The sequence below is a fragment of the Serratia sp. T13T92 genome, assembly GCF_047530105.1.
Taxonomy (GTDB): domain Bacteria; phylum Pseudomonadota; class Gammaproteobacteria; order Enterobacterales; family Enterobacteriaceae; genus Chania; species Chania fonticola.
The window spans coordinates 1-57671 of the sequence record NZ_JBLJAK010000026.1; the positions used below are offsets into that span (position 1 = coordinate 1).

General features: G+C 53.2%; 50 protein-coding genes and 1 tRNA gene. 20 read left to right on the forward strand and 31 right to left on the reverse strand.

The features are described from left to right. On the reverse strand, positions 1-1775 hold a 1775-nt coding region (locus tag ACMV5I_RS20255), incomplete at its 3' end, for a beta-ketoacyl synthase N-terminal-like domain-containing protein (RefSeq protein WP_414825152.1). Positions 1776-2070: 295 nt separating this feature from the next. Between ACMV5I_RS20255 and hlyD the strand changes: the two genes are divergently transcribed. The 6 genes from hlyD (at position 2071) to ACMV5I_RS20285 (ending at position 9452) form a co-directional block, all read left to right on the forward strand. Next, complete coding sequence (gene hlyD, locus ACMV5I_RS20260; RefSeq protein WP_414825153.1) at positions 2071-3060, forward strand: secretion protein HlyD; 990 nt, start codon at positions 2071-2073, stop codon at positions 3058-3060. A 23-nt stretch (positions 3061-3083) separates the two neighbouring features. Next, positions 3084-4820 (forward strand): ATP-binding cassette domain-containing protein, encoded by a 1737-nt coding sequence (locus ACMV5I_RS20265; RefSeq protein WP_414825154.1) that lies wholly within the window; start codon positions 3084-3086, stop codon positions 4818-4820. Then, complete coding sequence (locus ACMV5I_RS20270) at positions 4820-5953, forward strand: ABC transporter permease (protein ID WP_121607261.1); 1134 nt, start codon at positions 4820-4822, stop codon at positions 5951-5953. The genes ACMV5I_RS20265 and ACMV5I_RS20270 overlap by 1 nt, the downstream gene beginning before the upstream one ends. A gap of 9 nt (positions 5954-5962) precedes the next feature. Beyond that, positions 5963-7075: an ABC transporter permease gene (locus ACMV5I_RS20275; RefSeq protein ID WP_121607262.1), complete on the forward strand. Its 1113-nt coding sequence runs from the start codon at positions 5963-5965 to the stop codon at positions 7073-7075. 242 nt (positions 7076-7317) lie between these two features. Next, entirely contained in the window at positions 7318-8487 is a 1170-nt protein-coding gene (locus ACMV5I_RS20280; RefSeq protein WP_121607263.1) for a p-hydroxyphenylacetate 3-hydroxylase oxygenase component, read from the forward strand. Positions 8488-8507: 20 nt separating this feature from the next. Then, on the forward strand, positions 8508-9452 hold the full coding sequence (locus ACMV5I_RS20285; protein ID WP_065683277.1) for a p-hydroxyphenylacetate 3-hydroxylase reductase component: 945 nt from the start codon (positions 8508-8510) through the stop codon (positions 9450-9452). Positions 9453-9524: 72 nt separating this feature from the next. Here ACMV5I_RS20285 and ACMV5I_RS20290 read toward each other — a convergent pair whose 3' ends face one another. Together ACMV5I_RS20290 and ACMV5I_RS20295 are read right to left on the reverse strand one after the other, a co-directional pair. Next, a complete protein-coding gene (locus ACMV5I_RS20290) occupies positions 9525-10727 on the reverse strand; it encodes a Bcr/CflA family multidrug efflux MFS transporter (protein WP_121607264.1) in 1203 nt (400 codons plus the stop codon). 259 nt (positions 10728-10986) lie between these two features. Next, the gene (locus ACMV5I_RS20295; RefSeq protein ID WP_414825155.1) at positions 10987-11847 is read right to left on the reverse strand and encodes an aldo/keto reductase family oxidoreductase; all 861 of its coding nucleotides are present in this window, start codon (positions 11845-11847) and stop codon (positions 10987-10989) included. 309 nt (positions 11848-12156) lie between these two features. Here ACMV5I_RS20295 and ACMV5I_RS20300 point away from each other — a divergent pair, with 309 nt between their 5' ends. Further along, positions 12157-12597 carry a transposase gene (locus tag ACMV5I_RS20300; RefSeq protein ID WP_414825156.1) on the forward strand — a complete coding sequence of 147 codons (441 nt, stop codon included), beginning with the start codon at positions 12157-12159 and terminating at the stop codon, positions 12595-12597. A 128-nt stretch (positions 12598-12725) separates the two neighbouring features. Here the strand turns inward: ACMV5I_RS20300 and ACMV5I_RS20305 are convergent, their stop codons facing one another. From ACMV5I_RS20305 to ACMV5I_RS20335, 7 genes are all read right to left on the reverse strand, one after another. Continuing rightward, positions 12726-13913, reverse strand: a complete 1188-nt coding sequence (locus ACMV5I_RS20305; RefSeq protein WP_121607267.1) for a sugar transporter — start codon at positions 13911-13913, stop codon at positions 12726-12728. Between the two features lie 173 nt (positions 13914-14086). Beyond that, complete coding sequence (locus ACMV5I_RS20310) at positions 14087-14803, reverse strand: ABC transporter ATP-binding protein (protein ID WP_121607268.1); 717 nt, start codon at positions 14801-14803, stop codon at positions 14087-14089. Further along, a complete protein-coding gene (locus ACMV5I_RS20315; protein ID WP_414825157.1) occupies positions 14800-15675 on the reverse strand; it encodes an ABC transporter ATP-binding protein in 876 nt (291 codons plus the stop codon). The genes ACMV5I_RS20310 and ACMV5I_RS20315 overlap by 4 nt, the downstream gene beginning before the upstream one ends. Then, positions 15672-16958, reverse strand: coding sequence for a high-affinity branched-chain amino acid ABC transporter permease LivM (livM, locus tag ACMV5I_RS20320; protein WP_414825158.1), 1287 nt, complete (start codon positions 16956-16958; stop codon positions 15672-15674). Before livM ends, ACMV5I_RS20315 begins: the two co-directional genes overlap by 4 nt. A gap of 8 nt (positions 16959-16966) precedes the next feature. Further along, positions 16967-17881 (reverse strand): ABC transporter permease subunit, encoded by a 915-nt coding sequence (locus ACMV5I_RS20325; RefSeq protein ID WP_021180268.1) that lies wholly within the window; start codon positions 17879-17881, stop codon positions 16967-16969. A 105-nt stretch (positions 17882-17986) separates the two neighbouring features. Beyond that, on the reverse strand, positions 17987-19105 hold the full coding sequence (locus ACMV5I_RS20330; RefSeq protein ID WP_098930542.1) for a branched-chain amino acid ABC transporter substrate-binding protein: 1119 nt from the start codon (positions 19103-19105) through the stop codon (positions 17987-17989). A gap of 432 nt (positions 19106-19537) precedes the next feature. Beyond that, a complete protein-coding gene (locus tag ACMV5I_RS20335) occupies positions 19538-19954 on the reverse strand; it encodes a hypothetical protein (protein WP_024485160.1) in 417 nt (138 codons plus the stop codon). Between the two features lie 667 nt (positions 19955-20621). Between ACMV5I_RS20335 and ACMV5I_RS20340 the strand changes: the two genes are divergently transcribed. Further along, positions 20622-20697, forward strand: a tRNA-Asn gene (locus ACMV5I_RS20340). Positions 20698-20766: 69 nt separating this feature from the next. On the opposite strand, the gene ACMV5I_RS20345 is transcribed toward ACMV5I_RS20340, so the two are convergent. Beyond that, positions 20767-21480: a GntR family transcriptional regulator gene (locus ACMV5I_RS20345; protein ID WP_414825159.1), complete on the reverse strand. Its 714-nt coding sequence runs from the start codon at positions 21478-21480 to the stop codon at positions 20767-20769. Positions 21481-21775: 295 nt separating this feature from the next. On the opposite strand from ACMV5I_RS20345, the gene ACMV5I_RS20350 reads away from it, so the two are divergent. Both ACMV5I_RS20350 and ACMV5I_RS20355 read left to right on the forward strand, forming a co-directional pair. Beyond that, positions 21776-23398 (forward strand): alpha-glucoside-specific PTS transporter subunit IIBC, encoded by a 1623-nt coding sequence (locus tag ACMV5I_RS20350; RefSeq protein WP_414825160.1) that lies wholly within the window; start codon positions 21776-21778, stop codon positions 23396-23398. Next, on the forward strand, positions 23395-24717 hold the full coding sequence (locus ACMV5I_RS20355) for a 6-phospho-alpha-glucosidase (RefSeq protein ID WP_368444646.1): 1323 nt from the start codon (positions 23395-23397) through the stop codon (positions 24715-24717). The genes ACMV5I_RS20350 and ACMV5I_RS20355 overlap by 4 nt, the downstream gene beginning before the upstream one ends. Positions 24718-24828: 111 nt before the next feature. Here ACMV5I_RS20355 and ACMV5I_RS20360 read toward each other — a convergent pair whose 3' ends face one another. From ACMV5I_RS20360 to ACMV5I_RS20385, 6 genes are all read right to left on the reverse strand, one after another. Then, the gene (locus ACMV5I_RS20360) at positions 24829-25506 is read right to left on the reverse strand and encodes an SDR family oxidoreductase (protein ID WP_414825161.1); all 678 of its coding nucleotides are present in this window, start codon (positions 25504-25506) and stop codon (positions 24829-24831) included. Positions 25507-25551: 45 nt separating this feature from the next. Then, positions 25552-27033, reverse strand: a complete 1482-nt coding sequence (locus tag ACMV5I_RS20365) for a TolC family protein (protein ID WP_414825162.1) — start codon at positions 27031-27033, stop codon at positions 25552-25554. After that, positions 27030-28901 carry an FUSC family protein gene (locus tag ACMV5I_RS20370; RefSeq protein ID WP_414825163.1) on the reverse strand — a complete coding sequence of 624 codons (1872 nt, stop codon included), beginning with the start codon at positions 28899-28901 and terminating at the stop codon, positions 27030-27032. The genes ACMV5I_RS20365 and ACMV5I_RS20370 overlap by 4 nt, the downstream gene beginning before the upstream one ends. Then, positions 28891-29940: a multidrug transporter subunit MdtN gene (gene mdtN, locus ACMV5I_RS20375; protein WP_121607287.1), complete on the reverse strand. Its 1050-nt coding sequence runs from the start codon at positions 29938-29940 to the stop codon at positions 28891-28893. The genes ACMV5I_RS20370 and mdtN overlap by 11 nt, the downstream gene beginning before the upstream one ends. Before the next feature lie 11 nt (positions 29941-29951). Next, complete coding sequence (locus tag ACMV5I_RS20380) at positions 29952-30197, reverse strand: YtcA family lipoprotein (protein WP_037375583.1); 246 nt, start codon at positions 30195-30197, stop codon at positions 29952-29954. A 107-nt stretch (positions 30198-30304) separates the two neighbouring features. Next, entirely contained in the window at positions 30305-31771 is a 1467-nt protein-coding gene (locus ACMV5I_RS20385) for an amidohydrolase family protein (RefSeq protein WP_414825164.1), read from the reverse strand. 490 nt (positions 31772-32261) lie between these two features. On the opposite strand from ACMV5I_RS20385, the gene ACMV5I_RS20390 reads away from it, so the two are divergent. Both ACMV5I_RS20390 and gadC read left to right on the forward strand, forming a co-directional pair. Beyond that, positions 32262-33662 carry a glutamate decarboxylase gene (locus tag ACMV5I_RS20390; protein WP_202727930.1) on the forward strand — a complete coding sequence of 467 codons (1401 nt, stop codon included), beginning with the start codon at positions 32262-32264 and terminating at the stop codon, positions 33660-33662. Between the two features lie 101 nt (positions 33663-33763). Beyond that, positions 33764-35302, forward strand: coding sequence for a glutamate:gamma-aminobutyrate antiporter (gene gadC, locus ACMV5I_RS20395; protein WP_202727929.1), 1539 nt, complete (start codon positions 33764-33766; stop codon positions 35300-35302). Positions 35303-35376: 74 nt separating this feature from the next. On the opposite strand, the gene ACMV5I_RS20400 is transcribed toward gadC, so the two are convergent. After that, positions 35377-36315 (reverse strand): LysR family transcriptional regulator, encoded by a 939-nt coding sequence (locus tag ACMV5I_RS20400; protein WP_414825165.1) that lies wholly within the window; start codon positions 36313-36315, stop codon positions 35377-35379. Between the two features lie 105 nt (positions 36316-36420). On the opposite strand from ACMV5I_RS20400, the gene ACMV5I_RS20405 reads away from it, so the two are divergent. Next, complete coding sequence (locus ACMV5I_RS20405; RefSeq protein WP_414825166.1) at positions 36421-37164, forward strand: DsbA family protein; 744 nt, start codon at positions 36421-36423, stop codon at positions 37162-37164. A gap of 43 nt (positions 37165-37207) precedes the next feature. Next, positions 37208-37516 carry a monooxygenase gene (locus ACMV5I_RS20410; protein ID WP_261445076.1) on the forward strand — a complete coding sequence of 103 codons (309 nt, stop codon included), beginning with the start codon at positions 37208-37210 and terminating at the stop codon, positions 37514-37516. Between the two features lie 54 nt (positions 37517-37570). Here the strand turns inward: ACMV5I_RS20410 and ACMV5I_RS20415 are convergent, their stop codons facing one another. From ACMV5I_RS20415 to ACMV5I_RS20425, 3 genes are all read right to left on the reverse strand, one after another. Continuing rightward, positions 37571-38917, reverse strand: coding sequence for a c-type cytochrome (locus ACMV5I_RS20415; protein WP_414825167.1), 1347 nt, complete (start codon positions 38915-38917; stop codon positions 37571-37573). A gap of 62 nt (positions 38918-38979) precedes the next feature. After that, positions 38980-40569 carry a GMC family oxidoreductase gene (locus tag ACMV5I_RS20420; RefSeq protein ID WP_202810951.1) on the reverse strand — a complete coding sequence of 530 codons (1590 nt, stop codon included), beginning with the start codon at positions 40567-40569 and terminating at the stop codon, positions 38980-38982. 26 nt (positions 40570-40595) lie between these two features. After that, positions 40596-41114 (reverse strand): sugar dehydrogenase complex small subunit, encoded by a 519-nt coding sequence (locus ACMV5I_RS20425; protein ID WP_121607295.1) that lies wholly within the window; start codon positions 41112-41114, stop codon positions 40596-40598. Positions 41115-41297: 183 nt separating this feature from the next. Here ACMV5I_RS20425 and ACMV5I_RS20430 point away from each other — a divergent pair, with 183 nt between their 5' ends. Next, a complete protein-coding gene (locus ACMV5I_RS20430) occupies positions 41298-42077 on the forward strand; it encodes a TIM barrel protein (protein ID WP_024486901.1) in 780 nt (259 codons plus the stop codon). Positions 42078-42155: 78 nt separating this feature from the next. Here ACMV5I_RS20430 and ACMV5I_RS20435 read toward each other — a convergent pair whose 3' ends face one another. Both ACMV5I_RS20435 and dsdX read right to left on the reverse strand, forming a co-directional pair. Then, positions 42156-43484, reverse strand: a complete 1329-nt coding sequence (locus ACMV5I_RS20435; protein WP_414825168.1) for a D-serine ammonia-lyase — start codon at positions 43482-43484, stop codon at positions 42156-42158. 17 nt (positions 43485-43501) lie between these two features. Continuing rightward, entirely contained in the window at positions 43502-44839 is a 1338-nt protein-coding gene (gene dsdX, locus ACMV5I_RS20440; RefSeq protein ID WP_414825169.1) for a D-serine transporter DsdX, read from the reverse strand. A gap of 245 nt (positions 44840-45084) precedes the next feature. On the opposite strand from dsdX, the gene dsdC reads away from it, so the two are divergent. Continuing rightward, positions 45085-46026, forward strand: a complete 942-nt coding sequence (dsdC, locus tag ACMV5I_RS20445; protein WP_166732952.1) for a DNA-binding transcriptional regulator DsdC — start codon at positions 45085-45087, stop codon at positions 46024-46026. Here dsdC and ACMV5I_RS20450 read toward each other — a convergent pair. From ACMV5I_RS20450 to ACMV5I_RS20475, 6 genes are all read right to left on the reverse strand, one after another. Continuing rightward, the gene (locus ACMV5I_RS20450) at positions 46023-46640 is read right to left on the reverse strand and encodes an ABC-type transport auxiliary lipoprotein family protein (protein ID WP_414825170.1); all 618 of its coding nucleotides are present in this window, start codon (positions 46638-46640) and stop codon (positions 46023-46025) included. The two genes, dsdC and ACMV5I_RS20450, sit on opposite strands and share 4 nt — an antisense overlap. After that, positions 46637-47578, reverse strand: coding sequence for an MlaD family protein (locus tag ACMV5I_RS20455; protein ID WP_174334882.1), 942 nt, complete (start codon positions 47576-47578; stop codon positions 46637-46639). Before ACMV5I_RS20455 ends, ACMV5I_RS20450 begins: the two co-directional genes overlap by 4 nt. Positions 47579-47581: 3 nt before the next feature. After that, entirely contained in the window at positions 47582-48379 is a 798-nt protein-coding gene (locus tag ACMV5I_RS20460) for an ABC transporter ATP-binding protein (RefSeq protein ID WP_065683235.1), read from the reverse strand. Next, positions 48376-49521, reverse strand: coding sequence for an MlaE family ABC transporter permease (locus ACMV5I_RS20465; RefSeq protein WP_202673110.1), 1146 nt, complete (start codon positions 49519-49521; stop codon positions 48376-48378). The genes ACMV5I_RS20460 and ACMV5I_RS20465 overlap by 4 nt, the downstream gene beginning before the upstream one ends. A 217-nt stretch (positions 49522-49738) precedes the next feature. Continuing rightward, positions 49739-50056, reverse strand: a complete 318-nt coding sequence (gene tmaR, locus ACMV5I_RS20470) for a PTS system regulator TmaR (RefSeq protein WP_024528076.1) — start codon at positions 50054-50056, stop codon at positions 49739-49741. 161 nt (positions 50057-50217) lie between these two features. Further along, complete coding sequence (locus ACMV5I_RS20475; RefSeq protein ID WP_121607307.1) at positions 50218-51285, reverse strand: FUSC family protein; 1068 nt, start codon at positions 51283-51285, stop codon at positions 50218-50220. Between the two features lie 172 nt (positions 51286-51457). Here ACMV5I_RS20475 and ACMV5I_RS20480 point away from each other — a divergent pair, with 172 nt between their 5' ends. Then, positions 51458-52204, forward strand: a complete 747-nt coding sequence (locus ACMV5I_RS20480; RefSeq protein WP_024485911.1) for a helix-turn-helix transcriptional regulator — start codon at positions 51458-51460, stop codon at positions 52202-52204. Positions 52205-52398: 194 nt separating this feature from the next. Here the strand turns inward: ACMV5I_RS20480 and ACMV5I_RS20485 are convergent, their stop codons facing one another. After that, positions 52399-53508, reverse strand: a complete 1110-nt coding sequence (locus ACMV5I_RS20485; protein ID WP_024485910.1) for an SDR family oxidoreductase — start codon at positions 53506-53508, stop codon at positions 52399-52401. A 244-nt stretch (positions 53509-53752) separates the two neighbouring features. On the opposite strand from ACMV5I_RS20485, the gene ACMV5I_RS20490 reads away from it, so the two are divergent. From ACMV5I_RS20490 to sbcB, 3 genes are all read left to right on the forward strand, one after another. Further along, on the forward strand, positions 53753-53938 hold the full coding sequence (locus ACMV5I_RS20490) for a hypothetical protein (RefSeq protein ID WP_021805840.1): 186 nt from the start codon (positions 53753-53755) through the stop codon (positions 53936-53938). Positions 53939-54013: 75 nt separating this feature from the next. After that, positions 54014-54217 carry a DNA polymerase III subunit theta gene (locus tag ACMV5I_RS20495; RefSeq protein ID WP_414825171.1) on the forward strand — a complete coding sequence of 68 codons (204 nt, stop codon included), beginning with the start codon at positions 54014-54016 and terminating at the stop codon, positions 54215-54217. Between the two features lie 82 nt (positions 54218-54299). Further along, positions 54300-55727 (forward strand): exodeoxyribonuclease I, encoded by a 1428-nt coding sequence (gene sbcB, locus ACMV5I_RS20500; protein ID WP_414825172.1) that lies wholly within the window; start codon positions 54300-54302, stop codon positions 55725-55727. 536 nt (positions 55728-56263) lie between these two features. Here sbcB and ACMV5I_RS20505 read toward each other — a convergent pair. Continuing rightward, complete coding sequence (locus ACMV5I_RS20505) at positions 56264-57637, reverse strand: APC family permease (RefSeq protein ID WP_024484982.1); 1374 nt, start codon at positions 57635-57637, stop codon at positions 56264-56266. Between the last annotated feature and the right edge of the window lie 34 nt (positions 57638-57671).

A 57671-nucleotide genomic window follows, 5' to 3' on the forward strand; every position in this document is an offset into this window, starting at 1 on the left:
CAAAAAGGGCGTGCCATTCTTCGGGCGTGCGGATGTTCCTCATGGGTTTGCTCCGTGTTGATGATCGGGAACAAGATCATGGCAACATCGCGAACGCAATAACAGGTGGGGTTCCAGCGACGCTTACCTTCTACGTAGCTGATGTTTCTGACATCAACCCCCGAGCAGCGCTGCGCCTGTTCAATCACCTCAGCCTGTGACTGTGGGCCAGGTACGCTGTAACCGTTGGTTTTACCACCGTGGTTCAAGGCGCTACCTTTGATAACGCCATAAATGTTATCGCCATCCGCCACCGCACGTGCCAGCGGCTTTAGCACCAGGCTACCTACACCTTCGCTGGGAACATACCCGTCCCCCTGCGCGGCGAAAGCCATGCAGCGACCATGGCTGGACAAGAACTGTTTGTGTGCCAGGTAGGCATATTTATTGGGGTGAATCGACAGGTTAACGGCGCCGGCAATCGCCGCCGCGCACTCCCCCAACATCAGGCTCTGGCAAGCCAGATGAATCGCCGACAGCGACGAAGAACACATGGTGTTAAGCGTCAAGCTTGGCCCATTGAAGTTGCAGAAGTAAGAAACCCGGTTGGTAATCGAGGCACTGTTACTCATAAACAGACCCAGATTACTGCCCAGTCCATAGGGCTGATACTCTTCAACTGTCGTACCCGCGAATACGCCCACCCTTCGCGCTGGATCCAGTGTGTCGCGGGTATATCCGGCATCTTCCAACGCCCCATAGGCAGACTGCATGAACAGACGCTCTGCGGGATCCATCTGTTCAGCCTGATACGGCGAAAGGTTGAAAAACAGCGGGTCGAAACAGTCTACGTCGCGGACAAATCCGCCCCATTTTCCGTAAATTTTGCCCTGAACGCCTTTTTCTGGGGAAAAATAATCACGCCAGTCCCAGCGCTCTGGCGGAATTTCCGTAATACAGTCGACATTCCCCACCAGGTTTTGCCAGAACTCAGTGATGTTCTCCGCGTTAGGGTAACGCCCATCCAGGCCGATGATGGCAATATCAAAGACGGACGTAGGCTGCGAAGATGGCGATACAAAAAGGCTGGACGGGTCATAGCGGTGTTCGCTTTTTGCCAATATTTCTGCGCACATATTCGGTGCCGCTTTATCAGCATTTGACACGCCAAAATGTTCGACCAACTCAGGAGAATAATGATCCAGAAGATAATCCGTTACGCTTTCGATGGTATAATGTTCGAAAAACAATGTTACTGGTAATTCGTCAAAAATATCTTCAAGCTCCTGTGTAATAGACACTACAGCAAGGGAACTAAAACCAAATTCATTGAATGGTGAATGATCTTTCAACGCCTTGGGTGATAGCCTCAATGTACGGCCTATCAACTCTCTCAGATAACGTTTTGTCATGTCCCGCAAACTGTCTTCTTTATTTTTCTCTCGGGCTGTTCCGGAAGATGACAAGATCGTTTTCGTTGTGCACTTCCCTTGTGGAAAATCGCTCAGCCAAGCGATCACGGCCTTCCGTTGGTTCACCAAAAGATGATCCGTTATTGCCTGTATATTTCTATTTTTAAAAAAGAAGGTGGAGCCAATCCCTTCAAAAAAACCTCCCAGCAAGCACGCAAGCTGTAAGGCAAGAGAAGAATTGACCCCGTAACGCGTCAACGGTTCCTTTTCACTGATTCTGTTCACAGGCGTGTTCAGTTGACTCGCAATCAACTGCGCTAAACGCTGATTCAATTGTTCATTTAACGACGCCCCCCCCTCATTCTGTGATTCCTGTAATTCCATTTCCCGTATCCTTCACAAATAGAGCCAGAACAGCTAACCGATTTTTTTTTCAACATCAATGTACTACAACATTAGAAAATAAATTGTACTGAACACAAAAAAAAGAGTAGTCCATTATTAAACCGAGATACATCCGATTTATTTTTAATCGTTAAACGTATAAACTCAGAACAATCACTCTTTAAATTAAATTGAATTAATGCAAGTCTAAAAATATCACTCCTGACACCCACACCCTATGCCCCATAAAAACCGGATAACTTTAAATCATAAAAATGGAGGCGCGACCAGCAAGATGAGCAAAAATAGGATTAAAACTATTGCCATAGTAATTATTTTTTGTATTACCGCATATTATGGCTATCAATCTCAGCAGCAACAGGAGAAACCGCTGACGCTTTATGGCAATGTCGATACCCGATCGGTTAATGTCGGATTCCGGGTATCAGGTCGACTTGCCTCGCTTAATGTGGATGAAGGTGACATCGTCAAAGAGGGGCAGATACTCGGCCAGTTAGACTCTGGAAGTTACCTTGATGCGTTGACGTTGACACGTGCGAATGTAGCTAGCGCCAAAGCCAGGTTGTCTCTGCTGGAGGCAGGTTATCGTGATGAAGAGATAGGTCAGGGGCATTCCGAGGTAGCCCAACGTCTTGCTGCTTACAACTACGCCAATAGCGTTTTACAGCGGCAACTGAAATTATGGAAGTTGAAAGCCATTCCAGAAAACCAACTGGAGGAGGCCCGTTCCATCCGCGACCAGGCATTGGCCGCGCTGCAGGTTGCAAAAGAACAACTCACGATATTTCAGAAAGGCAGCCGCCCACAACAGATTGAAGAGGCTAAAGCTAACGTTTTGTATTACCAGGCAACCGAATCACAGGCGCTACGCGACTTTTTGGATACCACCTTATATGCCCCTTCCATCGGTGTAGTGTTAACTCGTGCCGTAGAACCTGGCACCATACTCAACGCAAACCGCACGGTATTTACGCTGTCACTGACAGAGCCCGTGTGGATTCGAGCCTATGTTAGTGAAGCGAGTCTCGGCAAGGTAGCACCAGGCACGAAGATGAAAATATCCACTGACAGCCGTCCGCACAACTACTACCACGGTAAAGTTGGCTTTATCTCCTCTACTGCCGAATTTACGCCCAAGAATGTGGAAACCCCCGATCTGCGTACCGATCTGATTTATCGCCTGCGCATTGTCGTTACCGATCCCGATAGCTCATTGCGACAGGGAATGCCCGTCACCCTGCATTTTACCGACGACGTAAAGTAGCTCAGGCCAAGGGCAGAATAACAATGATAAAACCAACACTCGTTATTGAGATGGAGTCGCTGCAAAAACATTTCCCAACTCGCGAGCAACCCGCGGTCAATGGTTTGACCGCCGTATTGCACAGTGGTGCAGTAACGGGTCTTATCGGCCCTGATGGTGCAGGAAAAACCACCCTGATCCGCATGCTCGCTGGCCTGATGACACCAACCGGAGGGAAAGTTCGGGTGGCGGGGTTGGATCCCTGCACGCAATCTCGCCATCTACATACCATTCTGGGCTATATGCCGCAGAGGTTCGGTCTGTATGAAGACTTGACGGTCATCGAAAATCTGACGCTATACGCAGAGCTGCGCGGCATAAGAGGGGAACAGCGTAGACAAGCCTTCAGTCGCCTATTGACGTTTACCGATTTGACGCATTTTACCAACCGCATGACCGGTAAGCTTTCCGGTGGTATGAAGCAAAAACTGGGGCTGGCTTGTACGTTACTCGGCCAACCCCAGGTTTTGTTGCTCGACGAACCCAGTGTAGGTGTCGACCCCATTTCACGTAGTGAACTGTGGCAGATGGTGCATGAGCTCGCCGACGACGGAATGTTGATCTTATGGAGTACCTCCTACCTGGATGAGGCTGAGCGATGCAGCAATATCCTGTTGATAAACGAGGGTAAGATTTTATTCAACGGCGTACCACAAACACTGACACAGAGCATGACAGGGCGTACCGTGCAAATTGAGACATCGGAAATCAGCCATCGCGCACTATTACAGCGAGCAATTGTCCTGCCAGAAGTTAGTGACGGCGTCATCCAGGGGAAATTTTTACGTCTGGCTTTGCAAGCAGGAGTCGATCGCCAGCAACTGCGACACAATCTCAATCTGTCCTGCGCGAAGATAACGGATACAGCCCCCCGTTTTGAAGACGCTTTCATTGATCTGCTTGGCGGTAATCAGAACAGTAAGTCAGTTCTGACAGAGGTCCTGTCAGCCATTGAGGCAAGTCCAGATGAAACGGTTATTGAAGCCCGGGAATTAACCAAAAGATATGGCGATTTTTTCGCCAATGACCGTGTCAGTTTCAAAGTACAGCGTGGTGAAATATTCGGCTTGCTTGGTCCCAACGGCGCGGGAAAATCCACAACGTTTAAGATGATGTGCGGGTTACAGGTTCCCAGTTCCGGCCAAGCTCTGGTTCTGGGTGAAGATTTGAAAAAAAACGCCAGCAATACACGCCAACGCCTGGGATACATGGCACAAAAATTTGCGCTGTACAGCAACCTGACGGTCGCGCAGAACCTGCGATTTTTTTCCGGCATTTATGGTCTGCGTGGCAAAAAGCAGCACGACAAAATGACTGAAATGATCGCCGCCTTCAACCTGCATTCCCTGATGGGCCAAAAAACAGATTCCCTTTCCCTGGGATATAAACAGCGTCTGGCCTTGGCCTGCGCCCTTATGCATCAACCAGACATTCTGTTTCTTGATGAACCCACCTCTGGCGTTGATCCCATTACTCGCCGGGAATTCTGGCTACATATCAATGGAATGGTGGATAAAGGCGTTACGGTAATGGTGACGACGCACTTTATGGAAGAAGCAGAGTATTGTGACCGCATTGCATTAGTTTACCGCGGAAAAATTATCGCTATTGGCACCCCAGACGAGCTTAAACACCAGATTGCCAATGCGCAAAACCCCGATCCGACGATGGAACAAACGTTTATCGCATTGATCAAAAATTATGATGCAGAGGAAGCATAATGGACAGCGATCGTTTTTCCTGGAGACGCCTGCACGCGCTGTGCATCAAAGAGATACGACAAATCCTGCGTGACCCCAGCACTGGCTTGGTCGCAGTCGTTATCCCACTAATGCTGTTAGCCATTTTCAGTTATGGTATCAATCTAGACTCCAATCGGCTGAAGCTTGGCATACTGGTTGAGCAGCGAAGCAAGGACGCCAACGATCTCATCCAGGCCTTTACCAGTACGCCCTATATCACTCCTTTCCTCAGCATCAGCCGACCTGAGTTGACTGAAATGATGCAAGCCGGTCATATCAGCGGCATGGTGGTTATTCCTGCGGATCTCTCCAAACGTCTGGCACATCCGGACGAGCGGGCGCCACTGCAAGTGATCACCGACGGTAGCGATCCCAACACGGCCAACTTCGTTCAAGGTTATGTTCAGAGCATCTGGCAAATCTGGCAGTTGCAGCAAAGTAACGACCAGGGCCGCAATGATCGGCCGCTGATTGAGCCTAAAATACGCTACTGGTATAACCCAGCCGCGAACAGTCAGTATTTCATCGTGCCTGGCGCGATCACCATCATCATGACCGTAATTGGTGCAATTCTGACTTCGCTGGTCATTGCTCGCGAATGGGAACGCGGCACAATGGAAGCATTGCTTTCTACCCAAATCACACCGGCGGAGTTTCTGTTGTCCAAACTGATACCCTATTACCTATTGGGTCTGAGCGTGATGGGGCTTTGTATGCTGACCTCAACCCTGATCCTCGGCATCCCTTTCCGCGGTTCATATCTACTGTTGCTGCTCACCAGCAGTCTATTCATGCTCAGCTCACTCGGACTGGGAATGCTGATTTCAACAGTGACGCGCCTTCAGTTCAACGCCGCATTGATTTCAATGAACGCCGCCTTTTTGCCTGCCGTGATGCTTTCCGGCTTTATTTTCCCAATTGACAGCATGCCTGTGTTAGTTAGGGCTGTAACGTATATCATTCCCGCCCGCTTCTTCGTCAGCGCAATGCAAACCCTGTTTCTGGCAGGAAATATCGGCGTCGTACTGGTTACTAACCTGTTATTTCTAGTCTCTTCAGCAACCATACTGCTCTGGTTGACCGCCAATAAAACCCTACGACGACTAGATTAAGGAGCCTCTATGCTGTCTCGTTTATGGACATTGATCGCTAAAGAAATGCAGGCCCTTTTTAGCGATGCAGATACTCGTGCCGTCCTAATCGTCCCCGTTATTTTACAGGCTCTGCTTTTTCCCTATGCCGCTACGCTGGAGGTAAAAAACGCCACACTCGCCATTTATAACGAGGATAATGGTCTACAATCAATGGAGTTGATCCAGCGCCTGGCTATGGCGGATTCGTTCTCTCGTACCATCCTGTTGCATAATCCGCAAGAGATCAAAACGACGATAGATAACCAACGAGCGTTGCTACTGATTCGTTTTCCCGTCGATTTTTCCCAGAATATTATCAACGGCAATACGGCGTCGATTCAATTGTTGCTTGATGGCCGTAGCTCAAACAGCGCAAGGATCGCCGCCAACTATGCTCAGTCGATCATTTTGCAGTATCAGAACGAAATACTTGCTGATTATGGTTATGAAAAACCTAACAACAGCGAGTTAATCATACGTAATTGGTACAATCCGAGCCTGGATTTTAAATGGATGATCATACCCTCTCTGATCGCTATGATTGCTACCATAGGGGTCTTAATGGTCACCGCCCTTTCGGTTGCCCGCGAACGTGAACAGGGTACCCTGGATCAGTTGCTGGTGTCGCCCATAACTACCTGGCAGCTTTTTATCGGAGAGGCAGTACCAGCAGTGTGTGTCGCGTTCTTTCAGGCAACGTTGGTCTTGCTGATCGGTATTTTTTTGTTTTCGATCCCCTTCAGTGGTTCACTGTGGCTGTTTTATTTTTCTATGCTGATTTACGGCCTTTCACTGGTTGGTTTCGGGTTATTTATCTCATCACTGTGCCAGACCCAACAACAAGCATTTATCGGCACCTTTGGAATGGTGATGCCAGCAATTTTGCTATCAGGTGCTATTTCCCCTGTCGAGAATATGCCCCAGTGGTTGCAACACCTGACCATGCTCAACCCCATGCGCCATTTTGTGAATATCACCAAGCAAATATATCTGAAAGATGCCAGCATCAACATTGTCTGGGAAAGTCTGTGGCCTCTGATGATTATTACCGTTCTCACCGGAGGCATTGCATATATCATCTTTAGGAGCAAAATTGTCTGACTAGAGGTATCCCATAACTTGAGGGGCCAGGTCATAATTAAAACAGCTCGAGGCTCTGGGATAGTATCACCCGCTTTCGCAAACAAATGCATCACCAAGCCGGCTCTACACAAACCCGCCTCCAGATCACACCCTCAACATTTAACATGAAAAGTACAATTTTTTACCTGAATGTTACATTCCATTAAAATACCCTTCCCCCATACTCATCCCACGCCCACCCCTACCGAGGGAACCAACTGATGAAAACTAGCAACCCGATGCTGGAAAAATTACTGCCCATTCTGCCACTTATCGCTGCCAACGCCGCACAGGCGGAAAGCGAACGAAAAGTACCGGATGAGAATATCCGTTTGTTAAAAAGCATAGGTATGCACCGGGTGTTCCAACCGAAAAAATTCGGTGGCCTGGAAATCTCCCTGCCAGAATTCACCGACTGTGTCGCCGCGCTGGCCGGAGCCTGTGGCGGAACCGCCTGGGCTTTCAGTTTGTTATGCACCCACAGCCATCAGATAGCGATGTTTTCTCCCAAACTACAACAAGAGATCTGGGGAGATAATCCAGACGCCACCGCCAGCAGCAGTATTGCCCCGTTTGGCCGCATTGAGGAAGCCGAAGGCGGTGTTTATCTGAGCGGTGAGATGGGCTGGAGCAGCGGTTGTGACCATGCCGAATGGGCGATTGTCGGCTTTCGCCGCAAAAACGCCGACGGTGAGTTGCTCTACAGCTTTGGCGTGATCCCACGTAGCGATTACGAAATTCGTGATGACTGGTTTGCGGTTGGCATGCGCGGCAGCGGTTCCAAAACGCTGGTGATAAAAAATGCCTTCGTGCCGAACCACCGCATTGAGGCCGCTCAGGATATGATGCACGGGCGCTCTGCGGGTTTCGGCCTTTACCCAGACAGTAATATTTTCTACTCGCCCTATCGCCCCTATTTCGCCTGCGGTTTTGCCGCCATCAGCCTTGGCGTTGCCGAGCGTATGCTAGTCGCCTTTAAAGAAAAAACCCAAAACCGCGTGCGAGCCTATACCGGAGCCAGCGTGGGGACGGCTACCCCGGCGCTGATGCGTCTGGCGGAGTCCACCCATCAGGTTGCTGCCGCCCGCGCCTTTTTGGAAAAAACCTGGCAAGAACATGCCGAACACGGCCGAAAGCACCAATATCCTTCCCACGAGACTTTGACGTTCTGGCGTACCAACCAGGCCTACGCGGTCAAAATGTGTATCGAATCGGTCGATCGCTTGTTCAGCGCTGCAGGGGCAACCAGTTGGATGGAAAGCAATGAGATCCAGCGCCTGTTCCGCGACTCGCACATGACTGGGGCACACGCCTATACCGATTACGATGTCTGTGCACAGATATTAGGCCGCGAGTTGATGGGGTTAGAACCCGATCCGACGATGGTATAACGAGCAGGAGAACCTATTTAATGACACATCACACAGAACCTGCTCTGGATCCCCGCGCATTCCGGCGTGCGCTGGGCAACTTCGCCACCGGCGTGACGGTAGTGACGGCAGCAACCGCAGATGGCACCCGCGTGGGAGTCACGGCCAATAGCTTTAACTCGGTATCACTGGATCCGCCGTTGGTATTGTGGAGCATTGATAAACGCTCCGGCAGCTACGCGATCTTTGAACAAGCCAGCCACTTCGCCATTAACGTGCTGGCCGCCGATCAGATGGATATCTCCAATCGTTTCGCCCGCCCCAGCGAGGATAAATTTGCCGGGATTGAGGTGGAGGTCGGCGCGGGTGACGTACCTTTGCTTACCGACTGTGCCGCACGCTTTCAGTGTGAGAAATATCAGCAAGTTGACGGCGGTGACCATTGGATCCTGATTGGTAAAGTGGTGGCGTTTGACGACCTGGGCCGCGCACCGCTGGTGTATCACCAAGGATCCTATTCCATGGTGCTGCCTTATCCGCAGGTGGCGGAGCGCGTTGCACAGAATGCAGTAGGCAGCGCCAGGCAGGAACGCTTGAATAACAACGTCTTCTACTTGCTCACCCAGGCGCTGCGCAGCTATCAAAGTAGCTACCAGCCCAAGCAGCTCTCCACCGGGTTGCGGGCCAGCGAGGCCAGAATGCTGTTGGTATTAGACAGCGACGCCTGCCTTGATAAGGCCTGCCTGCTGGCAGAAATGGCGATGCCAACCAGAGAAATCGAAGAGGCGCAGGAAGCGTTGTACCGTAAAGGCTTGGTATCCAGCACCGAGAATGGCCATCACTTGACCGAGGCTGGCGAACGCCAGGCCAGCGTGCTGAGAGATATTGCCGCCAAACAGCAAGAACAGGTCCTGTCCGCCTTCACGGCAGACGAAGTGGGCATTTTGAAGAAGCTGTTGCGCGGTATTATTGCCAATAGTCAGTGATTTAAATCGGTAAACCTCATGCGCATTGTCGGCAACGGCAATGCGCATGAAAACCTCACCACCACATCCTACCTATTCATGCAGCCGTGAACCAATACGCGCCACAGACATTCTCTGCCCTACCCAACCTAGCGCCGCGCAGACAGCCATCACCAACGTCATGGCAAACGGCGTGTCATCCTGCAACCAGGAAACAGCCAGGCTTGCCAACGCCCCCATGCCAAACTGCAATGAGATAGCGAGCGCGCTGGCACTCCCAGCCTGTTGGCCACGTTGTTGCAACAGGAGCGACAGGCTGTTGGTGCCAATAGCATTCACCAGCGACATAAACAACACCACCAGAATCACCAGGATAGAGAGGCTCTGCTGATGGAACACCAGTAGCAATAACCCAAACAACACCTGGGCGCTGCTTTGTATCATCAACAGGCGCGGCAGGCTGTAAACCTTCAGCATCCGCACGTTCAGCAGCAGCACGGCGATCATGCCAATGACGTTGCAGCCAAACAGCAGCCCGTAATACTGAGCGGGCACCTGGAAGTAGCTGATGTAGACAAAGGGAGAACCGCTGATAAAGGCAAACATGCCCGCGAAGGAAAACGCCAGGGTAGCAATAATGCCCATTGCTTCTCTGTCACGGACCAACAGGCAATAGTTATGAAACGCCTTCAGGATGCTGCCTGACTGCCCTGGCGGGGTTTTTAACGTCTCCGGCAGTACCCAGAACACCAATAACCCGCTGATACAACCCACCACCGCCAACAGCATGAAGATGGCTTGCCAGTCGAAGACCGTCAGCAAAGCACCGCCCAACAGCGGGGCCAGCAGCGGTGCAATCATGGTAACCAGCGTCATTAGCGATAATACTCGGGGCAGTTCATCTGAGGTATAAACATCTCTGGCGATAGCCCGCGCCATCACCACGGCGGCCCCGCTGCCAAATGCCTGTAGCGCCCGCAGTACCACCAATTGCTCAATCTGGGTGACCTGCGTGCATAGCACGCTGGCAATCACAAACAACAGCATGCCGCTAAGCAACAGCTTTCGCCTGCCTAGCCGATCGCTAAGCGGCCCGTACAGCAACATGCCGATGCAAAAACCGGCAAAGAATGCCCCCAATGAGTGCTGCATTTGCCCCTGTGTGGCATGCAGTTGCTGCCCCATAGCGGGTAACGCAGGTAGATACATATCAATCGACAGCGGGCCAAAAGCCACCAGCGATCCCAGTAGCGGGATCAACCAACGTGGCGGCCGGTTAGTAAAGGCAGGTGGCATAGCGGCTCCTCTATCATCAATAACGCCTCAGCGGTTGTGGGTGTGAGTCTTGGTGATTATTCGTTAACATATTAACAATCATCTGATGAAATGGACACATTTAAGACAACATTTGTGTCTTTCCTGACGAGAATGGATTTTGTTAATACATTAAAGAAAACAGGACTGGCGTTGATACGCAGAGGGCTGAGAATGCTGGGAAGATGTATTTTTAGCGGGAACCCAGAGCTCCCGCAGAGGTTATGGTTGCCGGGTTGCCTTACATCGCATTCAACTTCGCAACAGCATCGCTCGGCAGTTTGAGCTGGGCTACGGCAAGATTCTCTTTCAGATGGGCTAGGGAAGATGTCCCTGGGATCAGCAGAATGTTTGGTGAACGCTGCAGCAACCAGGCAAGTGCCACTTGCATAGGCGAGGCTCCCACCTGCTGCGCAACTTCCGACAACGTCGTAGACTGCAACGGCGTGAATCCACCCAGCGGGAAGAACGGCACATAGGCAATGCCCTTGCCAGCCAGTTCGTCGATCAGTGCGTCGTCATCCCGGTGTGCCAGGTTGTAATTATTCTGTACGCAGACAATCTCACAAATCTTCTGCCCTTGCGCAACCTGAGCCGAGGTGACATTACTCAGCCCTATATGGCGGACCAGCCCCTGCTGTTGTAGCTCGGCTAGCACGGAGAGTGGCTCTTCAATCGACCCCTCTGCCGGGCCATGTGCATCAAACATGCAGCGCAGATTGACCACATCAAGCACATCCAACCCCAGATTACGCAGGTTGTCATGCACGGCCTGGGTCAGCTCCGCCGGAGAAAATGCAGGCAACCATGCGCCTTGCTCATCGCGGCGAGCGCCGATCTTGGTGACAATGACCAGATCGTCGGCATAAGGATGCAGTGCCTGGCGAATAATTTGATTGGTGTAATGCGGGCCATAAAAATCGCTGGTATCGATATGGTTGACCCCGTTGGCAACCACTTCACGCAGAACCGCGATGGCCGTTTCAGGCTCCTTCGGCGGACCGAAAACCCCAGGCCCGGCGAGCTGCATGGCGCCATAGCCGAGCCGCTTGACGGTATGCGTGCCGAGCGTAAAGGTACCTGACAGATGAGTGCTGGACATAATCAAACTCCTAATAAGATGGCGCAAAATTCAGACGCTGCTATTACCAACGATAGGCAAACAATATATACCCGTCGCCTGGCAAGCTACAGCGTTCAAACCTATCCGCGACAGATTTATAGGTGCAAACCTATAACCAGGCTGTGCGGTGAGCATCTAGGGAGGGAATACCCACACAACACCATGTCCAACCGTAGGGGCGCTGCATGCTGCGCCCTTCTTTATCCTGCCAAACACCTCGCAAAAATAAACATTTGGCCTATTTGTACCAAACACCCTCAGATGAAATAACCAAAACCAGGAGGAAAAATGACACATGACCGTTCAAGAGAAAGCGTTCGCTTACGCAACTACGACTATGCTTCGGTGGGATTCTATTTTGTAACGATATGCACCCACCAGCGCCAATGCCTTTTCGGCACAATAAATAATTCAATCATGCAGCTCAATAACCACGGGCTTATCGCGGAAAAATGCTGGCTGCAAATACCTCAGCACTTTGCTGCTGTTGGGTTAGACCATTTTGTCGTGATGCCTAACCATATGCATGCGTTATTGCATATTCATATGGAGACTAGCGCTACCGTAGCAACGATTATTCGCAGTTTTAAAGCCGCTGTGACTCGCCAGTTACAGCGACCTATCTGGCAACGTAACTATTGGGAAAGGGTTATTCGTACCGAAAGAGAGTTAGGGTTAGCGCGGGAGTATATCGCGAATAACCGAACAGATAAAGCCGAGGATTATTAGCCTGGTGATTGCTCGTCCAAAGTTAACCATTGGTTATATGAACGGGCGCAGCATGCAGCGCCCCTACGTTCAGAACCGGTTGAAGTTTGTCAGCATGCAGCGTATCTACAAGGTGTTTGCCAGAGCTATCAAGCCCGATGGTGCTGCAAACGTTCACTGCGGTAGAAACTCAATACACACCAGCCGAGGGCGATCAGTGCCAACGGCGCGCCGACGAAGCCAATGTTTGGCATTCCCAGATGCAGGCTGACCTGGTTGCCCAGCAACGCCCCGCCGCCGATCCCAAAGTTATACAAACCGGAGAAGATCGCCATCGAGACATCGGTCGCATCCGGTGCCAGACTGAGCACCTTCGCCTGCATGGAAAGACCAATCGCCATGATGGCCATGCCCCAGATCACACACAGCAACGTCAGAGTCGTTTCATTACCGGAGGCGGGCAACAGCAATAACAGGCTGAGGGCCAGCAGGCCAATTGCGCCCATAAAGAAACCCGACGGGAAGCGTTCGCTATAGCGGCTGAACAGCAGGCTGCCAACAATACCCGCAGCGCCGAACAGCAACAACATCAAGGTGGTAAAGTTGGCGGATAACCCAGCCACGGTCTGGATAAAGGGCTCGATGTAGCTGTAGGCAGTAAAGTGCGCCGTCACCACGATGATGGTCAACATATACAGGCTGACCAGCTCCGGGCGTTTGAACAGCAGGGGAACGCTGGCCAGTGAACCAGAATGCTCGCTTTTTAACACTGGCAGCAAGCGCCATAGCATCACCAACGCCAGGGTGGCGCACACGGCAATGCCAATAAACGTCATACGCCAGCCGAGCAATTGCCCCACCACTCGGCCTAACGGTAATCCCAACACCATCGCCAGCGCGGTTCCCCCCGCCAACATGCTCAGCGCCTGTGCCTTCTTGCCCGCCGGAGCCACCCGAATGGCCAATGACGCAGTGATCGACCAGAACACCGAGTGTGCCAATGCCACACCGGCGCGCGAGATCACCAGCGTGGTGAAGTTCCACGCCACCGCAGTGAGCACATGGCTGGCAATAAACAGGACAAACACCCAGATCAGCAATTTACGCCGTTCGATCTTGCTGGTCAGCAACATACAGACCAGCGACATCGTGGCAACGATCCAGGCATAAATCGTGATGATCAGCCCCACCTGCTCGGTTTGCATCCCAAAGCTTTGGGCAATATCACTCAATAACCCGACTGGGATAAATTCGGTGGTATTAAAGATAAATGCCGAAATGGCCAAGACGACCACGCGCATCCAGGCGGTCGAGCGGGAAGTGCTGATTTCATCCATTGTAAGGTGTTCCGGAACAGGGGCTGGCAGTGGTGCCATTTTAACTAACCCATAACCAGAATGCGACCTAGATCACGTTTTTGTAGCGCTGTTTTTTTCAACAGTAGGAGCGCCGTATGTGACGCCCCTACGATCGAGGATGTTCAATGTGCCCCTCATCGGGGCGGTTACCTTTATGCGCCTCCCAGATAAGCCTTCCTCACCTCCTGATTGCTCAGCAGTTCTGCACCGCTGCCGCTCAGGCGGATTTGCCCATTGACCATCACGTAGCCCCGATCGGACAGCTTCAGCGCATGGTTGGCGTTTTGCTCCACCAGGAAAATTGTCATGCCGCCGTTGGCCAGTTCACGCAGAATGCTGAAGATCTGTTTGACGATGATCGGTGCCAGCCCCAGGCTAGGCTCATCCAGCAACAGCAGCTTTGGCCGGCTCATCAGCGCACGGGCTATCGCCAGCATTTGCTGTTCACCGCCGGACATGGTCATCGCCCGCTGGTTACGCCGCTCTTTCAGACGTGGAAACAGCTCATACATACGCTGCATATCTTCAGCAGCATGATGGTTGCCGAGGGTAATCGTGCCCATCAGCAGATTTTCTTCCACGCTCATGTCAGGGAAAATCCGCCGCCCTTCCGGGGCCTGGGCAATGCCGCTACTGGCCACAAAATGCGTCGACCGCTGGCTGATATCCGTCCCCTGAAACAGGATCTGTCCACCGCTGATGCGAGGTTGGCCAAAGATTGACATCAGCAAGGTGGATTTCCCCGCCCCGTTGGCCCCGATCAACGCTACGGTTTCCCCTTGCCTGACCTGCAATGACACCTGTTGCAGCGCCTGGATCGGGCCGTAATGGACATCTACCTCGCGAAATTCCAGCATCACCTCGCTCATCCCGCCAGCTCCTCTTCGTCTGCGCCCAGATAGGCGGCGATCACGCTGTCATTGTGTTGGATCTCCTGCGGTGTTCCCTCGGCGATCACATTACCGTGATCCAGCACGATCACCCGGTCAGAAATCTCCATCACCATTCCCATATCATGTTCGATCAGCAGCACCGTAATATCATGATGCTGGCGCAGAAAGCGGATGATCCGGCTCAGGGTCGCGGTTTCCACCGGGTTCAACCCGGCGGCGGGTTCGTCCAGGCAGATCATTTCTGGGGTGGTGCACATCGCGCGGGCGATCTCCAGCCGCCGCTGCTGGCCGTAGGACATCTCCCCCGCCAGCCGGTTGGCACAGTCCACCAACTCGACCACCTCCAGCCAGTAAAATGCGCGGTCCAGCGCTTCATTTTCTGCCCGGCGATAGGCAGGCGTATTGAGCACGCCTGCAATCAGGTTGCGGTTACTCAAACGGTGTTGCGCCACCAGCAGGTTCTCCACCACCGACATCTCACGGAACAGACGGATATTCTGGAAGGTGCGGGCCAGCCCGGCACGGTTCACCAGATGTGTACCACCAAACATTTTGTAGTACAGGCGGGAACCCAGTTGCACGGGGTTAATCCAGTCCCCTGCACGGAATTTCTGGCCGAGGATACGGATCACATCAATGGGCCGTTTGTGAGTATTGAGCAGGATCGCCCCGCCGCTGGCACGGTAAAAACCCGTCAGGCAGTTGAACACCGTGGTTTTCCCCGCGCCGTTCGGGCCGATCAACGCTGTGATCGACCCACGCTCCACCTCGAGATTTACATCGTTCAGCGCTTTGATGCCACCGAAATGCATCATCAAATGTTCAACGCGCAAAATGGCATCGCTCATGGTGCTACCCCCTTGCGTGGCGTAAAGCTGCTACGGCTGATACGCACCAGGCCGCGTGGCCGCCAGATCATCATCAACACCATCAGTACGCCAAACAGCAACACTCGATATTCGGCAAAGCTGCGCAGCAGTTCCGGGGCCACCGTCAGCACAAAGGCTGCCAGCACGACGCCGATAGTCGATCCCATTCCCCCGAGCACCACGATCGCCAGGATCAGCGCCGATTCAAAGAAGGTAAACGACGTTGGATTGACGAACCCTTGATAGGTAGCAAAGAACACCCCGGCGATACCCGCGGTGGAAGCTCCCATCATAAACGCCGAGAGTTTGACCAGCACATGATTAAGCCCGAGAGAACGGCAAGCGATTTCATCCTCCCGTAACGCTTCCCATGCCCGCCCTATCGGCATCCGCGTCAGCCGGTGTTTGACGAACAGCACCAGCAACACCACCAGACACAACACCACATAGATGAAGATAAACTTCAGGTTGGGGTTATAGGTAATACCGAGGAACTCGTGGATCGGTATTCCCCCTTCCTTGGCTCGGCGGCCGAACTCCAGGCCGAACAGGGTCGGAGCAGGAACCGAAACGCCGTTTGGCCCACCGGTTAACGACACCCAGTTATTCAGCACCAGGCGAATGATTTCACCAAAGCCCAGCGTCACTATCGCCAGATAGTCACCGTGCATACGCAGCACCGGGAACCCCAGCAATGCCCCGGCCAGCGCCGCCATTAGCGCTCCCAGCGGCAACATCGCCCAAAAGCCCAGGCCCAAATACTGATAGCCCAACGCCAAGCCGTAGGCACCAATGGCATAAAACGCCACGTAACCCAGATCGAGCAGCCCGGCCAGCCCCACCACAATGTTCAATCCCAGCCCTAACAACACATAAATCAGGCCGAGGATCGCCACGGTCAGCAGGTATTTGGTCGCCATAAACGGGAACAGCAATACCAACACCGCCAGCAGAGGCAGGATCCAACGCAGGCTCGTTCTGGCTCCGACTGGCCGAACATAAACACCGTCATTGCCCCCTTCAAAACGCGCCGACACCTTGCGCCCCAGCGGCGTTTGCAAAAACAGGCTGAGTAACAAGCGCCCCACCATGACTACCGCAATAATCACCACCAGGCGACGGGGCTCAAAGTTGAAACTGTAGCCGTCCAGCACGATGCCGACGATCGGGCCAAACACAATCAGCGCGATCAGGCCCGCGAGAACGGCATCCAACAGGCTGCGTTTAATACTCAGCCCTTGATGAACTGTGGATTGAGACATAGTTTCCCTCACACCTTAGCGACCATTGGCCGCCCCAGCAGACCCTGAGGGCGGAAAATCAGGATCACCACCAGCAGACCGAATGAAAACACATCCTTGTAATCCGAGTTCACCATACCGGCGAACTGTGCCTCTGCCACGCCAAGCAGCAAGCCTCCGAGCATCGCGCCGGGCAATGAGCCAATGCCCCCCAGCACCGCTGCGGTGAAGGCTTTGACGCCGATAATAAAGCCCACGTAAAAATCGAAGGTGCCGTAGTTCATGGTGACCAGCACCCCGGCCAGCCCGGCCATCGCCGCGCCAATCACAAACACCAGCGAGATCACCCGATCGGTATTGATACCGAGTATCGATGCCATCTTGCGATCCTGTTGGGTAGCCCGGCAGATACGCCCCAGGCGCGTGCGTTGGATCACGTAGGTAAGCACCGCCATACCCAATAGTGCGGCGACCAGAATAAATACCTTGGTGTAGGTAATCTGGATCACACCGCCATCAAAATTGAGCCGAAAAACGCCGTCCAGCAGCGTGGGGATCCCCTGCTGGCGAGGCCCCTGACTAATTTGCGCGTAGTTCTGCAAGATCAGCGACATACCGATGGCAGAAATCAGCGGAGCCAGACGCGTGGAGTTACGCAGCGGTTTATAAGCGATACGTTCAATCACCCAACCATAAACGCCGGTGACCACGATGGTGAAAACCAGGGTGCCCAGGATCAACAGCGGGAAAGAGTGGAGACCAAAGAAGGAGAGCAGCGCCAGGCCAATCGCACACAGATAGGCAGAAATCATATACACCTCGCCGTGGGCGAAGTTGATCATGCCAATAATGCCGTACACCATGGTGTAGCCGATGGCGATCAGGCCATACACCGCGCCAAGGGTCAGGCCGTTAATCAGCTGTTGCAGGAAGAATACATCCATAATAAGCAATCTCACCTGATGGGCGAGCCGCAAGTTCAGCACCACGCGGCCCAAAGGGGGTTAAGGAACGGATCCGCCATACGCACGGATCCGTTGATCTTTACATCAGAGCTGGTGATATTTGCCTTTGTCATCCCATTGGTAGACCACGTAGTCTGATACCTTCAGGTCACCTTTTTTATCCCAGGCTTTTTTCCCCATCACGGTATCCACATCGTGAGATTTCAACCACTCGCTGGCCTTGGCACTGTCTTTACCACCGGTGGCATTGAACGCTGCAGCGATGGCCTGAATCGATGCGTAGGAGTACAGCGTGTACCCTTCTGGCTCAAATCCACTCTCGCGGAACTTGGCAATCACCGCTTTCCCTTCAGGGATCTGACGCGGATCGTTACCGAAGGTCATCAGCACGCCAGTGGTGTACTGTGGCCCACCGGCCGCCGTCACCAGTTCCTCGGTAACAATACAGTCGCCGGAGAAGAATTTGGCTTTCACCCCTTGCTCACGCATCTGGCGCACCAGCGGACCCGCCTCTGGATGGCAGCCGCCGAAGTACACCACGTCTGGATTAACCGAGGCGATTTTGGTCACCAGGGCGTTAAAGTCTTTCTCACCGCGCGACAGCCCTTCGTACATCACTTCCTTCACGCCACGTTTGTTCATTTCTGCCTTGGCGGCATCTGCCAGCCCCTGGCCGTAAGTGTCCTTATCATGGATGACGGCAATCTTTTTCGCCTTCAGGGTATCCAGCATGTAATTGGTGGCGATGACCCCTTGCTGATCGTCGCGGCCGCACATGCGGAACATGTTATTCATGCCACGTTCGGTGATTTTCGGGTTGGTGGAGCCGGGAGTGATGGCAATAATCCCAGCTTCGTCATACACCTCCGAAGCGGGCATGGTGGAAGACGAGCAGAAATGCCCCACCACCGCAGCGACGTGATCCTGATCGACCAACCGGTTAGCTACCGAGACGGCTTGCTTAGGTTCACAAGCATCATCGCCTTGCACCAGCTTGATTTTTTCCCCTTTAATTCCCCCGGCCGCATTGATGTCTGCGGCAGCCTGCGAGGCCCCACGCCAGTATTGATCCCCATAGGTGGCATTTGGGCCGGAGAATGGCCCGGCGACGCCAATCACGATATCGGCATGTGCAGAAAAAGCCGTACTAAAACAACCAATAAGCAGAGCAGCAAGCGGGGTTTTTAGCAATCTCAATGACATTTTGCATTCCTCAGCACTGTTTTAGCGAAAGACCGTAGACCCGGCCAGTTGCAAATTGCGGCCAATAACGGCGGCAGTTGCAGGACGACGGGTAATGACGTGGAGCAGTCACTTTATGTGTAGTCGGGGAAAATAATTTGCGCGAGAGCGCAACCGATTTACCCGCGTTTATCCAAGCAAAAATCTAGCCATTGTGACGGCGCATACAAAAATAGGGCAGATTTGCTGGCGCTCTCAGCCGTAAAAATGAGGAGGCTCACTGGTTTTAGCGGGCAACGAGCGTGAGAAAAGAACGAGGAGAATTTGCTGGCGCACCTTGCTGGTGCAACTGGAGGGCATTTTGGATGAGCAGAAAACAGAAACGCTCCCTAAGAGAGCGTTTCTGGTACAACACCATGTATTCCCGGAATATCTGAATACGGGGTATGCGCGTTAGGCGCCAGTCACACGCTCGATCAAGGCATTGGTCAGGTCGGTGCTGATACGGTTACAGGTTTTGGCAATGCGGAACTGATAGGCGGCATCCATGATTTGATGGATGTCGGTGCTGACATTGTCACGAATGCGCATGTAAAGCTTGGCCTGCGCCACAATATCGTTCAATTCTACGCTGCGGGTTTGATACAACCGCGGGCTAACCTGTTGCAGAGCATTCAGCTCTTTCATGCAGGGATACATGATGTCATCGGTACCGACAGAAGCCATCGGCTGAGCTGGCTGCGTAACGGTAGCGCTAGGTGTAACTGGGGTTGGCGCAGGGACACCGGCGGCGGTGGCAGGTTTGGTTTTCGCAGTCTGGCACCCTGCCAGCAACACACACAATGCAGCTATGGCGATTGTTTTTTTCATTACTAAAAAACTCCGGGAAACAAAGGAACGGCGTAGTTTACCGCTATAAAAATGGCTTGGCGTAGCATAGAGTAATAAAGCAAGCATTGACAAGATCTGCGAGGGCCCCATTACTGCTATCAGCATAGAATGCCCGCCAGAGTAACATAGAAAAATCTTAAAAAAAATCACTTATCGCCAATTACATCGACTTACCATTTTGATTTAAATCAACTTTTTTGAAAAAACCAAGCATCCGGCAGCTGAAAAATAAAAAAACAATCTCGATCACAGTTTGGTAAAAAAATAAGCAGATATTTTGGGTTTTCACTAGTGGCCCCATCCCAACGGTGTTAAGACCCCTCCTGATTAATTTATATTCGGTGAGGAGTATTTTAGTGGGATCGCTTTATGGCGGTACTACTTAACATTTTGTCATTACAGCGGAATGGCGAAATGGGCAGCTAGCTCACTTTGTGGGGGCTGCATACTGCGCCCGTTTAGCTGTATGTTGAACCCGTTAATCGTTGTCATCCCTAGGGATCCGCATTTTTTCGCGTTGTTCACCAAAGCAAAGTGCCGAAAAACGAGCCAATATGCTCAATCTGGCAGCAAACGCACTTTTCCCTCACTTTAGTGCTTTGACAAACCCAATACGCCTCGCTATTATTCGCCTCGTTCACACGATTCCTCTGTAGTTCAGTCGGTAGAACGGCGGACTGTTAATCCGTATGTCACTGGTTCGAGTCCAGTCAGAGGAGCCATATTTAGAGAAGCCCGCTTAGGAAACTAAGCGGGCTTTTTGCTTTCCAACGTTGTCTTAGCAGTTCGCCCTATACTTTCACATGCTCCCGCCGTAAATGGTAATCCACCTGGTACTCGCTGGCATTTCTGAACATCACCGAGTAATTCACGAAATCGCCGCTGTCGCTGTATGACAGCGAGGTGATGCGCAAAATAGGTGTCAGCTCATCGACATTCAGCAGCTTCGCCATCTTTTTATCGGCCAGTACAGGCGTGAGGCTCTCATAATTGCCGCGCACGATGATGTGGCATTCATCTTCGATATAGCTGAATTTTGACCCCTCCAGGTGGGCAACGGACAAATTGCGATAGAGCTTCGCTGGCATATAGCTGTCTTCTACCATCAGTGGCTTGCCGTCGACCGAACGAACCCGGCGCGAGTAGTAGATCCGCTCATCAATCTTAATGCGCAGCTGGCTGGCGATAGCGGGTGGTGCAGGCATAATAGTAAACTCCAGCACGTCGCTTACCACCTCCTTACCCTGATTACGCATTACCTCGATAAATCCGGTCAGGTTGGTGGTTTCATGATGCACATCTTTCTTCGCGACATACGTGCCGCTACCGTGGCGGCGCTCCACCAATCCCCACCCCACCAGCAGATCTATCGCCTTGCGAAGGGTCATGCGGGAGACGCCAAACTCTTCCGCCAGGCGAACCTCCGCAGGCAATGGGCTGCCAATATGATAATCGGCGGAATTGAGCCGAATGCGTAGCCTGTCGGCTATGGATTTGTAGATCACTGATAGACCTCTCTGGAGTTTCGCGCCGCGCTTAAATAATCCACACCCTATAAATTAATAGGCTGTTTTTATTGAGGTTGCAAACACCCTCATCAAGTGAAAATTCCAAGCGAAATCGTCGTGTACAGTTTTATGACGAAAAGTAGACAACTTGGTGCAAACAAAAACCATGAATGCGATCACGAATCGGTGCGACGGACAAAGATAACCCCTCAGGTACTCCCTACTCTGCTTCTCAGACCCGCGTTAAAGAATAAGGTCACTTCCCCTACAGGTTGTTACATGAGGATTTAAAATGCTCAGTCAAATACAACGTTTTGGTGGCGCAATGTTTACCCCGGTCCTGCTGTTCCCGTTTGCCGGGATTGTGGTCGGTATCGCCATTATGCTGCGTAACCCGATGTTTGTCGGTGAAGCGCTCACTGCACCCGATAACTTATTTGCGCAAATCGTCCACATTATTGAAGAAGGCGGCTGGACGGTATTTCGTAATATGCCACTGATTTTCGCCGTGGGTTTACCGATTGGCCTGGCAAAACAGGCTCAGGGCCGCGCCTGCCTGGCCGTACTAGTCAGTTTCATGACCTGGAACTACTTCATTAACGCAATGGGAATGACCTGGGGTCAGTACTTTGGCGTTGATTTTAACGTCGACCCGGTGGCGGGAACCGGGCTCACGATGATTGCCGGCATCAAAACGCTCGATACCAGTATTATCGGTGCGATTGTGATTTCCGGATTGGTCACCGCTATCCATAACCGCTATTTCGATAAACAACTCCCCGTTTTCCTCGGTATTTTCCAAGGCAGTTCATTCGTGGTCATTGTTGCCTTCTTTGTCATGATCCCTTGCGCGTGGCTAACCCTGTTCGGCTGGCCAAAAGTACAGATGGGAATTGAATCACTGCAGGAATTCCTGCGCAGCGCTGGCTCGCTCGGCGTGTGGGTTTACACCTTCCTTGAGCGCATCCTGATCCCGACGGGGCTTCATCACTTTATCTACGGCCCATTTATTTATGGTCCGGCAGTCGTGGAAGGAGGCATTCAGGTTTATTGGGCGCAGCATTTGCAGGAGTTCAGTCAGAGCACGCTGCCGCTGAAAACGCTGTTCCCAGAAGGTGGCTTTGCGCTGCACGGTAACTCGAAGGTGTTTGGCTGCCTGGGGATTGCGCTGGCTCTCTACGCCACCACGGCACCTGAAAATCGAGTGAAGGTGGCAGGCCTGCTGATCCCCGCCACGTTAACGGCGATGCTGGTCGGTATTACCGAACCACTGGAATTTACCTTCCTGTTTATCTCGCCGGTACTGTTTGTCGTCCACGCATTTCTGGCCGCTACCATGGCGACGGTCATGTATATGTGCGGCGTGGTGGGCAATATGGGCGGCGGTCTGCTTGACCAGTTCCTGCCGCAAAACTGGATCCCGATGTTCCACAACCACGCATCAATGATGTTTATTCAGATTGGCATTGGACTTGCCTTTACCGCTATCTACTTCCTGGTGTTCCGCACCTTGATTCTCCGTTTCAATCTGAAAACGCCGGGCCGCGAAGAGGCTGAAATCAAGCTCTACAGCAAGGCGGATTATCAAGCATCCCGCCAGCAAACTACGGCAGCGGCAGCGAAAGAAACCAAACAAGGCCAGGCTGCCGGTTTTCTCGAAGCACTTGGCGGAGCAAGCAACATCCTGAGCGTTAACAACTGTGCGACCCGCCTGCGCATTACCCTGGTGGATATGTCGCTGACGCAAAGCGACGACATTTTTAAAGCGCTGGGCGCCCACGGTGTGGTGCGACGCGGCAACGGTATACAGGTGATTGTGGGGCTGAACGTCCCGCAGGTCCGCGACCAGATCGAAAACCTGATGAAAGACGCTTCTTTGAGCGAACTTAAATCCATGACGGAGGCAGTATCATGAATAAATTCTCTGTAGTTGTAGCTGGCGGTGGCAGCACCTTCACTCCTGGTATCGTACTGATGTTACTGGCAAATCAGCATCGTTTCCCGCTGCGCGCCTTGAAATTCTATGATAACGATGGTGCGCGCCAGGAAACCATTGCCGAAGCGTGCAAAATTATCCTGAAAGAGCAGGCGCCAGACATCGAATTCAGCTACACCACCGACCCCAAAGAGGCATTTACCGATGTGGATTTCGTGATGGCACACATCCGCGTGGGCAAATACCCGATGCGTGAAAAAGACGAAAAAATCCCTCTGCGCCACGGCGTGCTTGGCCAGGAAACCTGCGGGCCAGGTGGAATTGCTTACGGCATGCGCTCCATCGGCGGCGTGCTGGAAATTGCCGACTACATGGAGCAATACTCGCCAAACGCCTGGATGCTGAACTATTCCAACCCGGCGGCGATTGTGGCAGAAGCAACCCGTCGTCTGCGCCCAACGGCGAAAATCCTCAACATCTGCGATATGCCCATCGGCATTGAAAGCCGCATGGCGCAAATTGCTGGTTTGAAAGACCGCAAAGAGATGCGCGTGCGTTACTACGGGCTGAACCACTTCGGCTGGTGGACGTCTATTGAGGATCTTCAGGGCAACGACTTGATGCCTAAAATCCGCGAATACGTGGCTAAATTTGGCTACGTTCCGCCATCAGATGAACATGGTACAGAGGCTAGTTGGAATGACACCTTTGCCAAAGCGAAAGATGTCTGGGCGTTGGATCCAGAAACCTTCCCCAATACCTACCTGAAATACTATCTGTTCCCGGACTACGTAGTAGAGCATTCCAACCCGGAGCGTACCCGCGCTAACGAGGTCATGGATCACCGCGAGAAGCACGTTTTCGGCTCCTGCAATGCCATTATCCAGGCGGGGAAATCCTCGGCAGGCGAGTTGGAAATCGACGAGCATGCCTCCTACATCGTCGATCTGGCAACTGCCATCGCCTTCAACACCCAGGAGCGCATGCTGTTGATTGTGCCAAACAACGGCGCTATTAATAACTTCGATCCGCAAGCCATGGTCGAGATCCCCTGCCTGGTTGGCAAAAGTGGCCCGCAACCGCTGGTGGTTGGCAATATCCCGCAATTCCAGAAAGGGCTGATGAGCCAGCAGGTGGCGGTAGAAAAACTGGTGGTCGATGCCTGGGAACAGCGTTCTTATCAGAAACTGTGGCAAGCCATTACGCTGTCGAAAACCGTGCCTAGCGCATCAGTTGCCAAAGCAATACTTGATGACTTGATTGAGGCGAACAAGGACTACTGGCCTGAATTGAAGTAAGAGGATAGCGTTACCACTTTCCCCTCCCTTAATCCCTGTACAGGCCGAGGAGGGGAAGATTGGCACCGGAGTTAAATGGGCGCAGCATACTGCGCCCTACAACAACGTGTTTTACCAACGTAACACGTTGCCTGCATAGTCAATAAAGTGATGCCCTCCTTTTCCGCGCCAGGCCAGAACCTGGCTCACAATGCCAGAGCAGCTTTGTTCGACAGTCAGCGTGGCATTAGCTCCGCCCATATCCGTTTGTACCCAGCCCGGATGCACCGACAGCAAAGTCACCTCCCGCTGTGCGGTGGTATCACGCAATCCGCGCGTTAACATATTCAGAGCAGCCTTGCTGGCGGCATACAGCGGATAGGTCGCCGCATCGTTCTCGTTTAAACTGCCCAACTCCGAGGTCATCAACGCCATCACGCCGGTTTGCGGTTTCACCAGCGTTATTAACGCTGCCGCACAGCGAACCGGGGAAAAGGTATTGGTCATAAACAGTTCAACGATCTCATCATCATTCACCTGGGCAACGTCCTGATGGGCGGGCCCGTAAACACCTGCGTTGATAAAGATAAGATCGAATTGTTGTGACAACAGCCGTTCTTTCAGGGCAATCCTTTCATCCTGTTGATTGATATCTAACTTCAGCCATTGCGTGTCAGCCGGGCTATCGGCAGGCACCGCGCCGCGACAGGTTGCAACTACCTGCCAGCCCTGCATGGATAGCTGCCTGACAATGCCTAAACCTATTCCGCGTGATGCACCGATGATCAGTGCCGAGAATGGAGATGTCATGCTTTTCTTCCTTATGCTGATAGCGGTAGGTTTCCCGCTCCTGAATTACTCTGGGTCAACGTGAGTCATTTTGCCCATCACAAAGGCTAAATTAGCCGCCGCGATCAGTGCCGCAGCGTGGGCATCGGTACTCATTTGTTGCGCATAGAGCAGACCATTGGCAGCCTCGTTGGCTACGGTGATGGTCCCCACGCCGTTGCGATAAGACTCCAGCGCGGCGTCGTAGGTAATGAACGCGGTTTTTACCAGGTTCAATGCTGCCTGATTGGCTTCTAGCGCGGATTGCAACGTATCTGCCGCCACGATAATTTCACGAACCGCAGCCTCCTGCGTCTTTTGGAAGGTCTCATTTGCCACGGCGGCACGTGATTCGGCCTCTTTCACGCGTGCGGCTCGTATGCCACCATCGTAAAGCGGTACGGTAACGCCCAAGAGAATGCTTGAGGAAGACGTTTGCTGGCCAATGGGCGGCAATCCCTGCATATCAAAGCGCCCATCCCCCCCCGCGACCGCGCTCGCAAGATAGACCTTCGGCAGAAAGTCCGCCTCTGCCGCCTTGATGCCTGCGGTTGCGGCCTGGGCAGCAGCATAAGTTGCCAATACGTCTGGCCGCTGGGAGAGCGCCAGCTTAATCATCTGCTGGGTTGGCGCACTGGCCGTCTGCGGCAAGGGTTTATCCTCGGCATAGCCTACTTTGATTTGCGATGAGGCAGAAATGCCCATGGCCGCCAGTAAGGCCTGCCATGCGTCACGTTCCGTTCCCTGCGCCACAACGCGATTCAGTTCCGACTGCGCGACCTGCTGGCGTGCCTGCGCGACTTCCACCGTTGTCGCGACGCCATTTTTGTTACGCGCCAGGGCAGCATCGAGGATTTTCTGGCTATTGCGCAGCGTCTCCTGCGCTATTTTACGGCGCGATTGGGCCGCACCGTATTGGTAATAGCTGCGCGTAACATCATAAATAATCTTTTGATGCATACCGTTAAAGGCGACGTTGGCGGCATAGGAGTTGTGCTTGGCCGCCTGTTGCAAAGCGCTACGCTGGCCAAAATCGAAGATTAACCACTGTAACGCCAGTGCCGGTACTACCGCGCTGCCGGAAGTATCCAGATCGTGTTGGCCGTCAATGTCATAGGGTAACGGCGTGTGCGTTCTTTGATAGCCGCCGATCACGCTGGCTGAAATCATTGGCAAAAATGTCGCTTCAGCCATGCCGACACCCAGCGCAGCCTGCCGCGCCTGCTGCCAGGCAATGCGGGTATCCGGGTTTTGCATCTGGGCGATGTCGATAAGTTCGGGTAACTGGTAGACCTGTGTCTGATTGATCGCAGGCGGTGCAGGGAGTTCCGCTACCGCCGGGTTGGCCGGAACAGCAAATTCATGACTGCTGATGCCGTCAGGTGTCCAGGGAGAGGAAGGGCTAGCCGGGGCCAACGCCAGTTGGTCCGTGGCACAGCCTGCTAACAGACACAGCCCCACTGCCGTGCTGAAAGTGCGTATTTTGAAAGTCTGAGTGCGCGGCTTCATCCAAGAAGTTCCTCAAGTCGCCTGATACTTTGTTGGATCTCAAGTTCAACGGCGGGTGGCAAACCGTTGTTGCTGCCTGTTGGTACTGAGGGATTAATCACTCTACTGCTCGAGGAAAGTCGCCTAAGCCGTTCCACATCGGAGGAAGACTTATCAAAGGGCAAAAACAGCGCCGGACAGAGGTTTTCCATTTCGCCAAGGATCGCTTGCAGACGCCGGTATTCTTCGGGCGGGGGGCGTAGCGATCTTGGCTCAAAAGGAACCAGCCTTAGCGCCTCCCGTGCCGTAGTCAGTTCTTCTTCAACCTCTGCCGCCAGTCTTATCGCTGCCGGGCGTTCTGTTGGCGCCAATGCGGCCAGATTGCTTAACCTTGCGACCAGGCTGCGGATGCGAGTGCTGACAAAATCAGCAATGGCGACGGGCCACACGTAAGTGAATATCAAATACACCACCAGATTCCCCAGCAGGATCCCCAGCACCCTGTCGAGCGCGACGCCCAAATCCGTACTCGGCCCAAAGCCATGTAACACGGTCAGTAAAAATGCCAGTCCGATTTGTATGCCCGCATAAGCAATTCGCTCATTGCCGCTCGATACCCAGGCACTGAGCAGCAGCGCGCCGAATACCAACGCCATTAACTGGCCGATATCGCTCAGCGACGGAACAATAAAAATCAGCGAAAGCACGCCCATCAATGCGCCTATCAGGCAGCCAACGATGCGTAACGTCAGCTTGTGCACCGTCTCCCCCGCCGTGCCTAGCGCGGCGACATAACAAGTGATCATGGCGGTATGAATGTCCTGCCAGTCCAGTGCGGTATAGGCGAGATAACAGATTACGCTGGCCGCCGTGGTCTTTAAGGCAAACTGCTGATGGACCGGATTGGTAAAGGCGTCTGCGGCTAAAAACGAGGCTTTTGGCGCACTGGTGTCTACCGCGTTATCTGGCGTTGCAAGTTGCACCAGCGCGTGGGTGACTTCGTCATTTTTGCCACTCTGATTAAACGCAGGGGGTTCAACCACCCGGCCTGCGGTAATGGCCTCGGCGGCAGAACTGCACCAGTCTGCCAGTTCAGGGCGAGTTAACGCCGGTACGGTTTTATTGAGGGCTGAAATGGCCAACAGTAACCGATAGCTGCTGTTGACAGCGGCGGTTAACCAGGCGGCCTCTGCGGCAGGCCGCAGATGGAAAATGCGCACGAGCATAGCCCGCTGTTGATGTTCGCTCTGCCCTTCCCGCAGCAACTCCTCCACTTTACTCAGGCTGGAGGCATCCGGGTGGCGTAATACCGCACCGGCAACCTCTAAGCGCTCTGCCAGACTTGCGCGTAGCAGTTTCCAGGGTGGCCGCCCGATGAAAAGATTAAAGGCTACCAATAGCAGCATCGGGGATGCGGCCATCAGCCAGGCATACAGCACTGCGCGTACCGCCAATTCTCCATTCGGCGCATCGCCAAGTAGCGACATGATAAAAGCGATCACCAGCGCAATAATGCTGCCCACCGGCCCGAGCTTGCTCGCCGAGCCCAGCCAGAGAAAGGCAAACGAGCTAAGGACCAGCACCGCCATGCGTAAAGGCGCAGATTCCAGGGTATAAGGCAGGATCAGCAAGATCAGCCCCACCACTATGGAAACGAGCAGGGTCACCGCAATGGCCATCGCCATACTTTCGGCGGCGTCTGGTTTCATCACGAACAAAATCAGATAGCAGCTAATCGCCGATTCGGGGATACCATACAGCATGGCAACCAGCGTCATCAGCGCACAAAGCGCACCGACCCGCCAGGCCATCGCCAATCGGCCAGGGAAATAGGCCAAATCGCGCTTCACCTGGCGCAACATTCTGCCCCAGGGGCGGTCAGCAACCATGGTCGCCTCGTACTATTGCCACCGCGCTGGCACCAATTCGCATCAACTCCGCCGGCGGATCTTTAAGGTTGATCCGCACCGGGAAACGCTGTTCGACCCGCACCCAGTTCAGCGATTTCGGGACATAAGGCAGATTACGTGGAATGTTAAACTGCTCCTCTGAGCTGATCCCCCAGCCAATGCCCTCCACTCTGCCCTGAATCGCACGCTGGCGATCGGCCATGACATATACCGTGGCGCAATCCCCCGGTTTGATGTGCGCCAGCTCCGTTTCGCGAAAGTATGCCGAAGCGTGCCAGTGGTCGCTATTAATCAGCGTAAATACCGCCTGGTCCGGCATCACAAACTCCCCCGCCGAAACATTCAGCCCCACCACCAAGCCATTGTGCGGCGCTCGTATCTGGGTATTTTCCAGCTCTTGTTCGGCAATGGCCAATGCGGCGCGGCGTGCGCTGAGCAGAGCCTCAGACTCCGCAGCGCTGCTGATTAATGCCTGCGAAGCGACGGTTTGCTTCAGCGCCTGTTTCAGGCTGATTTCCGCATCGTGTTTGGCGGTCTGGGCATCATCCACCTGCTGGGCGGTGACATACCCCTTGCCCAGCAGCGGCTGAATGCGTGCCAGCGTCTGAGTTGCCAGCTTAAGGTTGGCCCGCGCCCGGTTAACCTGCTCATCGGTGATCGCTGCATTAGATTGTTCTGCGATCATCGTGCGATGCTGCGTGTCCCAGGCAGCTTGCGCCATCTGCAGTTCCGCCCGCGCCTGCTCGACCCGCAAACGGTAAATCGTGGGATCGAGGGCGAACATCACCTCACCCCGTTGCACCTTGCCGTTTTCTGTCACATTAATGGACTGAATACGCCCAGGTACGGAGCTGCTGACGTTCACCACGCTGGCACCGATGACCGTATCCTGCGACGTGGGGTTTAACGAGTTTTGACGCAGCGTCAGCCACCCTGAAATAGCGGCAGCAATAACGATAACCACCCCAATGACGATCGCTATACGACGTTTATTGCCCTGTTGTTTTAAGGTGTTCATTTTTAGCGCACTTAGAATAAAAGCGATGACATAAAGGCTACGGCGAGCGCCAGGCAGGTATAGACGAATAACCGCCACGGCAGAACTTCGTCAATTCCTGCAAAAATCAGCAGAACGCGCGCCCCTATCGCCACCACGAGGCCAATCCCTGCACAGGCTAGCCAGGCAGGGAAATAAGAGCCGAGCAAGGAAAATGCTGGCGCACCAAAGTCACGACACCCGATGAGACTAAAGGTGCTGACCAGCAATAAGGCCAACGCTCCATAACGCGTATGGCCAGAACGAAAAAACACAGGCCCCCTACGCTGACGAAAAGAGTGTGCGCTTGCCATTTTATCTCCCAAAACCGCATTGCGGCGCTGTACTAAACTGCGCTGTTTTCCAGCGTATTTTTATAAATTTGCCCATTTTTCATGATCATCTGAAATGCTTCCTCAGGCTGGGCCAGCAGTTGAATATCCGTTAGCGGATCGCCGTCGACAATGATCATATCGGCCAGAGCGCCTGCTTCTATCACCCCGAGCTTCTCGGGATAAGGGTTACGTGGGCCGGAGAGCGCGCAAAGTTCGGCATTGACGCTGGTAGCCATTTTAAGAATTTCAAGAGGCGTATACCAGCGGATCAGCTTGGCAAGCTGGGCTCCTTGACGCGTGGCAAGCCGGGCGTCGAACAGTGTATCGGTACCCCAGGCGGTCTTGATGTGGTGCTTTTTCGCCAGTTGGTAGGCGTTATCGGTTCCGGCGGACATCACCAGTTGCTTGGCGCGTGAAGCTGGATTCGCCATCGGTACGGCATCTTCATCGTCCAGGAAAGGTTGCAGGCACCACCATAGGTTTTCTTGCGCCATGAGCTCCACGGTCTGTTCATCCACCAACTGGCCGTGTTCGATACATTTCACGCCGCCGTTGATTGCCATGGTGACAGCGCGGGCCGTATAGGCGTGAACGGTCACGTAGGTACCCCAATTTTCCGCAGCGGTCACCGCCGCCTGGATTTCGGGCACGGAGCCTTCCGTCACGTCGATGCCATCATAGAGTGAGGCGACACCGCCACCGGCCATAAATTTGATCTGGGATGCCCCCCTCATCAGCTGTTCCCTGGCGCGCAACAACACCTGGTCGGCGCCATCGGCAATGGCAGTTATTCCTACCCGTTCGATATAGCTCAGAGTGTCCGCTGGTGCGCGTGGGACTTCGCTGAGCATGCGAAAATCACCGTGGCCGCCGGTCTGGGAAATAAATGCTCCGGACGGGTAAATTCGCGGGCCAACCGTAATCTGCTCATCAATCGCACGTTTCAGACCAAAGACAGGCCCGCCCATATCGCGGACCGTGGTGAACCCACGCAGCAGCGTTGCTTGCGCTTCGGCAATCGCCAGCGCCTGGATATAGTTAAAATCGGCCGTCATCGCCGTCATCATGGAAGGGCGAGCCATGATGGCATGCCAGTGCGCATCAATCAGGCCGGGCATCAGCACGCCACCGTTGCCGTCTATAATCGTTGCTTCCTCTGGCGGAGGCGTATCAGCAGGTTCAATCGATTTGATTTTGTTGCCTTCAACGATAACCTGCATCCCCTCGCGCAGTTGGTCAGAAACCCCGTCAAAAATCCGTACGTTGATAAACGCTTTCAGCTGCGTTGCGCTAGCGGTTGCATTGGAATGCGTAGATTGCCCTGCGGGTATTGCTGCTGCGACCGTGGCTGTCGTTATCGGCGGCGCTTTCGCCGCCTGTCGGGTTAATACCGTATTAATGCGTACAAATGCCGGGCTGTGGCATAGGCATGCCTCAGAATGTTCGTAGGCAGGCTGAAACATCGGATTTTGCTGCATGACACATCACTCCTTATCAAATCAAACCGACTTCGCGGGTAACTGCAGGTTTTGTTTAGAGTAATTGTAGAACGTAATCCTCACAATGCTTTATTTTTCAATAATTTTATATCCTCATTAATAAACCATTAGATTGCAGTGGATAACATGGGAATTACCTTATCAGTTGAGAGAAAAGTCTCATTAACAAATTTAATGTTATTATAACCATGACGTAACAATGATTAAATTACTGTCATAAAATTCCGAGTGCGACTAGCTCTATGAATTACCACACTCCAGCTTAAAAAATATTGGCAAAACGCCCAACAAGAAAAGCCCCCTTCCTACTGATTTTACTGGTTAAATATTATATTTATGATGATTTCCTGTCTTTTTCAGAAAATGTTCTAGAATTAACGCCAAGACTTGATGGCGTTAGTAGAGCACATGGGACGGATTTACGTGATCCTGCCGAGTATATTGACATATAAAAATCAAGAGGGTTTTCATGAGTAAAAGCAACCAGAAAAATAACAGCAATGTTAATGATGATGTTTATTCCTCGCTAGATTTGGCCATTTCACTACCGAAATCGGGGTTTCCAGACGCAGAGCGAAATCCTCGCCACGTATTTAGTGCTATCCGCGATGAATTAATGTTAGACGGTAACTCACGGCAAAACCTGGCGACATTCTGCCAGACCTGGGTTGATGAAGAAATTCGCGACCTGATGGATCTGTCCATCGACAAAAATATGATTGATAAAGACGAGTATCCACAAACGGCCGAAATTGAAGCCCGCTGCGTACGCATGTTGGCCGACCTGTGGAAATCACCGTCGCCAGGCACTACGCTGGGCTGCTCCACCATTGGCTCGTCAGAAGCCGCTATGTTGGGTGGGTTGGCGCTGAAATGGCAATGGCGCAAAAAGCGTGCCGCGCAGGGCCTGACAACCGATAAACCCAATATGATCTGCGGACCAGTGCAAATTTGCTGGCACAAATTCGCGCGTTATTTCGATGTAGAATTGCGAGAAATCCCTCTGGAAGGCGATCGTCTGATCATGAGCCCGGAAGAGGTACTGAAACGAGTCGATGAAAATACCATAGGTGTAGTCCCCACCCTCGGAGTGACCTTTACCTGCCAGTACGAGCCGGTAAAAGCGGTCAGCGACGCACTCGATAAGCTGCAACAAGACACCGGGCTGGATATTCCTATTCATGTCGACGGTGCCAGCGGCGGCTTTCTTGCCCCATTCTGTGCCCCCGATCTGGAATGGGATTTCCGCCTGCCCCGCGTAAAATCCATCAACACCTCCGGCCACAAGTTTGGGCTGGCCCCTCTGGGTGCGGGCTGGGTGGTATGGCGTGAAGCGGCAGACCTGCCCGAAGAGCTTATTTTCAACGTCAACTATCTTGGCGGCAATATGCCGACCTTTGCGCTCAACTTCTCACGCCCTGGTGGGCAGATCATCGCTCAGTACTACAACTTCTTACGCCTTGGCCGCGAAGGCTACGCCAAAGTCCATAACGCCTGCTATGCCACGGCCCAGTATCTTGCCGACGAGATCGGTAAGCTTGGTCCGTTTGAAATCCTGTTTGATGGCGACAGTGGTAAAGGCATCCCGGCGCTGGCCTGGAAACTGAAAGACGGCGCCAACATCGGTGGCTACACGCTGTATGACCTCGCCGATAAATTACGCTCACGCGGCTGGCAGGTACCCGCATACTCCATGCCAGCTAATCGGGAAGATCTGGTGATCCAACGTATTCTAGTACGCCACGGCGTGAGTTTTGACCTGGGTAGCCTGTTGCTTGACGATCTGAAGCGAGCACTTGAGCATTTCGAAAGTCATCCGGTCGTTAATCCACTTACGGAAGATGAAGCGGCCGGTTTTAACCACGGCTGATCCGCATCTGATCTGTTAATGGAGTGGCCTGCTCTTCGCCACTCCTGTTAACCATAAAAAATTAACTGGCAAGCATCTTCGCTTGTCCCAGGAGAATTGCCATGGCTAGCACTCAAATCATCGCAGCGCCAAAACAACTCACGCTGTTGGGCTTTTTTGCCATAACGGCATCAATGGTGATGGCGGTTTACGAATACCCAACGTTTGCAACCTCTGGTTTTTCACTGACCTTCTTCCTGATCCTTGGCGGCTTGCTGTGGTTCATTCCGGTAGGATTGTGTGCCGCTGAAATGGCAACGGTTGAGGGTTGGCAGGAGGGTGGCGTGTTTACCTGGGTTTCTAAAACCCTCGGTGAGAAATGGGGGTTTGCCGCTATTTCGTTTGGCTATTTGCAAATCGCGATCGGCTTTATCCCGATGCTCTACTTCGTGCTAGGGGCGTTGTCCTATATTCTTAACTGGCCCGAACTCAATAACGATCCGATAGTTAAGACCGTCGCCGCACTGATTATTTTATGGGGCCTGGCCTTAACTCAGTTTGGTGGCACCAAGAATACCGCTCGCATCGCCAAGATTGGTTTTTTTGCCGGTATCCTGCTGCCAGCCGCAATTCTGGTGATTCTGGCCGTCACTTATCTGCGCTCTGGTGCTCCCATTGCGATTGAAATGAGTGCCGAAACCTTCTTCCCGAACGTCACCAGCATGAGCACGTTAGTGGTGTTTGTGGCCTTCATCCTAAGCTATATGGGGGTGGAAGCCTCCGCTACCCACGTCAATGAGATGAAAAACCCGGGCCGCGATTATCCGCTCGCCATGCTGCTGTTGATGTTTGCGGCAATTTGCCTGAGTTCAATCGGCGGGTTGTCCATTGCCGCCGTAATACCCCATGAGCAAATCAACCTCTCTGCAGGCGTGATGCAAACCTTCACGGTGCTGATCAATCATTTTGGGACGGGTTTCGAATGGGCTATCCGAGGTATCGCTGCGCTGTTGCTCCTCGGAGTGCTAGCTGAGATAGCGGCATGGATAGTTGGGCCTTCCCGCGGGATGTTAGTGACGGCACAACAAGGGATCCTGCCTGCCCGCTTTGCCAAAATGAACAAAAACGGCGTCCCGGTGGTGCTGGTCATTTCCCAGTTACTCATCACCTCGGTGGCACTGATTGTGCTGACCAATACCGGGGGTGGCAATAACATGTCGTTCCTGATTGCACTGGCGCTGACGGTGGTGATTTATCTTTGCAGCTATTTCCTGTTATTCCTGGCTTATATCCAGTTGATCCGCAAGCAGCCGAATAACAAGCGCACCTTTAATATACCGGGTGGCAATGGGGTTAAAATTGCAGTGGCGGTCATTGGGTTACTGACCTCTCTGGTAGCCTTTGTCGTCTCCTTCTTCCCTCCTTCGGGGCTACCGGGTGGGGAAGCTAACGACGTCTATGCCGGTTTACTGGTCGTGTGCTTCCTGGTGGTGCTGGTAATCCCCTTCATTATTTATGCACTGCATAATAAAGCTGCCGGAGCGAAAAATATCACGCTGGTGCCAATCAGCACGGATAGCGCTCAGGAAGGGCATTTCTTCATCCATCCGAAGGCACGTAGCCCGCACCACATCATTGTTGATGGTAAAAAGGTTCACTGATCCTCGATTATTGGGTGGATGTGCGGCAACGCCATCCACCTCTTTACCCCCCGGTTAACCAGCCTTCAAACGACTCAACTCAGTGATTTTGCCAGCGCTAAAGGCGTCATCGCCAACAGCGGATGGGTTTTCATCAGCTCGAATGACCAATCCACAAAGCTTCTCACCCGAACCGACAAATGCTTGCCGGTGGGATAGATAATATGAATTGACCGTGGAGCAAAGTGCCACTCGGGTAACACCGGCTGCAAGAGCCCACTCTTCACATAGCTTTCCACCGCGAAGGGGGCTCCGGAGCAGATGCCTGCCCCGGTAAGACAGGCACTCATAGCCACATCGGGATCTTCGATCAGCAAACTGCTGTTGCCTACTACCGCAATGCTCCGGTTTGCCGATTGCAGATGCCAGCTAAGCTGCTTACCGCGCTGAATGCCAAAACCCCCAACCCATCGATGATGCTGAAGATCTTCAGGCTGCCTGATAGCTCGTGCTGAGCGGAGGTAGTCCACTGAGGCATACAAGCCCATCTGCACGTCGCAAACGTGCCTGGCCACCAGCGTTGAATCCTCCAGTATGCCGCCACGGATAGCGCAGTCGATACCCTCCTCAAACAAATTGCTGATGCGATCGCTGCTGGCAAGCCGCACCACGATCTCTGGAAAACGTGCCTGAAAGTCATGCAACTGAGGTGCGAGGATCCAACGCGCAATCGAGGCCAAAGCCTCGATACGGATCTTGCCGCTCGGCGTTGTTACCCCGCCACTGAGCCCCCCTTCCAACTCATCGATTTCCGCGAGAATTTGCTGGCAGCGCTCAAAATAAGCGCTGCCATCCTCCGTCAGGCTCAACGCCCGGGTCGTTCGATGCAACAGGCGCACGCTCAGGGCGCGCTCAAGATCGCTAATACGCTGGGAGATCCGCGCTTTGGGAAGCCCCATGGCGATAGCCGCGCGGGTGAAACTTCCGGTTTCAACCACTTTGACAAAAGTGGCCATGGCTGCAAGTTTGTCCATTTGTTCACAAATGTTGAACAGAGTTAGCTTTTATAGTCTATTTATTAATTTTTGCTGTCAAATATCATAACGATCGCGATCTCAACCCAGCTTGGAGTCTCCATCATGATGCAATGCGATCCCACCACCGGCAGTTGTCTTCTGTCCGATGAGTCCCCTGGTACTCAACGGCAGACAATCACGTCCAGCGATATCGTCATTCGTTACGTCGGCGATCCGATGTGCTCCTGGTGCTGGGGTATTTCACCTGCGGTGAAGCAACTGGCGGAGTATTGCGATCAACATGGCCTGAGTTTTGTGATGACCATGGGGGGGTTGCGCGCTGGCGGCGGCGATCCTTGGAATTTGGCATTCAAAGCCTTCTTAAGGCAGGAGTGGAGCCACATCCAGAAAACAACCGGCCAACCGTTTGGTTTCAGCCTGCTGGAGGTCGCACAATTCAACTACGATACCGAGCCGGCCTGCCGGGCAGTAATCACGGCTTCCCTGTTGTTGGCTGAACGAGGTTTACCTTCCTCTGCAGCGTTGCCGTTTCTCGCAGCAACCCAGTACAAATTCTATGTCGATGGGCAGGATCCTAAAACCGAGGCGTTTTATCATGACATCTGCGATCGGGTTGGCCTGCCATTTGAAGAATTCAGCCAAACCTTTACGTCACAACGGGCCAGAGAGGCGGTTAGCCAAGACTTTGCGCTGTGCCGCCAATGGGGCGTTCGCTCCTTCCCCACCCTGTTGCTAGAACGCCATGGGGAGATTTCCCTTCTCGCTACGGGTTATGTGGACTCAGAGACATTACTTAACTGTCTCAGCGCGCAGTTACCCTCGGTTGCAGAACGCGCCACGGAATAACCCTGTTTGCGATAAAACCACCAGCCACCAAAAGGATCACGATATGAGTGTCATTTTACAGATTGATTTTAGTTTCCCCGCCGACCAGCTTGGTGCAACCCTGTCCAAAAATGCGCAATCGCTGGCCGAAAGCATCAATCAAGAGCCGGGTTTCATCTCCAAGATCTGGACTGAGAATGAGCACACCGGCGAGGCGGGCGGGATATACTTTTTCGAAAGCCGAGCGTTTGCCGAAAAATATGCCGAACACCACGTCAAAAGGGCTGAGGCGATGGGGGCTAAAAATATTCATCTGAAAATATTCGACATCAACCTTCCCCTGACCAAAATCAACCATGGCCGCTGTGATTAATTTTGCGCTACATTCGTTCCCCCTCCCTTTTGGAAGGGGGTGACACTGATAGAGTCAGCGAATTTGCTGTCTGCCTGAACGCCTTATTTTTCGCCAATACCAAAAGCCGCCCAACAAACATACCATCACCAATATCCCTGCGGTCATTAGCCAGTTTATGTATCGCATTATAAACGGAGGCTCCCCACCATCACGAAGGGTCTGTACATCCTGCGCAGTCACTTTATCGTCAATACCGGCAAAACGACTGCGGACATAGTTACTGACTGAGGCAATTTGCGCGTTGTTTAACTGTTCAGAAAATGCGGGCATTCTGATATCAGTGTTACTGGTTTTACGTTGGATACCTTCCACGATGACCATCACCAAATTCTGCGGACCGAATGCGGAAACCGCACGGTTGCGAGTTAATGCGGGATAAAAGCTATCGTCGGTTCCCTGACCGTCATGGCCATGGCAACTAGCGCAAGCATTTTCATAAAGTTTAGCTCCGTCCGTTGTTGAGCTGTCTGTCAGGGTTCCCTGCCCGGTGAGAACGCTATTGATATCAACCCCACCCCGTGGCGATTGAAGCCCAATGTTGGCTACCGCCGTAGGAATGGCTGGCACCTGCTTAACCCATGAAGCGATCGCATTCAAATCATCATCCGTCAGTAAGCTGAAGCTATTTTCGACGGCCTCCGCCATCGCACCTGCCGCCTGTGCCTTGCCAACCAGATGGCCAGTTTTCAAATAGGTGACCAGATCCCGCTGGCTCCAATCGCCAATGCCACTCTTATCAGGGGTAATATTAGGGGCGTACCAGCCACCAAGCGGGCTACCGGCAAGGTTAAGGCTACTCTGCTCTGCCATCATGATATTGCGTGGGGTATGGCAGGCACTGCAATGCGCCAACACCTCAACCAAATACTTACCGCGCTCCAATGAACCAGGAAGCGCCTCTGCCTTATCAGCAGAAGCGCCGCTGAGATACAACAGATCCCAGCCCCACATAATCTGCCGGATATTAAACGGGAAACTCAGATCGGTACGTGCCGAAGGGGGAATATCTGCGGGTTCAACCCCCTGCATAAAGTAGGCATAAAGCGCCTGTACATCCGCCGTAGTCATATCACGGTATGACGTGTATGGCATAGCTGGATAGAGATTCTTGCCATCAGCGGCGATACCCTCACGCACAGCCTTGGCAAACTGCTGTTCGCTATAATTACCGATGCCGTACTGCTTCGAGGGGGTAATATTACTGGCGATGATACGCCCCATCGGTGACTCGATCGCGTATCCCCCAGCAAAGGGAACGCCATTATTGAGAGCCTGGCGATGGCAGGCACCACAATCAGCAGCGATCGCAATATATCTCCCACGCTCAACCAACGCCTTATCGGCGGCAAGTACAGCCAAAGAGTGGCTAAACCCAATAAACAACACGGTTACAGCGAGAAACCTGAAAAGTATCTTCATATTCAAATCTCACGCTCAATGATTTCAGCTGCGCGAATACTCAGAGCTACGCCCGTCAACGTCGGATTGACGACTCCCGAAGCGGGGATCACCCCAGTCGTCGCGAGAAACAGGTTGCTATGATCCCAGCACCGGCACTCGTGGTTTACCACTGAATCTTTTGGGTTATCGCCCATGATGACGGTCCCCATTAAATGGTCACGGTTTTGCCAGCCAGTATTGTCATTAATGACGGTGCCCCCCATCAGAGCGACGAATCTTTTGTAATCCGCCTCCACCACGGGTTTTGCCGCTTTGACATAGTCATCGACTTCGTAATTCACCGTCAGCATCGGAATGCCCAATGCATCTTTGCGTGTGGTACTTGGGCGTACGGTGTTGCTTGCCTGGGGGAGGGTTTCAAACACCGTGGAGATATCGACCCAGCGTGCCGCCTGATGGCGGATCTGTTTGTCCAGTTCGCTACCTATGACACCTTGAGCTATCAGACGTTGTGCTACGGCCATATTGGGGACATTGTTAGCAATAGCATGCTTGATTGCCGCTCTTGTTTTACGAAAATCGCCGTCGCGAGAGTTGAATATTCCCCCTTGCTGTACGGCGCCTCGCCCCGGCCAAAGAGGTTCATCGGCCAGAAACTGCAGGCCCATGCCGGTGTGATCCATTAAATTACGCCCCACCTGATCGGAACTGTTGGCGATATCCGACATTAACAACAGTTTTGCCGTTTCCAGCCCGTGTGCGGCAACGATAAAGTATTTTGCGGTTAACCGCGTATCGACACCTTTAGAACTGCGAACATGAGCTGCGACAATTTTATCATCAACGCCTTTTTCCAGTTTCCACACGGTTGAATCCGTGAATAAACGTGCCCCGGCATCTTGCGCATGTTGGGCATGTTGATCACCGCTGTACATGGCACCAATCGGGCATACCGGCATACAGTTATTATTACCGCTGCAGGCGGGGCGACCATCATAAGGACGAGTAGCACGCCCATTGGGTTCATGGATAAAATGATAACCTGCCGGAGCCATTCGGCTTTTCAACCGCTGGAATAGATAGGTTTCACCTTCAGGTAACATCGGATACGGCTGCGAACGTGGAGGAAAAGCACTACCGCCCTGCCCACTCTGATCGTCGGTATTACTGCCGCAAACCCCCAAAGCCACTTCGGCCTGGTGGTAGAAAGGCTCCAACTCGTGGTATTCCAGTGGCCAATCGCGCCCCACGCCATACAATGTTTTTAGCTTCATATCACTAGGCAGATAGCGCCAGCAAGCGGCCGCCCAATGCCAGGTTGTCCCCCCCACCAGTTTCAGCATGCCGGGCCGGAAATCAAAGGAACCGGTATTCTCTATGTATTGTTCATCATAGGAGTGATGGGCCCAAGGCTCGTTGGGATAGGGAGAGTTATAGTTGGCTTTTTTCGATGAGTTTCTGAAATTTTCGACGATCTTCCAGCGCGGTATTTTCTCGCCAGCTTCAAGAATAATAACTGCCTTGCCACTGCGGGCCAGCAAGGTTGCGGCATTACTGCCCAATGCGCCAGAGCCAATGACAATCACATCGGCATCATAGTGTTTACTCATGATATTGCTCTCATTTTCAACGGGAACTAGTCGCTGTTGAGGGTTATAGGTGGCTGCACCCAATAGTTTGTCTTGCCTCGGGAATAAGTGGGGATCACTGTCGCGTCCAAAGTGGGAGCATAGGCAAAGGCATCGGTATAGCTGACAAAACGCGTGTTATCTGACGCCCTTAGCGATACGGGTGTTCCTGTATAACCAAGATACCAGGCAGAAATGATTTTCTTGGCGGTGTCGCCAGTGGGGCCAGTCATAATCAAATGATTATTCAGTTCATCGGCCGAGAGAATATTTGCAACTCTCAGTGCATTGTCCAGCAACTGCATTTCCTCCTGAAAGGAGGGATCCTCTTCCTGCAAACAATTCAAGGCACGTAGTGCTATTACCGGACTCATTTTTTTCCCGTTGGTTAATAGCACTGAAAGCTTAATAAAAATGGCAGCGTCGCTGCTTTCACTCGGCATTCTCCCCCAGGACAAGGAAGGTTTGAATACGGCAAAGCCCATCAGGGCAGTACCTGCTGTTAGAAAACGCCTTCTCGAATACATAAATTACGGCCTAATTAAATAAGTACAGCGAATGTCCTCCAATAACTCTACAATGTAAACAGATTAATTTTACCCTAAATTTATGACCAAGCTGAAATTATCTTTTTTTGACATTAAAAAATAAATTAAGCATGTATATTGATGACAAATTGTAAATAACCCCCTTAAATTAGGAGACCGCTAGTGGCCAGCTATCAACTCTCGGTTTGTGCAGAAATGGTGTTTTTGGATTTACCCTTTATCGAACGTGTAGAGCGCATTCATGCGCTGGGTTTTGGGGCTGAGATCTGGAGCTGGGCCAATAAGGATATCGATGCACTGGTAGCGACAGGAGCTCGCTTCACCTCAATGACCGGTTATCTCAGCGGCAATCTAACGGATGATCAAGAAATCGCGCAGTTGCTGCAAAGTGCAGAAACCTCACTAACGATAGCCGAACGGCTGAACTGCCCCTGCCTGAACCTGCACGGTACCGGCCTGGATCCACAGGGCTTACCGGTGAAACCGGTTGACAGGGTGACGGGTAACATGTGGTTGAAGGCTGCCGATACGCTTCGTCGTTTAGCACAACTCGGTGAACGGGCTGGGCGTATCTTTACCCTGGAGAACCTGAACCTGACGGTTGATCATCCCGGCACGCCTTTTGCCCGCGCAGCTGACACACTGACGTTGGTGGAAACGGTCAATAGCCCAGCGCTTAAGATGAACCTCGACCTCTATCACGCACAAATAGGTGAGGGCAACCTGATTGAACTGATCCGCCGCTGCGGCACACAGATTGGCGAGATCCAGGTAGCGGATGTGCCTGGTCGTATGCAGCCTGGGACCGGGGAAATCAACTATCGCGCCATTGCCAGAACGCTGCAGGAGATTAATTACCAAGGTGTGATAGCACTCGAAGGCTGGGCCTCCGGGGACAGTAGCGAAGCACTGGCACAGTTTCGCGATCACTTCACGCTGTGATGTTTTGCCCGGTGGGGAATCGCTAAATGGGCGCAGCATGTGCAGCGCCCCCTCCCGTAAAGCGTGGTTTTGTCAGCGCTAGCGTGCGGCAGCCAGATACTTGGCCATCTCTTCCTCAGGCACCATACCGCCACCGGTTGCCCACACCAAATGCGTCGCATTAGCGATACGTTGGGCATCGATCTTATGGCTGCCCAGATAATGTGGGTCGGCGCAGACTCGAGCTGGCCCCGCCATGCCAGCCAATGCAGAAGGCTCCAACTGAATGCCCTCTACAGCGGCGAGCAAGCCAAGCAGGTCGTACATCTCCTGATCGCTCAGGGTGTAGAAACCGTCCAGCAAGCGTTCCATGGCACGCCCGACAAACCCGGAAGCCCGGCCGACGGCCAAACCATCCGCCGCCGTGACGTTATCAATCCCCAGGTCCTGCACCGCAATGTGATCGTGCAACCCGGTGTGGATCCCTAGCAGCATGCAAGGTGAGTGCGTCGGCTCGGCAAAGATGCAGTGCACATGGTCACCAAACGCCAGTTTTAGGCCAAACGCTACTCCACCAGGCCCACCGCCAACGCCACAGGGCAAATAGACAAATAACGGATGGTCCTGATCAACCTGGATGTTCATCTGTGCAAACTGCTTTTTCAGGCGACCACCGGCCACCGCATAGCCGAGGAACAGGGTTTGCGAGTTCTCATCATCAATAAAGAAACAGTGCGGGTCAGACTCCGCCTGCTTACGCCCTTGAGCCACCGCCACGCCGTAATCCTGTTCGTACTCCACCACGTTAACGCCGTGTTCACGCAGTTTGCGCTTCTTCCAGGCGCGAGCGTCGGCAGACATATGCACGCTGACGCTGAACCCCAGCTTGGCACTCATGATGCCAATCGACATCCCCAGGTTGCCAGTTGAACCCACTGCGATGCTGTACTGGCTGAAGAACTGGCGGAACTTGTCGCTAAACAGGATGCTGTAATCGTCGTCTACAGACAGCATGCCCGCCTCGATGGCCAGCTTTTCCGCATGAGTCAGCACTTCATAGATGCCGCCACGGGCCTTGATGGAGCCAGAAATCGGCAAATGGCTGTCCTTTTTCAACCACATCTTGCCCGCGATAGCCTGCTCATAACGCTGCTCCAACGCGCTCTGCATCGCCGGGATCGCCACCACTTCAGACTCGATAATGCCGTTCGTTTGCTGCGTTTCAGGGAATGCCAGGCACAGATACGGAGCAAAGCGTTGCAAGCGCGCTTCGGCTTCGGCGACATCATTTTGCGTCAGCCCGACGTAAGGTAACCCTTCCTCCAGCGTGGTCGTATTGGGGTTGAACCAGGTCACCGCTTCCAAATCCATCAGCCGTTGCACCAAAGGAAATTTCACTACCAGGTTTTCAATGTCTAACGTATTCATAATTAGTCTCTTTTGGTCTAAATGATATAAGAAAGCAGGAATGTGGTTCCTAGCGCAATCAGCGAAGCAATAAAGGTGGCCGAGGTATAATACTTAAACATCTCACTGAGCGTCGCGCCGCAGTATTGTTTAACCAGCCAGAACAGCGAGTCGGTGACGATGGTGCAACCGATGGCACCCGAGCCAATGGCCAACGCGATGATCTCCGGGCTGACGCCAGGGTAATGCGGCAATACGGGGGCAACAATAGCCGTTGCTCCCATCATCGCCACGGTGGCTGACCCTACCGCCGCATGCAGGCAGATAGCCACCAGCCAGGCCAGCAAGATCGGATGCATATCCATATTCGACAGGATCACGGCCAGCGTATCTGCCAGTCCACTGGCTTTTAATATGCTGTTGAATGCACCACCGGCCCCGATAATCAGCAGGATGTTGGCGATGGAAGAGAAGCCGTTTTCGGTTTTGGTCAGCAAGGTGCCCATGCCCATATTGCGGCGAATACCCAGCACGTAATAGGCCACGAAGGCGGCGATAAACATGGCGGTGATCGGGTTGCCGATAAACTCCAGGAAGGTATACAGCGCGCTGTCTTTGGCCATATAGAGTTCCGCTGCAGTTTTCACCAACATCAGAATGATCGGCAATAGCACGGTAAACAGCGTGGCACCCAACGAAGGCAAGTCCTGCTCGTTACGCACCTGCACGGAGGAAAACTCGGCGGGGACCGGTTTGAACGGCAGGCGCTTACCGACCAGCTTGAGGAACAGCGGCCCACCAATCAGCGAAGCGGCCAGCCCGACAATCAAACCATACACAATCACCGAGCCCACATCGGCACCCAACTTGTTGGTGACAAACAGCGCCGCCGGATGCGGAGGAACCACACAGTGCACGGCCATCAATGCGGTACACAGCGGGATCGCCAGCTTCAGCAAGGAGGTATTGGTTTTTTTGGCAATCGAGAACGCCAGCGGGATCAGCAACACCACGCCCACTTCAACAAACAGCGTAATGCCGCAGACCAGCCCCACCAGCACCATAATCACGTCAGCCGATAGCCAACGGCACTTTTGCAAGGTGATGCCTATGCGTTCTGCCGCCCCGGACACTTCCATCATGTTGCCCAGAATGGTACCTAAACCAATCACCGCCGCCAGGAAGCCCAAGGTCCCGCCGATGCCGCCTTCAATGGCATTGACCATTTCCAGCGGGTTCATGCCCATCAGGGCTCCCACATAAAAACTGGCCAGCAACAACGCCAGGAACGGGTGGATCTTGAATTTTACGATAGTGAGAATAATGATAATGATGCTGCTTAATAACGTAGCGACTACCCAGATCTGCGAGTCCATGTTCAGCGTCCTTCCAGGATAAATTTCACTCCTATTGGAAACTAACGCCCCAGCGCTGACAAACGATCAAAATGCCTCTTCACATGAACCAGATTCAATCAATCAGGTGATTTAGGTCAACATTTGGCACTATTCCTGCCTTTGAATCACATTGCTTCATCTTTAAGCCCGGATTTCGATATACTCCTTGATGATTTATAACCGGCGCAGCATGCGGCGCCCCTACTGATTAACAGGTGATGACCGTGTACGACGAAAAGCACCAGCTCGCCCGCAACAGGCACCTGAATGGCTATCAGCTAGCCAAGCTGCATACGTTTGAGATTGCCGCGCGGCAAGGTTCGTTCGTGCTGGCCGCCGAAGAGTTGGCGATCACCCCCAGCGCCGTCAGCCATCGGATCAACAACCTGGAAGCCGAGTTGGGTTTTAAGCTATTTCAGCGCTTTCACCGCCGGATCGAACTGACCCCCGAGGGCGAGCGGCTATTCTGGGTATTGAAATCGTCACTCAGCTATCTCAATCAGGAGATACTGGAGATTAAAAGCCAGGAGCTGTCTGGCACTCTGACTATCTACTCCCGCCCGTCGATTGCCCAATGTTGGCTGGTGCCCAAGCTGGCGGACTTTGATCGCCAATATCCGGCCATCAGTCTGAATATTCTCACCGGCAACGAAATGGTGAACTTCCACGGGGCGGGGATCGATCTGGCGATCTATTTTGATGACAAAACGCCGGAGAAACTCGATTGCCAGCATTTGATGGATGAGTCGATCGTGCCCGTATGCAGCCCGGAGTACGCCGAGCGCCATGAGCTAGTGGGTAACCCCGCCAACCTGCGGCGCTGCACGTTATTGCACGATCGCCAGGCATGGAGTTACGACTCGGACATCGGGGAGTGGAATACCTGGGCCAAACACTTTGATCTGGAATTTGCCGAAGGGCAGCGCGGTATGGGGTTTGATCGTTCGGATCTGGCGGTGATCGCGGCCATGAACCACGTGGGAATTGCCATGGGCCGCAAGAAGTTGGTGAGTAAGCGCCTGGAGAATAACGAACTTATCGCGCCCTTCCCCGGCATGGAAATGCAATGCGCACAGCGCTACTACATTTCCACGCTTTCGGACCGGCAATGGCCTAAAATCAACGCCTTTATCCAGTGGTTAAAGGCCATGGCCGACGAGTCTTAATTAGCCGCCTGCTGGCGCGCCCATGCCAGCGTCTGCACTGCCAGTTTATCGCTGGCCAGGCCAAAGGCCTGCACGACGTTGTCCATCGATGTGCCGTGGATCGGCTCGCGCACCGCAAAACTACGGCTGGCCATCACTCGGCGATCGGAGGTGCGAACCAGGCGAGCATCAAAGCGGATCACCACTTCGCCCCGATCTCCGTTATAGACCCCTTGGAAGGACGACAAATCGCCGCCTAGCTCAAGATCTGCCTGTAAATTGTCATCGTCGCTGCTCACCGAGCGGAAATGGCCGTTAGTGCGGAACTCCTGGATCAGGCGATTACGCAACAACAGCGGGGCCGGATCGCTCCAGCGTGAACCGCTAAAAGAGGTGATCTCCGCACCCTGAGGCTGCACAGCAATGCGCGTACCGTTCAAAAACTGGCTGGTATTGGGCTGCACGATACGTACCGAGCGTTCAGACGCCTGGCCCCCTGCCACGGCCACTGGCTGGGCTGGCAGCAAATACACCTGCTGTATCGGGCTTTCCGGCAAAATGGTGCAGGCGGCCAGCGGCATCACGGCAACCAGCACCAACAACCGTAGCATCTGGCGAAGTTTTAGCTTAATCATTTAGGGGTAAACTCCTTGGTACGTTCGCGGCCCCTGAGCAAGGCGGACGGGTTCTCTTCCAGGCGGCTCATGGCACCGCGTAAGGTCAATAAGGTTCTGCGTAATTCATCTACCGCCGGGCCAAGATCGTTGAATCCCTGGATGCCGCTATTCAGTGACTGCTGATTTTCACCAATCAGCTTGTTGAGCAGTGCAGTGGTTTTCTCAAGCGAAGCCATTGTATTAGCCGCATTGGCCACCAATTGCTTGCCCTGCCCGTCCAACAGCACGTTAGCATTGCGCACCAACCTATTGGTTTGAGCCAGCGTATCGTTGCTTTGCTTGGTCACCAGTGCCAACTGCTGCAGGATGGTGCGGATATCTTCACGTTGCCCGGCTACGGTAGAGGTAATCTGTTCCAGATTATCCAGCGTATTCACCAAACGCTGCTGATTGTCCGGCGTCATTAGCTGATTCAAACGCACCAGCACCTGGTTGACATTGCTCATCACATCTTCGCCATTGGCGAGCAACTGGGTCAACGGCGATGGCGTGGCGACAATCACCGGGATTGCCCCATCCTCTCCTGTCAGCATCGGGCTGGCTTCGCTCCCACCACTGAGCTGGATATTGGACGTACCGGTAATGCCAGCTATTGCCAGGCGAGCCTGGGTATCCTCACGGATTGGTGCAGAGGCCGCGACCCGAATGCGCGCCCAGACTTTGGTCGGTACGTTGGGATCCAATCGCAACTGAGTGACTTCGCCCACGCGGATCCCACTGTAATTGACCGTGCTGCCCTGTGACAGGCCGCTAACGGCTTCATTGAACACGATATCGTACTGCTTGAACTGGCGATCGGTGCCAGACTTGGTCAACCACAGGCTGAACAGCAGCACTGCGGTGAAAATAATCAGCGTAAATAAACCAATCAAGACATGATGCGCACGGGTTTCCATTTGTTATTGCCTCTCTGGGATATTCGTTACGGCCTGCTGTGCCGCCCGCCCACGCGGGCCGTGGAAATACTCTTGGATCCAGGCATCGTCAGTGGCGGCTACCACCTCCAGCGTATCCACCACCAGCACCTTCTTCTGCGAAAGTACCGCTACCCGGTCGCAGATTGTATAAAGCGTATCGAGATCGTGGGTGACCAGAAACACCGTTAACCCCAAGGCATCGCGCAACGTGCGGATCAGGCTGTCAAAAGCGGCGGCACCAATGGGATCCAGCCCGGCCGTTGGCTCATCAAGAAATACGATTTCCGGATCCAACGCCAGCGATCGAGCCAACGCGGCACGCTTGACCATGCCGCCAGAAAGCGAGGCCGGATACTTGTTGCCAGCACTGGCAGGGAGCCCCGCTAACGCCAACTTCACCTGTGCCAGCTGCTCGGCATCACGGCGCGGTAAGCCTGCGTATTCAATCAGCGGCAGCGCCACGTTTTCCGTCACCGTCAGCGAGCTGAACAATGCCCCTCTCTGAAACAGCACGCCAAATCGCCTTTCCAGTACGGAGCGGCGCGTACCCGAGAGCGCCATCAGATCCTCGCCAAAGACGTGGATCTGGCCAGCGGTTGGGCGACGCAGACCAACGATGCTGCGCAACAGCACGGATTTGCCGGTACCCGAACCACCGACCACGCCCAGGATTTCTCCTCGGCGCACGTCCAGATCGAGGTCCACATGCACGCATTGGGTGCCAAAACAGTTTCGCAATTTACGGATGCGGATAATGGCTTCCGGGGTCGTCTGGCTCACACGCCCATCTCCATGAAGAACAGTGCAGCGACCGCATCCAGCAGGATCACCACAAAGATTGAATGCACGACGCTGGCGGTGGTATGTGCCCCTACCGACTCGGCGCTACCGCTGACTTTAAACCCTTCCAGACAGCCGATAATGGCGATCAGGAACGCAAATACCGGCGCCTTGCTCATCCCCACCAGGAAGTTCTGAAAACCGCCACTACTCTGCGTGATGGTTAAAAACATGGTCGGTGAGATATCCAGCGTCAGGGCGCACACGACCATGCCACCAAAGATGCCGCTAATCATGCCTATGAAGGTCAGCATCGGCAACGCCAGGAGCAGCGCCAACACGCGCGGCAGCACCAGCAGTTCAACCGGGTTCAGCCCCATCGCCTGAATAGCGTCTATTTCCTCGTTGGCCTTCATCAGCCCGAGCTCTGCGGTAAAGGCGCTGGCGGTCCGGCCCGCCATCAAGATGGCCGTCAGCAGCACTGCGAACTCTCGCAGGAAGGAAAACACCACCAGTTGCACGGTAAAAATGCTGGCACCGAAGGTAGACAGGACGGTTGAGCCCAGGAAAGCGATGACTGCGCCCACCAGAAAGGTCAGCAGCATAATGATCGGCACCGCGTTCAGGCCGATTTGCTGAAGATTGGCCACCAGCGAGGTGATCCGCCAGCGCGTTGGGCGTAGCAGACTGGCAAACAGGGTTTGCAATGTCAGGCCGATAAACCCCAGCAGGGCTACCAGGTTGTGCCAGAAATTTTCCATCGACCGGCCGACGTTGGCTAGCAGTTCGATTGCCAGACCGGGCGGCTTTTCTGCCGGTGGTGGCTCAAATCCTTGCAAGGCACGGCCAACGGTTTCCAGCAGCACGCGGCGTTCCACAGGGAGCGTGGGGGCTAACTGTTTGAGATCGGATATCCGTTGGTCACCCAGCAGATTGACCAACAAGGTGGCACCCGCCGTATCCAGGCTGCCCAGTTGGCTGAGATCGAACACCACATCGCTTGGCAAGCGGACTTGCAGTTGCCCAACGGCGGGTTCCAACAGGCGATAATGTGCCAACACCCAATCCCCAGATGCCAAGATACGGGGAGGATGAAGCGTCTCGTCCAGGTTGAGAAAGGTGCTGAGTTGCGGTTCTGCCATCGATGACAGCCTCTGCTGGCGAAGAAATTTATACCCGTCGTCCTTCAAGCGACAGCTTGAAAGCGATTGGGCAAAGTCTATTTATAACATTAGCGTAGCGGCTTTAAGCAGATTTGCTATAGCACGGTAACATATCGTTATTCTTTAAGGTCGTTCAGGGCGCTGTGCCCCTGAAAAGACGCAGGGCCGGGAGATCCCCAGCCCTGCTTGACGCGAATTACTTCACTTCGCCCATTGCTTTCAGCTTTTTGGACAGATCGCGGCGTTCTTTCGACAGATCGGCATTTTTGATGATGTAATCATCAACGCGATCTTCATAGTCACCGCGCATGTTGGCGATGATGCCCTGAATGTCTTCAATGCTCATGCCCGGCTTGATGTACTCGCTCAGGTTGTCGAGCAGCAGCACACGCTTCTGGTTGTCACGAATTTTCTTTTCGTTGTCGACAATTTCACGCTGTAGCTTGTTTTTACGGCGGAACATACGCACAAACTCCAGAACGTCCTGGAAACTCGGCTTATTTGCATTATCCATCTTTATACCCTTGCTTTAGTAATACACAGATTCATTTGCTTACGGCCACAATGATACCAAGATACAGGGTTGTGGCCGTCAGACACAACTGTCATTGCCTTATCTTACCCACTTTAGCGCATTGACCCTATCCTGATGCGCCTGCTTCATGATCTGATCCACTATTCCTGAGTATTGGCCGTACAGACCTTGAGCAGATCGCCCAACTCCTCCAACTGCTGTGCCAGTTCCATACTCAGCCAGACATAGCCATAGATAGGTGCTTCGCTGAGTTGAGCGGCACTGGCCTCTTGCATTAATGTCTTCAGCTCTGCGGAAATATCGCTCAGTTCCCCGGCAATGACCTGCGCATGCAGAGGCTCGCCATCTCGCATAATATTCGCCAGCGATTCGATAGCGCGCTGCGTTAACAGTTGAGAGCTGCGCAAGGTTTTGGCATTGAGCATAATAAAGTGGGTTTCACGCGAGGCCCAGTAAGCATCGGCCAACAGCTCCAACGTGCAAACCAGATTGCGGCTCAGGGTCTGTACCGCTTCAAAGACCGGTTTGGCGATATGAGTCTCTTTGCTGGCGGGGGCGATCAGTGCGCGTAGCTTCACCACATCGCCCAGCAGGTTTTTGAGCCGAGGCTCCAACCGGGGCCGCTCAATCATGTTGGGTGAAAGGTAAGCGCCGTAGATCTTCCCTACCGTCTCCAAGCAATCCGCCATTTTCATTCGCCACAACACATAAGCTCGCTGCGGGTAGATGCTGGTAAATAACAGCGCCAGCAACGAACCAAAAATCACATCGCCACTGCGCCACAGTGCGATAGAGATATCGCCAGCCCCGGCACCGATGACCACCGCCAGCGTAATGCCCACCAACAACGCCATATAGGGTCGTTTGCCGAGCGTCAGATAGCCACAGGCAAACATCACCACCCCGCACCAAGCCAGCATCACCGGCAGTGAATACAGCTCCAGGTATAGCGCAATCAGGCCGGAGGCCGCACCAAACACCGTACCGGCAATACGCTCCAGCGCCCGTTGCAGCACGTTACCCCAAAAAGAGATCGGCCCCATCACGACGATCAGCGTGATCAGCGGCCAGGTACCTTCCGGCACCGCCAATAGCCGGATCAGCAGGAAGGTCAGGATAAAGGCCAACCCGATCCGTACCCCGTGGACGATACGGTAATTACGGTAGATCAGGTGTTCAAAAGAAGAGATTTTTCTATCCAGACGCACGCTTGTACCCGCCAACCCTGCTGTAAAACCCTTATTTTAGTGGAACAATGTGGCTGACGTACAACACAAGCTGTTGAAAGATGTTTCCTGGTTAGGAATAGGTTTAGGTTGGCGCTAAAGATTTTAGCGGCGGAGGATTTACCTTTTTGCTAAAGAATGAGACCATCGGCGCATGGAAACCAAAGAAATCAGGCGCAACAACCTGCGCGATCTGATGGCACGTTTCGCCCGGCAAGGCACCAACCAGAATGAGTTCGCCATCCTGGTGGGATCTTCTGCGCCAACGCTGAGCCAGATCACCGGTGAAAAATCCTCCCGCAACCTGGGCGACAACCTCGCCAGACGCATTGAGGCTAAACTCGGCTTGCCCAAAGGCTGGTTCGATGTATTCCATGAAAAGGCGCTGGAACAGCCGTTTGCCAACGTGGCAGCCGAATCGGATTTCCAACCGGCACGGCTCAAACCCGTGGTATGGGAAGATACCGAGCAGGACAAGGAAGAGTTTGTGGAGATCCCATTGCTGGATATCGATTTCTCCGCCGGTGACGGCTGCTACGAAATTGTCGATAGTGAAGAGTTCTCGCTGATCTTCCGCCGCTACTATCTGCACAAGATGGGGGTGCCGGTGAACGCGGCACGCATTATCCGCATTTCAGGTTCCAGCATGGAACCCCGGTTGCAGGATGGTGATGTGGTGGGTATCAATACCGTCGATACCCGTATCCGCGAAGGGAAAACCTATGCCATCCGCCACGGCAATCTGTTACGGGTCAAGATCCTGATTGAGCAGCCCGACGGTGGCGTGGTCATCCGCTCTCTGAATCGGGAAGAGTACCAAGATGAACGGCTCAGCTATCCACAGCGCAAAGACCAACTGGTAGTGCTGGGTCGGGTATTCTGGTCTTCCTCCTCCTGGTAGCGCTTGCCGATTATTTTGCCGAATTTGTACTGACGTTCCTTCTCTGGGCTAACATCGTAGGGGCGCTGCATGCTGCGCCCGTCTGGATAATCAATGGTCTAGGCAGGATCGGTACAGATCTGTTCCTCGCAATTGTCATTGCGTCAGAAAATCGGGCGCAGCATGCAGCGCCCCTACATACGAGCAGTTATCCGCTATTTAAAGTCCACCGCCATTTGCTGTGGTATCGACAACCCACGGGTCGATTGCACGCAGCGGCCAATATAATCGGTAAAGCGTGGCGGCTTCGGCATGCCCAGCTTGAGGATTTTTTCGTTGCTAAAGCGCACGTTCAGCATGGCAAAGGAGCCGTACAGACGCATCGCTTTCAACATCAGGCGCTCATTGCATGGCCCGAAGATATCCTTCAACTGTTTGCGCATTTGCAACAGGGCTTCGTAGCTGACCTGCGCATAGCGATCGCCCACCGGTGGCTCCTCTAGTGCGGCAGCGATGGCATAATCGATATCCGCAAAACTGACGCTGCTCTCCTCCCCCGCCGAGATATGGTAAACATCGTTATCCAAGCTCTCGCGGTTAAGCAGCATCACTAATGCATCAGCGCAATAATCCACCGGGATCACATCGATACTATCTTGCAGTGAACACATAAACTTACGCAGCATCAACGCCATACTGAACACCCAGAAAATACTGCTGGAGGGTTTGCAACCCAACTGCGTATGCCCCACCACGATCGAGGGCCGGGCGATCACCAGCGGCAGCTGCGGGCAGGTTTGCCGCATCAGTTGCTCGATGGTCGATTTGGAGCGGGTATATTCCACCAAGTGTTCGGCAGTTTCCTCAAACTCGGCGCTTTCTGCCACCAACGACCCCACCTGAGGTGCACAAGACATTGCCGTGCCCACATGCAGAAAACGTTTTAATCCAACCACCTGAGCCATTCGCTGCGCAAATGCCAGCGTGCCTTCAACGTTAACCTTCCAAATAAGTGGGTTATTACCAAATGACGCCACCGCGGCACAGTTAACGACATGAGTTACCTGGTTAATACGGGCATCAGACAAAAAGTATTCCGGTTCGCTTAAGTCACCCAGTAAAATATTCTCCACAGTGAGCTTACTCAGAATGTTTTTATCTATATTGAACTTTTCCATATTAGTGAAAATACGGTTCAAGCCCTGTTCCTCGGTTTCCGCTCGCACCAATAATAGGTAGTTAACTTTTTGATTTTCCGTCAGTAACTTTTCAAGTACCGCACCACCGAGAAAGCCAGTCGCCCCAGTCAACAGTAACGTTTTCATCTTACACACCTACATTTGTATTGAATGAGGTGGAGTGTATGCCTATATTTATAAACCAGAAGTAAATAGAAATTAACTGATTACGTAACGACTCTTCTTAATATTATCTTAAGGAATATCCTGAAACACTCACAGACAATGAGTAACAGCTCAGCGCCTCTTTTATTCCGTTTGTTTAATTAACATTTATGTTATCTCTGATTTAATTAATGGGATTAATCCCATGCGGTTTTTAGGAGTTAACATGAGCTACAACCAAAAGGTCTGGCTGGCTGTATTAACCGTTTGCACACTATTCTGGCTGGCTCTGATTAGCGGTCTGTATACCTATGCTAAATCTCTGGATCATCAGCACGATCATGGTCAGCAAGAACAAGCGATGAGCATCAAGCCAGTAAAGCACCACCCCACTCTGGCACAGGCGCTGTGAAAGTTCTGCCCTGAATGAGGTAGCGACAAATTCTCTTTAGCCACATATTATGCGCTATCGAATAGGGAGAAAGACATGCCACGACCACTGGATGGCCTACCCCAGCAAGAACGTGAAAAGATCCAAACCGATTTGCTGGCACTCAGAATTATTTATAGCGAACGCTACGGCTACGCCGCCGAGTGGGAAAGCGCCGAAACGCACATCCCCACGCATCTACGCGGCTACTTTCAGCAACGGCTGAACTTCTATCGTACTGCGCAGCGCCACTCAATTTAACGTTAAGCATTAACCAATACTTGGCATCGGTGATCGCGCCGTTACAATAGGGCTATTCCCTACGCCAACAAGAGATGCGACTTTGAGCAGCAAGGCACCGGCCACATTCTACATCCACGACTACGAAACCTTCGGCAAAAGCCCGTCAATGGACCGCCCGGCGCAGTTTGCCGGGGTGCGTACCGATATGGATTTCATCATTATCGAAGAACCGCAGGTGTTTTACTGTGCGCCAGCCGATGACTATCTGCCCGACCCCGAAGCGGTGATGATCACCGGCATCACGCCACAAGAGGCGCTGGCCAAAGGCGTTAACGAGGCCGAGTTTGCCCGCCGTATTCATGAAGCGTTCAGCGTCCCTGGCACCTGCATTCTGGGTTACAACAATATCCGCTTTGACGATGAAGTCAGCCGCAACATCTTTTACCGCAGCTTCTACGACCCTTATGCCTACAGCTGGCAAAACGGCAATTCCCGCTGGGATCTGCTGGATGTGATGCGGGCCTGCTACGCCCTGCGCCCGGAAGGCATCATCTGGCCAGAAAATGAAGATGGCTTCCCCAGTTTCCGTCTGGAACATCTGACGCGTGCCAACGGCGTTGAACACGAACATGCTCACGATGCGATGTCCGATGTGCATGCCACCATTGCCATGGCCAAGCTGGTCAAACAGGCGCAGCCAAGGCTGTTTGACTACCTGTTGCAGCACCGTAACAAGCACAAACTCAATGCGCTGATCGACGTCGCGGAAATGACGCCGTTAATGCACGTTTCCGGCATGTTTGGCGCGGCACGGGGTAACACCAGTTGGGTTTCACCGCTGGCCTGGCACCCAGACAATAAAAATGCGGTGATTATGTGCGATCTGGCAGGGGATATTAGCCCGTTGCTGGAACTGAATGCCGACGAGCTGCGTGAACGCCTCTACACCCGCCGCGATCAATTGGCAGCCGATCAGGCCCCGGTGCCGATCAAACTGGTGCATATCAATAAATGCCCAGTGCTGGCTCCTGCCAAGACGCTGCTGCCAGAAAACGCAGACAGGCTAGGCATCGATCGTCAGGCGTGTCTGGAGAATCTGAAGGTGCTGCGCCAGCACCCGGAGATCCGTGAAAAAGTGGTAGCCATATTTGCCGAAGCCGCTCCTTTCACCCCGAACGATGATGTGGATGCCAAACTGTACGACGGTTTCTTCAGCGACGCCGACAAAGCGGCGATGAGGATCATTCAGCAAACCAAACCGCAGAATCTACCCGCGCTGGATTTGACCTTCAGCGATGGCCGGATGAAAGAGCTGCTATTCCGCTTCCGGGCCCGTAACTACCCCAATACGCTGGACGACGCAGAGCAGCGCCGCTGGTTGCAGCACCGCCAGGAGGTGCTGAGTGCCGAGCGGGTGCAAAGTTATATCTTGCAGCTGGAATCGCTGTACAACCTGCACGAAGGGGATAAAGAGAAGATGGCGTTGCTGAAGGCGCTGTTTGACTACGGTAAACAGTTGGTGGGGTAACCCTCACCCTAACCCTCTCCCAAAGGGAGAGGGGACTGAACGTGCTACATACTTAACTACAGTATTCGTCCTCTACATCAGCCCGTTTCAGATCAATTCTGAGGTACGCCACTCATCCTCTGCATCAACCTGGTTACAGATTAACTTCCGCACCTGACCACAACGCCATACCAGCTCCCTCTCCCTGTGGGCTGAGGAATCCCCAGAAAAATTGAGACGAGAAATAGGCTGTTTTTTACCCAAAACAGGACTAAAAAATAGCCTCAAGCAGACGAGAAGAAGTGGTTCGTCATTCTCTCACTGCCAATTTACGAACAAAATGGAACGGATTGATCGTAAAACACTCGCTCTAATTCTCTGAAACCACTAAGAAAAAATTAGTGGGGATTCCTCAGCCCTGTGGGAGAGGGTTGGGGTGAGGGGAGCCGCAAGTACCTCAGCCACCTTCTCACTGAACGGCATTACATTTCTTCAAGCAAACAAAAAGGGTTCCAACATGTGGAACCCTTTTTGCTATCGCGAGGCAGGCGAGTGGATTAAGCCACGTCTTCGCTTGCCTGTGGCACCGGCAGGCTGAAGCTGCGGGTGACAAACGTCAGATACAGCAGACCAATCGCCGCCCAGACCAGGCCCAGCGTCATCGAGCTGACTTCCAGGTTGACCCACAATGCACCGACGGTTAACGCCCCCATCACCGGCAGGATCAGGTAGTTGAAGGTGTCTTTCAGCGTACGATTGCGTTTCTCGCGAATGTAGAACTGCGAGATCACCGACAGGTTAACGAAGGTAAACGCGATCAGAGCGCCAAAGTTGATCAGTGCCGTAGCCGTGACCAGATCGAACGAAACGGCAGACAGCGCAATCGCGCCAACCAGCAGTACGTTCAGCGCCGGAGTACGCCATTTTGGATGCACATAACCGAAGAAACGCTCCGGGAATACGCCATCACGGCCCATGACGTACATCAGACGGGAAACACCCGCGTGAGATGCCATACCGGAAGCCAGTACGGTTACGCACGAGAACACCAGGATCACCGACTGGAAGAACTTGCCAGCCACATACAGCATGATTTCCGGCTGTGATGCGTCAGGATCTTTGAAGCGCGAGATATCTGGGAAGTACAGCTGCACGAAGTACGACACCACGATAAAGATCACGCCGCCGATCAAGGCCGTCAGGAAGATGGCTTTCGGGATCACGTTTTCTGCATCTTTGGTTTCTTCGGATAACGAGCTGATGCCGTCAAAGCCGAGGAACGAGAAGCACAGAATGGTCGCACCGGTGATCATCGGCACTACGTGCGCATTGTCAGACCAGAACGGACGGCTGCTCACCAGCGTACCTGCACCTTCACCGTGGGAGATACCGTTAATCACCAGGCCCAGGAACACGATCATGATTGCCACCTGGACCACCACGATAATGGAGTTCAGGTTGGCTACCAGCTTGATGCCACGCAGGTTGAACGCCGTCATCAAGGCAACCAGGGCCGCAACGAAGATCCACGAAGGTACACCCGGGAAAATGGCTTCCAGGTAAATTTTTGCCAACAGGATGTTGATCATCGGCATGAACAGGTAGTCCAGCAGTGATGACCAACCCACCATAAAGCCGACGTGCGGGCTGATGGCTTTCTGGGCATAGGTATAGGCAGAACCGGCTGAAGGGAATTTCTTCACCAGTTTGCCGTAGCTCAGGGCGGTAAACAGGATCGCCAGCAGAGCAAAGGCGTACGCGGTCGCGACGTGACCGTCGGTCAGGCCGGAGACGATGCCGAAGGTGTCAAAGATGGTCATGGGCTGCAAATAGGCCAGACCCATCATGACGACCGGGACTAAAGTCAGTGTTTTACGCAGTTGGGCGCGCTGGCCGGCAGCTGGTGCGGCGGTGATGATGTTATCGGACATCGCGTAGCCCCCCCTTACCTTCAGTCTTGCGGAT

What these genes read in the sequence shown, in the direction of transcription:
- hlyD (WP_414825153.1), top strand. Translation starts at nt 2,071, where the DNA reads ATGAGCAAAAATAGGATTAAAACTATTGCCATAGTAATTATTTTTTGT.
- ACMV5I_RS20265 (WP_414825154.1), top strand. Translation starts at nt 3,084, where the DNA reads ATGATAAAACCAACACTCGTTATTGAGATGGAGTCGCTGCAAAAACAT.
- ACMV5I_RS20270 (WP_121607261.1), top strand. Translation starts at nt 4,820, where the DNA reads ATGGACAGCGATCGTTTTTCCTGGAGACGCCTGCACGCGCTGTGCATC.
- ACMV5I_RS20275 (WP_121607262.1), top strand. Translation starts at nt 5,963, where the DNA reads ATGCTGTCTCGTTTATGGACATTGATCGCTAAAGAAATGCAGGCCCTT.
- ACMV5I_RS20280 (WP_121607263.1), top strand. Translation starts at nt 7,318, where the DNA reads ATGAAAACTAGCAACCCGATGCTGGAAAAATTACTGCCCATTCTGCCA.
- ACMV5I_RS20285 (WP_065683277.1), top strand. Translation starts at nt 8,508, where the DNA reads ATGACACATCACACAGAACCTGCTCTGGATCCCCGCGCATTCCGGCGT.
- ACMV5I_RS20290 (WP_121607264.1), bottom strand. Translation starts at nt 10,727, where the DNA reads ATGCCACCTGCCTTTACTAACCGGCCGCCACGTTGGTTGATCCCGCTA.
- ACMV5I_RS20295 (WP_414825155.1), bottom strand. Translation starts at nt 11,847, where the DNA reads ATGTCCAGCACTCATCTGTCAGGTACCTTTACGCTCGGCACGCATACC.
- ACMV5I_RS20300 (WP_414825156.1), top strand. Translation starts at nt 12,157, where the DNA reads ATGACACATGACCGTTCAAGAGAAAGCGTTCGCTTACGCAACTACGAC.
- ACMV5I_RS20305 (WP_121607267.1), bottom strand. Translation starts at nt 13,913, where the DNA reads ATGGATGAAATCAGCACTTCCCGCTCGACCGCCTGGATGCGCGTGGTC.
- ACMV5I_RS20310 (WP_121607268.1), bottom strand. Translation starts at nt 14,803, where the DNA reads ATGAGCGAGGTGATGCTGGAATTTCGCGAGGTAGATGTCCATTACGGC.
- ACMV5I_RS20315 (WP_414825157.1), bottom strand. Translation starts at nt 15,675, where the DNA reads ATGAGCGATGCCATTTTGCGCGTTGAACATTTGATGATGCATTTCGGT.
- livM (WP_414825158.1), bottom strand. Translation starts at nt 16,958, where the DNA reads ATGTCTCAATCCACAGTTCATCAAGGGCTGAGTATTAAACGCAGCCTG.
- ACMV5I_RS20325 (WP_021180268.1), bottom strand. Translation starts at nt 17,881, where the DNA reads ATGGATGTATTCTTCCTGCAACAGCTGATTAACGGCCTGACCCTTGGC.
- ACMV5I_RS20330 (WP_098930542.1), bottom strand. Translation starts at nt 19,105, where the DNA reads ATGTCATTGAGATTGCTAAAAACCCCGCTTGCTGCTCTGCTTATTGGT.
- ACMV5I_RS20335 (WP_024485160.1), bottom strand. Translation starts at nt 19,954, where the DNA reads ATGAAAAAAACAATCGCCATAGCTGCATTGTGTGTGTTGCTGGCAGGG.
- ACMV5I_RS20350 (WP_414825160.1), top strand. Translation starts at nt 21,776, where the DNA reads ATGCTCAGTCAAATACAACGTTTTGGTGGCGCAATGTTTACCCCGGTC.
- ACMV5I_RS20355 (WP_368444646.1), top strand. Translation starts at nt 23,395, where the DNA reads ATGAATAAATTCTCTGTAGTTGTAGCTGGCGGTGGCAGCACCTTCACT.
- ACMV5I_RS20360 (WP_414825161.1), bottom strand. Translation starts at nt 25,506, where the DNA reads ATGACATCTCCATTCTCGGCACTGATCATCGGTGCATCACGCGGAATA.
- ACMV5I_RS20365 (WP_414825162.1), bottom strand. Translation starts at nt 27,033, where the DNA reads ATGAAGCCGCGCACTCAGACTTTCAAAATACGCACTTTCAGCACGGCA.
- ACMV5I_RS20370 (WP_414825163.1), bottom strand. Translation starts at nt 28,901, where the DNA reads ATGGTTGCTGACCGCCCCTGGGGCAGAATGTTGCGCCAGGTGAAGCGC.
- mdtN (WP_121607287.1), bottom strand. Translation starts at nt 29,940, where the DNA reads ATGAACACCTTAAAACAACAGGGCAATAAACGTCGTATAGCGATCGTC.
- ACMV5I_RS20385 (WP_414825164.1), bottom strand. Translation starts at nt 31,771, where the DNA reads ATGCAGCAAAATCCGATGTTTCAGCCTGCCTACGAACATTCTGAGGCA.
- ACMV5I_RS20390 (WP_202727930.1), top strand. Translation starts at nt 32,262, where the DNA reads ATGAGTAAAAGCAACCAGAAAAATAACAGCAATGTTAATGATGATGTT.
- gadC (WP_202727929.1), top strand. Translation starts at nt 33,764, where the DNA reads ATGGCTAGCACTCAAATCATCGCAGCGCCAAAACAACTCACGCTGTTG.
- ACMV5I_RS20400 (WP_414825165.1), bottom strand. Translation starts at nt 36,315, where the DNA reads ATGGACAAACTTGCAGCCATGGCCACTTTTGTCAAAGTGGTTGAAACC.
- ACMV5I_RS20405 (WP_414825166.1), top strand. Translation starts at nt 36,421, where the DNA reads ATGATGCAATGCGATCCCACCACCGGCAGTTGTCTTCTGTCCGATGAG.
- ACMV5I_RS20410 (WP_261445076.1), top strand. Translation starts at nt 37,208, where the DNA reads ATGAGTGTCATTTTACAGATTGATTTTAGTTTCCCCGCCGACCAGCTT.
- ACMV5I_RS20420 (WP_202810951.1), bottom strand. Translation starts at nt 40,569, where the DNA reads ATGAGTAAACACTATGATGCCGATGTGATTGTCATTGGCTCTGGCGCA.
- ACMV5I_RS20425 (WP_121607295.1), bottom strand. Translation starts at nt 41,114, where the DNA reads ATGTATTCGAGAAGGCGTTTTCTAACAGCAGGTACTGCCCTGATGGGC.
- ACMV5I_RS20435 (WP_414825168.1), bottom strand. Translation starts at nt 43,484, where the DNA reads ATGAATACGTTAGACATTGAAAACCTGGTAGTGAAATTTCCTTTGGTG.
- dsdX (WP_414825169.1), bottom strand. Translation starts at nt 44,839, where the DNA reads ATGGACTCGCAGATCTGGGTAGTCGCTACGTTATTAAGCAGCATCATT.
- ACMV5I_RS20450 (WP_414825170.1), bottom strand. Translation starts at nt 46,640, where the DNA reads ATGATTAAGCTAAAACTTCGCCAGATGCTACGGTTGTTGGTGCTGGTT.
- ACMV5I_RS20455 (WP_174334882.1), bottom strand. Translation starts at nt 47,578, where the DNA reads ATGGAAACCCGTGCGCATCATGTCTTGATTGGTTTATTTACGCTGATT.
- ACMV5I_RS20465 (WP_202673110.1), bottom strand. Translation starts at nt 49,521, where the DNA reads ATGGCAGAACCGCAACTCAGCACCTTTCTCAACCTGGACGAGACGCTT.
- tmaR (WP_024528076.1), bottom strand. Translation starts at nt 50,056, where the DNA reads ATGGATAATGCAAATAAGCCGAGTTTCCAGGACGTTCTGGAGTTTGTG.
- ACMV5I_RS20480 (WP_024485911.1), top strand. Translation starts at nt 51,458, where the DNA reads ATGGAAACCAAAGAAATCAGGCGCAACAACCTGCGCGATCTGATGGCA.
- ACMV5I_RS20485 (WP_024485910.1), bottom strand. Translation starts at nt 53,508, where the DNA reads ATGAAAACGTTACTGTTGACTGGGGCGACTGGCTTTCTCGGTGGTGCG.
- ACMV5I_RS20490 (WP_021805840.1), top strand. Translation starts at nt 53,753, where the DNA reads ATGAGCTACAACCAAAAGGTCTGGCTGGCTGTATTAACCGTTTGCACA.
- ACMV5I_RS20495 (WP_414825171.1), top strand. Translation starts at nt 54,014, where the DNA reads ATGCCACGACCACTGGATGGCCTACCCCAGCAAGAACGTGAAAAGATC.
- ACMV5I_RS20505 (WP_024484982.1), bottom strand. Translation starts at nt 57,637, where the DNA reads ATGTCCGATAACATCATCACCGCCGCACCAGCTGCCGGCCAGCGCGCC.